This window comes from Chromatiaceae bacterium (assembly GCA_016714645.1).
GTDB lineage: Bacteria > Pseudomonadota > Gammaproteobacteria > Chromatiales > Chromatiaceae > M0108.
Map to the genome: position 1 here is coordinate 1 of JADKCI010000006.1, position 57,671 is coordinate 57,671.

Sequence of the window (57,671 nt, forward strand, 5' to 3'; positions counted from 1 at the left end):
GCCCGCCGCCAGGGCCGGGGCGAGCCGGCTGCCAAAGGCCAGGATGGCGATGTCCCGTCCGGTCCGGCGCACCTCGCCCTTGCCGATCGGCAGGGGCACCAGGCCCGGCTCGATCCTGACCGCGGGACCGGAGCCGCGCGGATAACGCACCAGGGCGGGGCCCGGATACTCAAAGGCGGTTTGTAGCAGGCGCCGGCAGTCGTTCTCATCCCCGGGGGCGGCGATGATGAGGTTCGGCAGGCAACGGGCGAAACTCAGGTCGAAGCTGCCGGCATGGGTCGCCCCGTCCGCCCCCACCAGTCCGGCCCGGTCCACCGCCAGGGTCACGTCCAGGTCCTGGAGGCAGATGTCGTGGATGAGCTGGTCGTAGGCCCGTTGCAGGAAGGTGGAATAGATGGCCACCACCGGCTTGAGGCCCTCGCAGGCCAGGCCCGCCGCCAGGGTCAGGGCGTGCTGCTCGGCGATGCCGACGTCATGGTAGCGATCCGGGAACTGGCGGGCGAAGCAGGTCAGGCCCGAGCCCTCGCTCATGGCCGGGGTAATGCCAATCAGGCGGGCATCCTGTTCGGCGGCGTCGCACAACCAGTCGCCAAAGATCTGGGTGTAGGTGCGATGACTGGACTTGCCGGACAGGGCCCCCGTGGCGCAATCGAAGGGTGAGACGCCGTGGAAGGCGACGGGCTTTTCCTCCGCCGGCTCGTAGCCCTGGCCCTTGCGCGTCACGATGTGGAGCAGGCGCGGTCCCCGCATGGTCCTCATATTGCGCAGGGTGGCGACCAGGGCATCGATGTCGTGACCGTCGATGGGCCCTATGTAATTAAAGCCGAGTTCCTCGAACAGGGTGCTGGGCATGACCATGCCCTTCATGTGTTCCTCCCAGCGCCCCACCAGTTGGCGGATGCTCGGCAGGTTCTTGAGGGCGCTCTTACCGCCCTCGCGTACGCTGGTGTACAACTTGCTGGACAGGATTTGCGCCAGGTGATTGCTGATGGCGCCTACCGGCGGCGAGATGGACATCTCGTTATCATTCAGGATGACCATCATGTCGGTGTCGGTGGAGCCGGCGTGATTGAGGGCCTCGAAGGCCATGCCGGCGCCCAGGGCGCCGTCGCCGATCACCGCGATCACATGGCGCTGCTCCCCCTTGAGTCGGGCCGCCGTCGCCATGCCCATGGCGGCGCCGATGGAAGTGCTGGAATGGCCCACGCCAAAGGTGTCATATTCGCTCTCGCTCCGCTTGGGAAAGCCGGAGAGGCCCCCACCCTGGCGCAGGGTCGCCATGCGCTCCCGACGGCCCGTGAGAATCTTGTGGGGATAGGCCTGGTGGCCCACGTCCCAGATCAGCCGGTCTTCCGGGGTCTCGAAGACGTAGTGCAGGGCGATGGTCAGCTCCACCACCCCCAGCCCGGCCGCCAGGTGGCCACCGGTCCGCGAGACGCTATCCACCAGGAAGGCGCGCAGTTCCGACGCCAGGGCAGGGAGCTCTTCCGGGGACAGTCGGCGCAGATCGGCGGGAAAATCAACGGTGGAGAGCAGCGGAAAGCGCCCGCCGCCGCGTGGATGGCTCTGGGTGGCGTGAGGCATGTTAGGACAGGTCCTTCCTGAAAATAACAAGGGCTAAGGGATAACCGACGAAACAGTCTAGCGCAGACCCGCGAAGGGCGCGCCGCGAGGTTCATGCCGGGGATCTCATGAATTGCCGCAGCCGCAGGCTGTTGCCAACGACAAAAAGGCTCGACAGGCTCATGGCCCCCGCCGCGATCATGGGATTGAGCAACCAGCCGTTCCAGGGGAAGAGGGCCCCCGCCGCCAGGGGAATGAGCAGCAGATTGTAGGCAAAGGCCCAGAAGAAGTTGCCGCGAATGATCATTAGGGTGCGGCGCGCCAGGGTGATGGCCCGCGGGATGGCGCGCGGGTCCTGGGACATGAGTACCAGGTCCCCGGCCTCCACGGCGATATCGGTCCCGGTGCCGAGGGCGACCCCCACCTCCGCCTGGGCCAGGGCCGGGGCGTCGTTGATGCCATCGCCCACGAAGGCCACCCGCCGGCCCTGGGCCTGCATGGCCTTGATGATCGCCGCCTTGCCACCCGGGAGCACCTCGGCCCAGGTCTCCTCGATGCCGGTTTGCCGCGCCACCACCGCCACCGCCGCCGCGTGATCGCCGCTGACCAGGGCCGTGGCGAAACCCAGGGCCTTGAGGCTGGCGATGGCCTCGCTGCTGCCCTCCCGCAGGGGGTCGGCGACGCCGATCAGCCCGAGGGGCTGGCCCGCCCGGGCCAGGTAGAGGAGGGAGCGGCCCTGGGCCTCCAGTTCGACGACGGCGGACGCCAGGGGGGCCAGGTCGATGCCCAGGGCCTCCAGGTAGCGCGCCGAGCCGATGGCGACGGCTTCCCCCCTGATCCGGCCGCTCAGGCCCAGTCCCGGCTCCGTGACGATAGCCTCGGCCTGCCAGTGTGCGATCCGATCGCTGATGGCCTGATCGGCCTCGGTGACAGCGCCCGCGCCGGAGAGGGCGGCCTGCGGCACCTCTTCCAGGCTCACGCCCGCGGCAGGGGTCTTGATGCTAGCCTTGATGCCACCGTCGACACCCTCTCTGCCATCCCCCTCGGCGGCGACCCTAACCGCGAGCCCGGCCTCCGTCGCCGCGGCCACCACCGCCCGGGCCAGGGGGTGCTGGCTATAGCGCTCCAGCGCCGCCGCCAGCCCCAGCAGGCCCTCCCGGTCACCATCAAGGGCGATGATCTCCGTCACCTCGGGCCGGCCCCGGGTCAGGGTACCCGTCTTGTCAAAGACTAGGGTATCGATGCCGGCGAGGCGCTCCAGGGCCGGGCCGCTGCGAAAGAGCAGGCCCAGCTCGGCGGCACGGCCGGTGCCGACCAGGATGGCCGTGGGCGTCGCCAGGCCCATGGCGCAGGGACAGGCCACCACCAGCACGCTCACCGCCGTGACAAAGGCGTAATGCAGCGCCGGCGCGGGCCCGAAGGCCAGCCAGGCGGCAAAGGTCAGCAGGGCCGCCGCCATCACCAGGGGCACGAAGATGGCGGCGATCTGGTCCGCCAGGGCCTGGATAGGGGGTTTCGACCCCTGGGCCTCCTCGACCATGCGGATGATTTGCGCCAGCACCGTATCGGCGCCCAGGCTGGTGGCGCGGAACTGGAGGACGCCGGTCTGGTTGAGGGTGCCGCCGACCAGGCGGTCGCCCGGCCCGCGGGCCACTGGCAGGGGCTCGCCGGTGAGCATGGATTCATCGACCCAGCTCTCGCCGCTCTCCACCTCGCCGTCCGTCGCCACCCGCTCGCCGGGGCGGACGATGACGCGATCGCCCAGGTTGACCGCTTGCAGGGGGAGATCCTGCTCCAACCCCGCGCGGATGACCCGCGCCGTGAGGGGGCGCAATTCGACCAGGCGGCGGATGGCCGCCGAGGTCCGCCCCTTGGCGCGGCCCTCCAGCCATTTGCCGAGCAGGATGAGGGTGACGATGACCGCCGTCGCCTCGAAATAGAAATGGGCGGTGCCGGGGGGGAAAACTCCCGGGGGCCAGCAGGACCAGGGTGGAATAGCCAAAGGCCGCGCCGCCCCCCAGCATCACCAGGCTGCTCATGCCGGGGCTCAGGGAGCGCAGCTCCGCCCAGCCGTGGCGCAGGAAACGCCGGCCGGCCCAGAAGAGGACGGGCGCGGCCAGCAGCATCTGCAGCAGCCCCTGGCCTCGCCAGCCCAGCCGGGCGTCCAGCCAGTGGCCCAGGGGCATCCAGAGCATGGGCCCCATGGCCAGGATCAGGAGGGGCAGGGTGAAGGCCAACCCCAGCCGCAGGTCGCGTGCGAGGCCGTCATCGAAGGTGCCGGGGGCCGCTTCCGCCTCCATTCGGGGCTCATAGCCCGCCCCCCGCACCGCCGCCGCGATGGCGTCCGGTGCCAGCATGGCCGGCAGATAACGTACCTGGGCCTGCTCCGTGGCCAGGTTGACCGTCGCCTCGATGACCCCCGGCAAGCGCCCCAGGACCCGCTCCACCCGGGCACTGCAATTGGCGCAGGTCATGCCGCCGATCCCCAGGGCCAGGTGCGCCTCCTGGGGGACATAGCCCGCATCCCGGACGAGACGGAGCAACTCCGGGATGCTCGCCTGGTCGTAGTGGACGATAGCGGTCTCGGTGGCCAGATTCACCACCGCCGCGGTGACGCCCGGCTGGCGCTTCAGCACCCGCTCCACCCGAGTGCTGCAGTTGGCGCAGGTCATGCCGCCCACGCCGAAGCGGATTTCAGCGGCCATGGTGGGGCTCCCAGGCGCGGGCACGCCCCGTCAGTCCCGCCAGGAGCCAGGTCCGCGGGACGGCGGTCAGGGGCCGGTCATCACGTCGGGACCGGGGGGGCAGGCCGAGGGGATCAGGCGACATGGGCCTGAAAGCCCTCGGCCTTGATCGCCGCGATCAGGGCCGTCGGGTCCGGGTTCCCCTCGACCGCCGCGCGCTGCTGGCCGCGGTCCACCTCCAGAACGGCGGTTACCCCGGGGACCGCCGCCAGGGCCTGGCGCACCGCCTGCTCGCAGTGGCCGCAGGTCATGCCTTCTACCTTCAATTCGATCATGGGACGGGGACCTCGTTGGTGAGTGTCAGGATGCGGGTGGCGGTAATCTCTGGGACCCAGCCACCCTGGTAGGGTTCAATCGGACCCGCCGCGTTCAGGCCGCCACCACCAGCCTCAGGGCATCCAGATGTAGCCGGACGCGGGTCAGGTAACGGGACAAACGGTCACGGCGTTCCTCCAGGGCCGTGATTTCCTCGGCGCGGATGTTGGGGTTGACACGGGCCAGGGCGCGCAAGCGCCCGATCTCGGCATCCAGTTCCCCTGTCATGCGGGCGCGGGCCGCGACTTCCAATCCCGCCGCCGCCTGGGCGGCCCGGCGTTCGCCCTCCGCCATCATGGTCTCCAGGGTCGCGGTCTTGGCCTGGATGATGGCATGAGCCAGGCGGCGGTTGCGGGTCAGGCATTGACCGCGCAGCTGCTGATGGGGGAAGTCCGCCGAGCGATCCCGGCCCTCGGCATCCAGGAGCAGGCGCAGGGCGGTGGGCGGCAGGAAGCGGCCGATCTCCAGTTCCGGGGGCGCCGGGCATTGGGCGACATGGATCATCTCCAGCAGCAGGCCGCCCGTGGGCAGGGCCGGGTCGCGCAGGATGGTCAGGGCGCAGGTCCCCAGGTCCGAGTCCAGGATCATGGCCATGGCGCCGCGGGTCATGGGGTGTTCCCAGGTCAGGAATTCACGGTCCTCCCGGGCCAGGGCCAGGGCGCGGTCAAAGGTGACCATCAAGCCCTCCTCGGGCAGTTCCGGAAACCGCTCCTGCAACCGATGGGCGCCCGGGCGCAGGACCAGGGTCGCACCCGCCCCCGGCTCCAGGTCGATGCCGAAGCTGTCCCAGACGCGGGTCAGGTAGTCCCGCAAGGCCGGGTCCGCATCCTGCTCCCTGATGGCGTCCACCAGGGCGGCGGAGACCTCGGGGTGATGGGAGTGGAGTTCCAGCAGCCGATCACGCCCGGCCGCCAACTCGGCACCGATCCGCTCCCGCTCCCGGCGCGCGGCGGCGATGAGGGCGTCCACCTTGGCGGGATCGGCCTGGGGCCTCGTCAGCAGGGCGCGCAGGCGCTCCCCGAGCCGCTCATAAACCGCCCCCGCCGCCGGGCAGATGGCGGCGAAGGCATTCAGCCCCTCCTGGTACCAGCGATAGAGGGTCTCCTCGGGGCCGCCCACCCGATAGGGGATGTGGATGCGGATGGTCTGGGTCTGGCCGATGCGGTCCAGGCGCCCGATGCGCTGCTCCACCAGGTCCGGGTTCAGGGGCAGGTCGAACAGCACCAGGTGGTGGGCGAACTGGAAGTTGCGGCCCTCGCCGCCGATCTCCGAGCAGATCAGGGCCTGGGCGCCCTCTTCGGAATCGGCGAAGAAGGCGGCGGCCCGGTCGCGCTCCACCATCTCCAGCTCCTCATGGAAGAGGGCGGCATGGATGCCCTCCCGTTCCAGCAGGGCGCGGCGCAGGGCGATGGCGGTCGCGGCTTGGGCGCAGATGACAATCAGCTTTTCCGGCCGCAACTGGCGCAGGGTCGCTGCCAGCCAGGTGACGCGCGCGCTGGCCAGGGGTTCGGCCTCGACCAGGGGGCGAAGGGGTGGCTCGGAGTCGTGCTCCGGGGGCGCGCCGGGCATCGGGCTGGCGATCCCGGCCTCGGGCGCGTTGGGCAAGGGGTGCGGAATGGGCTCGCGCGCGGGGAAGCCCAGGATGGCGGCGCGGCTGTTGCGGAACAAGACCCGGCTGGTGCCGTGCCGGTCCAGCAGGGCAGCGATGATTCGCTCCGGCGGCAGGGTGTCCAGCCCCAGGGCCCGCAGGCCTTCCTGGTCCGCCGGCGCCAGGGGCTGGCCATCCAGCAGCCGTCCCGCCAGTTGGGCAATGTCGACATAGCCGGCCTCCTCGGCCAGAAAGGCGTCATAGTCCCGCCAGCGGTGGGGGTCAAGCAGGCGCAGGCGGCCGAAGTGCCCGGCGCGCCCCAGTTGCTCCGGGGTGGCCGTGAGCAGCAGGACGCCGGGCGACTGGGCGGCGATGGCGGCTATCAGGTCGTATTCCAGGCTGGTCTCGGTGGGGCTCCACCGCAGGTGATGGGCCTCGTCCAGGATCAGCAGGTCCCAGTCGGCCTCCAGCACCGCCCGGGCGGCGGCGGGGGTGGCCAGCAGTCCCTCCAGGGGGCAGAGGGCCTGGGGCTCGGTGAGGAAGGGGTTGTCGCCGCCGGTCGCGATCTCCCCCAGTCGCTGACGGTCGAAGAGGGCGAAGCGCAGATTGAAGCGCCGCCGCATCTCCACCAGCCACTGGTGGAGCAGGGGCTCGGGCACCAGGATCAGGGCCCGCGCCACCCGCCCGGCGAGGAGCAGTTGGTGGAGGATGAGGCCCGCCTCGATGGTCTTGCCCAGGCCCACCTCGTCCGCCAGCAGCACCCGGGGGGCCGGGTGGCGGGCGACCTCGGTGGCGATATAGAGCTGATGGGGGATGGGGCTGACCCGGGGCCCCACCAGGCCCCGTACCTCGGATCCCGCCGCCGCCATCCCCCGCAGCCAGGTCTCGTAGCGCAGGCTGAACCAGGCATCACGGTCGAGGCGCGCGGCTAGCAGGCGCTGGCGCGGCCGGTTAATCGGCAAACCGGGATCGATCCGGGTCTCGGTGAGCCGGCTGGGGTGGCCTTCCGTGTCCTCGCACTGGTAGGTGAGGATGCCGGCCGCTTCCTCGACCGCCACGACCCGCAAGTCCTCGCCGCCGGGGACCCGCACCCGTTCCCCGGGTTGGAAGAGGACCCGGCTCAGGGGCGCGTTGTTCTGGGCATAGCGGCGGGTCTCGCCGGTGGCGGGAAAGAAGATACTCACCTGGCGGCCCTCGCTGGCCGTGACCAGGCCCAGTCCGAGTTCGGATTGGGTCTCGCTGAGCCAGCGCTGGCCGGGTACAAAGGGGGTCATGGGCGGGTCGGGTGGCGTACGGCTTGGGAAGGGAGGGCTATTGTAATATCCTCGCCGCATTCGCCGAGGAGGCAATCCGGACTTTTCATCGCCGCCATGTGGTCCAGTCGCTTTAACGCCGCCAGCATTGCCGCTTGCCTGGCCCAGGCCGCCGGCCGGGAGGAATCGCTAGAAGAAGAGGTCGCCAGCGAGGGGGCCGCGCCCCAGGCCGCCTCCGTCCTCCTGCCGCTGATCCGCCCCGGTTACGACCCTAAGGGGGACCCGGACGCCTCCTGGCGCCTGCTGTTTATCCGTCGCGCCGAGCATGAAGCGGATCGCCATAGCGGCGAGGTGGCCTTTCCCGGCGGGCGCGCCGACCCGGGCGACCGGGACCCCGTGGCCACCGCCCTGCGCGAGGCCGAGGAGGAGATCGGCCTGGACCCCCGCCACATCCAGGTCCTGGGCCAGATGCGCCCCTTCCGGACCGTCAGCGGCTATCGGGTGACCCCCGTGGTGGGCCTGGTCACCACCTGGCCGGTCGCCCTGAGGCCAGACCCCGCCGAGGTGGCGGAGATCTTCAGCCTGCCCCTCGACTGGCTGCGCGAGCCGAGCCACCGTCACACCCGACCCTGGCCAGCCCCTGGCCACCCCCAGGCCCGGCAAGTCATCTTTTACCAGGAACGGGAAGGCCGCCGCCTGTGGGGCGTGAGCGCCTGGATCACCGTCGATTTTCTGGGCTGCCTGGAGCCCTGGGGCTAATCCCGCCGGGTCAGGAACATGGCATCGCCGTAGCTGAAGAAGCGGTAGCCCTCGCTAACCGCATGGCGGTAGGCGGCCATAATGGCCGGATAGCCGCTGAAGGAGGAGACCAGCATCAGGAGGGTGGACTCGGGCAGGTGAAAGTTGGTAATCATGGCGTCCACCACCTGGAAGCGGTAGCCGGGCCGGATGAAGAGCCGGGTCTCGCCGCGATAGGGGGCGAGGGTGCCCGGGGCGGCGGCGGTCTCCAGGCTGCGCACGCTGGTCGTGCCCACCGCCACCACCCGGCCGCCCCGGGCGCGGGCCTGCTCGACCTGGGCGCACACGCCCTCGTCCACCTCCAGCCACTCCGCGTGCATGGGGTGTTCGTCCAGGTCCTCCACCCGCACCGGCTGAAAGGTGCCGGCGCCGACGTGCAGGGTGACGTGGGCGGAGGCGATGCCCTGGGCCGCCAGCCGCGCCAGCATCTCCGCGTCGAAGTGCAGGCCGGCGGTGGGGGCGGCCACCGCCCCCAGGCGGCGGGCGTAAAGGGTCTGGTAGCGCTCCAGGTCCGCCACCTCGTCCGGGCGCTGGATGTAGGGGGGCAGGGGCATGTGGCCGTGCCGTTCCATGAGGGCGGGAAAGTCCGCGTCCAGGGCCCGCAGATGGAAGAGTTCGCCCTCCCGGCCCAGGCATTCCAGGGCAGCGCCCGACTCCAGCCGCAGCCGGCTCCCGGGCTTGGGCGACTTGCTGGCACGGACATGGGCCAGGACCTGGTCCGGCCCCAGCAGGCGCTCCACCAGGATCTCCAGGCGCCCACCGCTCTCCTTGCGGCCGAACAGGCGGGCGCGCATGACGCGCGTGTCATTGAAGACCAGCAGGTCGCCCGGCCGTAGCAGGTCCGGTAGCGCGGCGAAAAGCCGGTCCTCTACCCGGCCGCTCGGGCCGTCCAGACAGAGGAGCCGGCTGGCCCCGCGCCGCGCCAGGGGCCTCTGGGCGATGAGTTCCGGCGGTAGATCAAAGTGGAAGTCCGAGCGTTTCATGGCGCGGATGATACCGGAAACCGGGGCCGGATCGGCGCGCCGCGCCCAGCTCTCGCGGGGCAAGGGCCTCCTGGCGGTCGCACGCACCCGCGTTCGCCTCCGCATTCGGCCCTTGCCCCGCCAGCGGGAAGGGCTATACTTACGACCTGCCTGCAGAGGCGATGCCGGGGTGGCGAAACTGGTAGACGCATCAGACTCAAAATCTGACGGTAGTAATACCGTGCCGGTTCAAATCCGGCCCTCGGTACCAACGCAAGGGCTTGTGCCGCAAGGCGAGGCCCTTTTTTTATCGCCCCGAGAGGGGGGCAGGGGACAGGCTTCCAGGCCCGGCGATGCGGCGGATTGCCCGCTTGCGGAGTCGGTAAGCTTGCTGAAAACCCATGTCAGTGATAAATTTGCGCGTTTTCCAAGATCAAGCCCCTCAGGGGATAGTCAGGGTCACCATGAAAGAAGGCATTCATCCCGCGTATCGCGACACCAAGGTCGTTTGCAGTTGCGGTAATCAGTTCAGCACCCGCTCCACCTTGGGCAAGGACCTACACGTGGAAGTCTGCTCCGCCTGCCACCCCTTCTATACCGGCAAGCAGAAGATCGTGGACACCGGCGGACGCGTGGACAAGTTCCGTCGCAAATACGGCCGCTGAGGTACCCCCTGCTCCGCGCGGGCCGGTGATGCCAAGGCGCATCCCGGTGTTTTTGCTATTGGTGATGGGGTTCCACCCCTTCGCCGCCTGGTCCGCTTGTCTCCTTCCCGCCCAATCCGAGTCCGCCCGCGCCACCCAGGTCATCGATGGCGATACCCTGGAACTCAAGGATGAAACCCGGGTGCGCCTCATTGGGATCGATACCCCCGAGATTGGCCGCGATGGCAAGGCTGACGATCCCGGCTCCCGCCAGGCCACCGCCGCCCTGCGTGACATGCTCGCCGCAAGCGGCTGGCGCGTGCGCCTCGTCGCCGATGGCGAAGGCCGCGACCGCTATGGCCGCCGTCTCGCCCACCTCTTCGACGACCAGGGGCGCAATATCAGCGAGCAATTGATAGCGCTTGGCTTGGCCTACCAAAGCCCTTTCCCGTCCAACCCGAAATTCCTGGACTGCTACAAGGAGGCGGAGGACAAGGCCCGCCTAGCCAAGCGCGGCCTCTGGAGCCGTCCGCCCCTGGAGGCCAGCCGGATCAAATCCTCCACGGCCGGCTTTGAGCGCATCGCCGGGCGGGTCAAGTCCGTCGGCCCTTACCGTGACGGCCTGCGCCTCAGGCTGGAGGGCGGGCTGGAATTGCTGATCCATGCGGAGGATCTGTCCTATTTCGATACCGCGCAACTCAACCGGCTGACGGGCCAGCGCCTGGAAGTCCACGGCTGGATTAGTCGTCACCAGGGCCAGCCGCGCATGCGACTTCGCCACCCCGCCGCCATCATCTCGCCAACGCTATAAGGGCGCGCGCCTCCGCCACCAGCCGCTCGACCCCCGCCTCATCCAGGCCCCGCTCCGGTTTTTCATCCCGGGTAGCGAGAGGTGGATTGCCGCGGGCCAGGGTCGGTAGCACCAGCAGCTCAATGGCGGTGTCCCCGGCGATGAAGGTCAGGATGGGCGGAAAGCGCCGCGACCCATCCGCGAAGTGCCGCTGCTCCTGGCGTTCCCGCCAGGGGATCCCCTGGTTCAGGAGGGCGAGGACGATCTCGTCCACGGCCTCGGCGAAGAGGTGCAGGCGCACCGGCTGATCGGGGTCGGGATAGTCATCGGCCAGGCCCCCCACCAGCCTGGGGCCAAAGCGGGCAAAGTGGCGCATGGCCGCCAGGGCCTGCTCGCGGCGATGGAGCAGGGCCGCGGCCTGGTCCGGCCGCCAGAACAGCCGCCGGTAGGCCAGCAGGGCCTCCTGAACCTCCTCATTGCTCGGCAAGAGGCGCCTGTTGTCGATCCCCGCCCGCTCCGCTACCTTGCGCCGCGCCCGCTCGGGCTCGGCGATCCCCTGTTCCGCCATCAGCCGCGCCGTCTCCTCCGCCAGCCAGCGGCGCTGGCCGGCCGCGCGATCGCGTTGTCGCATGCTCTTTCAACCTCCGGCGGGATTAGGGTACGTTAGCATAAAGTAACCCCAGGGCCTGAGCCATCCCCGGGCCTAGCCGCCGTACCATGAAATCTCGGAGTCTTGCTCCGAAATTTCAGGTAAAATCCCCACATGATTGCAAGACCAGCCCATCTCCAGCGGCTTTTGCGCCTGCTGCATAGCTTCCCCGTGGTCGCCATTCTGGGCCCCCGGCAGGTAGGCAAGACCACGCTGGCCCGTCAACTGGCAGGGCAATGGCCCGAGTCAGTGCGCCATTTCGATCTGGAGGACCCCGAGGATCAGGCACGTCTCATGGATCCATCCTTCGTTCTCAAGCCCCTGACGGGGTTGGTCGTGCTGGATGAAGTCCAACTCAGGCCCGACCTCTTTCCCCTGTTACGCGTCCTGGCGGACCGGCCAGGGCTACCCGCGCGCTTCCTGCTATTGGGGAGCGCATCGCCCGACCTGACAAAAGGTGCCGCCGAGAGCCTGGCGGGGCGCGTCGCCTTTCATGAACTGGATGGCCTGGCCCTGGATGAATTGGCGCCGCTGGCCCAAGACCGGGACTGGATTGATGCGCGCTGGTTGCGGGGTGGTTTCCCCCGCGCCTGGCTGGCGGAGGATCTGGCCGCCAGTCGCGATTGGCGCGAGTCTTTCATCCGCACCTATCTGGAACGGGATCTGCCGCAACTGGGCATCAAGCTGCCGGCGCTGACGCTGCGCCGTTTCTGGACCATGTTGGCCCATTATCACGGCCAGACCTGGAACGGGAGCGAGCTGGCCCGTGCCCTGAGTGTCAGCGATAAGACCCTGTCCCGCTATCTGGATATCCTGGAGGGAACTTACATGGCCACCCGCTTACCGCCCTGGCACACCAACCTGGGCAAGCGCGAGGTGAAAGCACCCAAGGTCTATGTGGCCGATACGGGTTTGCTGCACAGCCTGTTACGCATTGGCGCCGGCGATGATTTGCTGGCGCACCCCAAATGTGGGGCATCCTGGGAAGGTTTTATGCTGCACCAGGTGCTGCGGCGCACCGGCGCCCAGCGTGGCGAATACTTCTTCTGGGGGGTCCATTCCGGTGCCGAGTTGGATCTGCTGGTGATCAAGGACGGGCGCCGCCTCGGCTTCGAGATCAAACTGACGAGGTCCCCGGCCGTTACGCCGTCGATGCGGTCGGCGCGCGAGCAGTTGCGGCTGGACCATCTCTATGTGATCTGCCATGGGGATGGCGCCTCCTGGCCGCTGGCCGAGGGCATCGACGCCGTACCCGCCGCCTGCCTGGCTGGGCCGCAATGGCCCTGGGCGGCTATTCCCTAACCCAGATCCCGCGCATTCTTGCCCCGTCCCCGTCAATCTTCGCCCGCCGGCAGTGAAAAGTTATATACCTAAATCCTGCAAGCGCAGGCCCCGGGAAACAAGAAATGATATACTTCTCAGTGATTTAAACGCTGAAGGCATCAGCCTGAGGAGTCACCCTTTCAATGAGCAAACATAGCACAAAAGCCGGCCGGTCGGCGCAGTTCGAAGCCCCCAAGGTCCACTTTGATGCGGCGGGCCCGGCCCTCACCAGTCAGGGGGGGCTGGCCCCAGTGATCCAGTTCCTCAGCCACCTCGGCTTCAGGGCGCTGTTTCGTCAGCAGGTGGACCATGAGCGAAGCGCGAATGCCGTTTATAGCCTGGGCGATGCCGCCGTGCTGGTGATGATCGGCCTGATCGGCGGTGCCCGCAGCCTCCGCCAGTGCGTCGCCCTGTGGAGCAATCAGGTGTTGCGACGCCTGGCGGGCTGGCCACGGGTGCCGGATGAAACCACCCTCGGGCGGCTGTTCAAGGCGGGCCGCGACCGCCACGTCAGTGAACTGGAGACCCTGAATCATGTCCTGCGCCAGCGGGTGTGGGCGCGGGCCGCACGGGCCGGGCGCTCGCGCATTTGGCATCGTGACGCAGAAGTGGATCGACGTCGATTCCACCGTCAAGACCGTTCATGGTCGCCAGGAAGGGGTGGCCAAGGGCTACAACCCGCATCAACGCGGCGCCCTGTCCTATCACCCGCTGCTGCCTTCTGCACCGCGACCAAGGAAATTGTCCAGGCCTGGCTGCGCACCGGCAGCGCCTACACCAGCAACGGCATCGTCGCCTTCATGGAACAGTTGTGCGCCCAGTTTCCGGCGCACCAACGCCTGGTGCTGCGCGCCGACAGCGGCTTCTTCGATGGCGCGCTGCTCGAGTTCCTGGAGCAGCGCGGCCATGGTTACCTCATCAAGGTCAAGTTACGTAACCTGGAATTTCTGCTAGCCCAACACGCCTAGGGGAGCGCACCTGGCGCCGAAAACCTTACTTGCAGGATTTAGGTATAATTTAATCATTTATCCCTCTTGCCATTGATTTAGTGACAGATGCCCCTTGCGAACCGGCCACTTTCCCCCATCGCCCGCCAAGCCCTGCGGCTCCTGGGTAGCCTGATCGAGGAAGGCCGCCTCCGCAAAGGCTGGTCGCGCGAGATGCTGGCCGAGCGCATCGGCGTGGGGGCTCTCACCCTCCGGCGGGTCATCCGCAGTGAGCCGGGCGTCGCCATCGGCACCTATTTCGAGGCGGCCGCGCTGCTGGACATCCCGCTGTTCGGCCAGGATTCGACGCGGGCGCTGGACCAGGAGTTGGCCCGCCAGCGGGAGTTGCTGGCGCTATTGCCCACGCGCATCCAGCGACGGTTACTCTGGCGGCGGCCGTTTCTCAACCCCTATTGTCTGGAGGGCTATCTGGACGGGGTCGCGATCCCCGATCTATAACGGCGGGAACGGCGGGGCTCCCCTCCCTAGCCGGCCCCCGGGGTCTAATCGTCGCTCTTCAGGATGACCGTCCCGCTGGCGGACGTCCCCACGGCATAACCCGTGCCGGCGACCAAGGTCAGGATAATACTTTCGTCGATCTCCACCCGGCTGTCCTGGAGCGGGGTAACCGTCTTAGTGACCTTGGCCACGTTGGCCGGGAAGCTGACGCTGGTGCCCAGCGCCGTATAGTCGCGGCCGCGGTGGCGGTGCCGCTGACGCCATAGTTAACCGTCAGGGCGGCGGCAATGCTCCCCGCGCGGGTGAAGGTGTAGCGCCCGGTGGTCAGGTCGGCCTCGGTGGCGCTGGCATCGCTGGCGCTGACGCTGACGGTTTGGGTCACCGGCTCATCGCTGGTGATCGTCACCGTGGCACTGGTCGGGTTACCCACAGTGTAGTTCGGGCTGGGGTTCAGCGTCAGGACGACGGTCTCGGGTAACTCCTGCAGCGTATCCTGCTTGGGCGTCAGGACCTTGGTAATCCGCGTCTTGCCGGCGGGGATGACGACGCTGGTGCCGGGGGCGAGGTAATCTTTACCGCTGGTGGCGGTGCCGGTCACGGTATAGCCGAGGGTGAGGGCGGCGGCGGTGTCGCCGGTGCGGGTAATGGTGTAGCGCCCGGTGGTGAGCCCGGCCTCGGTGGCGGTTTTGTCGCTGGCGGCCACGGTGATGACCACCGGGACAAAGCTGGCGCTGACCGCGCAGGGGGCGGTGATGGGACCGGTGGTGTAGGTGGCGCCGGCCAGACTGCCCTCGCAGCCACTTACCGTGCCAATGCTGTAGCCGGTGTCGGGCGTGACGGTGAAGCTGGTGGTGGCGCCATGGGCCACCGTCCGGCTGGCCGGGCTGATGGTGCCGTTGGCCCCGGCGCTGGCGGTGACGGTGTAGCTGATCGGGGTAAAGGTGGCGTTGACCGCGCAGGTGGCGGTGATGGGATCGGTGGTGTAGGTGGTGCCGGACAGACTGCCGCCGCAACCCGTGACGCTGGCGATGTAACCCGTATTGGGGGTAACGGTGAAGGTGGTGGTAGCGCCGTGGGCCACCGTCCGGCTGGCCGGGCTGATGGTGCCGTTGGCCCCGGCGCTGGCGGTGACGGTGTAGCTGATCGGGGTAAAGGTGGCGTTGACCGCGCAGGTGGCGGTGATGGGATCGGTGGTGTAGGTGGTGCCGGACAGACTGCCGCCGCAACCCGTGACGCTGGCGATGTAACCCGTATTGGGGGTAACGGTGAAGGTGGTGGTAGCGCCGTGGGCCACCGTCCGGCTGGCCGGGCTGATGGTGCCGTTGGCCCCGGCGCTGGCGGTGACGGTGTAGCTGATCGGGGTAAAGGTGGCGTTGACCGCGCAGGTGGCGGTGATGGGATCGGTGGTGTAGGTGGTGCCGGACAGACTGCCGCCGCAACCCGTGACGCTGGCGATGTAACCCGTATTGGGGGTAACGGTGAAGGTGGTGGTAGCGCCGTGGGCCACCGTCCGGCTGGCCGGGCTGATGGTGCCGTTGGCCCCGGCGCTGGCGGTGACGGTGTAGCTGATCGGGGTAAAGGTGGCGTTGACCGCGCAGGTGGCGGTGATGGGATCGGTGGTGTAGGTGGTGCCGGACAGACTGCCGCCGCAACCCGTGACGCTGGCGATGTAACCCGTATTGGGGGTAACGGTGAAGGTGGTGGTAGCGCCGTGGGCCACCGTCCGGCTGGCCGGGCTGATGGTGCCGTTGGCCCCGGCGCTGGCGGTGACGGTGTAGCTGATCGGGGTAAAGGTGGCGTTGACCGCGCAGGTGGCGGTGATGGGATCGGTGGTGTAGGTGGTGCCGGACAGACTGCCGCCGCAACCCGTGACGCTGGCGATGTAACCCGTATTGGGGTAACGGTGAAGGTGGTGGTAGCGCCGTGGGCCACCGTCCGGCTGGCCGGGCTGATGGTGCCGTTGGCCCCGGCGCTGGCGGTGACGGTGTAGCTGATCCGGGTAAAGGTGGCGTTGACCGCGCAGGTGGCGGTGATGGGATCGGTGGTGTAGGTGGTGCCGGACAGACTGCCGCCGCAACCCGTGACGCTGGCGATGTAACCCGTATTGGGGGTAACGGTGAAGGTGGTGGTAGCGCCGTGGGCCACCGTCTGGCTGGCCGGGCTGATGGTGCCGTTGGCCCCGGCGCTGGCGGTGACGGGGTAGCTGATCGGGGTAAAGGTGGCGTTGACCGCGCAGGTGGCGGTGATGGGATCGGTGGTGTAGGTGGTGCCGGACAGACTGCCGCCGCAACCCGTGACGCTGGCGATGTAACCCGTATTGGGGGTAACGGTGAAGGTGGTGGTAGCGCCGTGGGCCACCGTCCGGCTGGCCGGGCTGATGGTGCCGTTGGCCCCGGCGCTGGCGGTGACGGTGTAGCTGATCGGGGTAAAGGTGGCGTTGACCGCGCAGTCGCCGGTGATGGCACCGGTGGTGTAGGTGGCGCCGGACAGGCTGCCCTCGCAGCCACTTACTGTGCCAATGCTGTAGCCGGTGTCGGGCGTGACGGTGAAGGTGGTGGTAGCGCCGTGGGCCACCGTCTGGCTGGCCGGGCTGATGGTGCCGTTGGCCCCGGCGCTGGCGGTGACGGTGTAGCTGATCGGGGTAAAGGTGGCGTTGACCGCGCAGGTGGCGGTGATGGGACCGGTGGTGTAGGTGGTGTCGACCAGGCTGCCGCCGCAACCCGTGACGCTGGCGATGTAGCCCGTATTGGGGGTGACGGTGAAGGTGGTGGTGGCGCCGTGGGCCACCGTCTGGCTGGCCGGGCTGATGCTGCCATTGGCCTCCGCCGTGGCGGTGACGAGAATTAGGGTGGTGGCCGTCGCCTCGTTGGAATAGTCGGAATAGCCCACCGTGTTGGCGGCGCGGACCCGATAGACATAGGTGACCGGGGACGCGAGACCGGTGTCGGCGTAGGTGGTGACGTTTGGGCCCAGGGTGGCGATCTCGGCCCAGGTGCCATTGGTGCCGGTCTTGCGCTCGAGGCGATAGGCGGTTTCGCCGGCGCTGTTATCGGTCCAGGTCAGGTCGATGCGGGTGTCGGAGACGGCGTTCGCACCCAGGCCGCTGGGCGCGTTGAGCGGCAGGGTCGCAGTCACTTCCGGGGTGTAAGCGGAGGCGCCCGCCGTGTTGTAGGCCCGCACCCGGTAACCATAAGTCACGTCATCGCTCAGACCGGCATCGGCGTATTCGGTCGTATTGGCTCCCGTGGTCGTCATCGGGGTCCAGGCCCCCGTGCCGCTGCGCCGTTCGACCTCGAAGCCCAGTTCGTTGTCGCTGGCATCCGTCCAAGTTAAGTTAATGCCGGTCGGTGGAACGGCTTGGGCCCCGAGGTCGGTGGGTGCGGCCGGCGGGTCTATGGCAATGGCAGTCACCAGGGTGGGCGTGGCACGATCCGTGGTCGTCCCATCGCCCAGTTGCCCGTATTCGTTATAGCCCCAGGCCCAGAGGCTGCCGTCGGTCTTGAGGGCCAGGGTGTGAAGACCCCCGGCGGCCAGGTTGACGACCCCGGCCAGGACCTGGGTGGGCGCAGTGCGATCTGTAGTCGTCCCGTCGCCCAGTTGCCCGAAATAGTTATAGCCCCAGGCCCAGAGGCTGCCGTCGATCTTGAGGAGGGCCAGGGTGTGATATTGCCCGGCGGCCAGGTTGGTAACCCCGGTGAGGACCAGGGTGGGCGTGGCATGATTCGTGGTCGTCCCGTCGCCCAGTTGTCCGGAGCCGTTATAGCCCCAGGTCAAGAGGCTGCCTTCGGTCTTGAGGGCGAGGCTGTGATATTGCCCGGCGGCCAGGTTGGTGACCCCGGTGAGGACCTGGGTGGGCGTGGCACGATCCGTGGTCGTCCCGTCCCCCAGTTGCCCATAATAGTTCGCGCCCCAGGCCCAGAGGCTGCCGTTGATCTTGAGGGCCAGGGTGTGCTCATACCCGGCGGCCATGGCGGCAACTCCGGTGAGGACCTGGGTAGGCGTGGTTCGATTCGTGGTCGTCCCGTCGCCCAGTTGTCCGGATGAGTTATCGCCCCAGGCCCAAAGGCTGGCGTTGGTCTTGAAGGCGAGAGTGTGAGAACCCCCAGCGGCCAGGTTGGCGACCTCAGTGAGGACCTGGATGGGCGTGGCACGATCCGTGGTCGTCCCGTCGCCCAGTTGTCCGGAGCCGTTATAGCCCCAGGCCCAGAGGCTGCCGTCGGTCTTGAGGGCCAGGGTGTGATAATACCCGGCGGTGATGGCGGCAACGTCGGTGAGGACCTGGGTGGGCGTGGCACGATCCGTGGTCGTCCCGTCACCCAGTTGCCCGAAAGCGTTAGAGCCCCAGGCCCAGAGGCTGCCGTCGGACCCGAGATACAAGCTGTGGGAATACCCAGCAGCGATCCGAGCATCCCCAGAACTGGCCTGCACCTCAGCTACCAGGGCGGAGGCCATGAGTCCTGCCAGTGCGGCCTCGCCCACCTCCAGGGTGAGGCTAGGCGCGCCGTCCGCCACCCCTGCAGCCGTGCCGAACCGGACGTGGCGGTTGACCCCCGGTTGCTCCTCCAGGCGCTGGTAGCTGCCATCGGGGAGGCTATCGAGCAAATCCGCCCCGGCCGCCGCCTGGTCTTGCTTCCACTGGGTGCCTTGGGCCGCGTCCAGGCGGTCGGGTTCGACAGCGGGCAGGCGCAGGTCCACCCAGACCCGGGCCTGGCCGGCGGTAGCAACCTGCTCCCGCAAGGCCTCCGCGGTGGTAGCGAAGTCTGCGGTATCCCGCCAGGCCGGTGGCAGTGGCAAGTCGTAGAAGGGATCGAAATCGGCGGGATAGGGTTCCGCGGCACTGACCGGCCGGGGGTTCTGGCCGGTACCGGCCAGCACCAGCAGGAAGGCCGCCAGAAAACCAAGGGTTTTTGAACCCCGCAACGGCCAACCGTAATGACTGGACATGGGCAATGGCTCCTGGCGGTCGCGAATCATGGTCGGGGGTTGGCGCCGGCAGGGCTGCCTGGCAACGGCTTGAGATTAGACCCCTGGCCGGCGGATGGCAAGGACGTCAATACGACATTTTGTGCGCTAGGAGTCTGTCCGACTTATCGGGCCTCAACCCGGGTACAATTAGGGTCTGGGTTCGCGCGGACAGTACCTGCCCGAAGACCATCTGGCGCGGTTCGTGGTCGAGATCGTTGATCAGCTCGACCTAAGTCACCTGGTTGGCGCCTACGCCGGCACCGGCTCGCGGCCCTACCATCCGGCGATGCGGGTGGCGTTGTTGTTTTACGGCTACGCCACCGGCGTGTTCTCCCGCCGCAAGCTGGCACAGGCGACGTACGACTCGATCGCGTTTCGCTACCTCTGCGCCAACACCCACCCCGACCACCGCTCATCGCTCAGGCGATGGGGTTGGTCAAACTCGGCACGGTCAGTCTGGACGGCACCAAGATGAAAGGCCAACGCCAGTAAGCACCAGGCGTTGAGCTGGGAGCATGCCAACCGCCTGGAGGAACAGCCAGGGCGAGGTCACTGAGCTGATGCGCCTCGCCGAGCAGGCCGACAACCCACCGCTGCCGGAGCAGCTCGATATCCCGCTGGAGCTGAAGCGGCGCGCGCAACGCCTGGCCGTCATCGTCACGGCTAAGGAAGAAATCGAGGCCCGTGCGCAAGCGCGCTTCGCGGCCGAGCAAGCCGAGTACGAGCGCAAGCTCGCCGCGCGCCAAGCGCGGGCCGAGCGCACCGGCAAGCCGCCGGGCGGCAAGCCGCCCAAGGCGCCCGAGCCGGGCCCCGGGCCCAAGGTTCAGGTCAGCCTCACCGATGTCGAGTCGCGCATCATGCCTACCGCCGGCGGCGGCTTCGAGCAGGCCTACCACGCCCAGGCCGGCGTCGATACCGAGACGCATCTGATCGTCGCGCCGCACGTCACCGATCACCCCAACGACCAGCAGGAGGTCGCCCCGGCCCTGGAGCGTCTCACGGCCCTGCCCGAGGTCCTCGGCACGGTCGAAGCCCTGCTCGCCGACACCGGCTATCACAGCGAAGCGAACCTCAATCACTGCGCGACCGCCGGCATCGACCCCTATATCCCCCAAGGGCGCCAGCGGCACAACCCGCCCCTGGCCGAGCGGCTCGCCGACGACCCGCCCGCCCCCGAGAGTCAGATGACACCGGCCGAGGCCAATGCCCATCGGCTGCGCACCCGCGCCGGCAAGGCCCGCCACGCTCAGCGCAAGGCCACGGTCGAGACCGTCTTCGGCATCATCAAGCAGGTGCAGGGCTTCCGCCAATTCCTGCTGCGCGGCCTCGCGGCGGTGCAGGGCGAGTGGGCGTTGGTGTGTCTGGGATGGAACCTGAAGCGCCTTTTTGCGCTTAAAGGATAGGAAAAGCGGCAAGATAACTCATTGTTATGGAAAAAAGGCCCATTTTCGTGCTTGTGAGCCCCATCAAGCCTGTCATTTTTACCACAACCGGCCGCAGGCGCTGGATGCGAACCTTAAGTCGGACAGGCTCCTAGCGCGCCGGAGCCAAAATGAGAATTGCTGGGCGCCGAGAACCCTACTTGCAGGATTTAGGATATATTGTTCACCATTGGCTACTTAATCCCTACTCAACCTCCCCAACGCCTGAAATATACGTCTTCCATCCATGTTCAGCCTTGGCTTTGGCCGCAAGAAGGCGCCGCTCCTGGGATTGGATATCGGCTCGACCGCCGTCAAGCTGATCGAACTCTCCCAAGCCGGGGCCGGTTCCGCCCACACCTACCAGGTGGAAAGCTGCGCGCTCGAACCCTTACCGCCCGGCGCCATCGCCGAGAGAAAGATCGCCGACCCCCAGTTGGTGGGCGAGGCCATCCGCAAGGCGGTCGCCCGCTCCGGGAGCCGCGCCAAGGCCGCCGCCGTCGCCATGCCCGGTGCCGCCGCCATCACCAAGGTCATCACCTTGCCCGCCGGTCTCGTCGACGAGGAGATGGAAAATCAAATCACGATGGACGCGGACCAATATATCCCTTACCCCCTGGAAGAAGTCGATATCGATTTTACCGTGCTGGGCCCCGCGGTTACCCCGGGTGAAGTGGATGTGCTGCTCGCCGCGGCCCGGCACGAAATCGCCATCAACCTGATCATTGCCCTGGAAATCGCGGGTCTCAAGGCGAGCATTATCGATGTGGAGCCCTACGCCCTCGAGAACGCCTGTATTCTGGCCCTCGGTGCCCAAGGCCAGGGCCAGACCATCGCTATCGCCGACATCGGCGCGGACGCCATGCGCATTCAGGTGATGCGCCAGGGCCGCACCCTCTTTACCCGCGAGCAAGGCTTTGCCGCCGCCCAGTTGTTCGAGGAAGTTCAGCACCGCTATGACCTGACCCCCGAGGAGGCCCGGCGCCGCGTCATCGAGAAGGATCTGCCCGCGTCCTTTGCCAGCGAGGTGCGTGACCCCTTTTCGGCCGCCCTGGCCCAACAAATCGGCCGGGCCCTGCAGTTCTTTTATTCCTCCACCGCCTCCAGGTCGGCGGATCAGATTCTCCTCGCCGGGGGCGTGGCCGGACTCCCTGGTCTCGATCGGGTGATCGGGGAGAGCCTGGGGATCACGGCCTACATCGCCAACCCCTTTATCCATATGACGCTGGGGCCCAAGGTTGGGATCCAGTTGATCCACCGCCAGGGTCCCGCTCTGGCCGTCGCCGTTGGCCTGGCCTTGCGCGGGTTCGACTAGATGGTGCGCCTCAACCTCCTGCCTTGGCGCGAGGCCAGGCGGCAACACCAAAAACGTCTCTTTGTCATCCATGGCATGATCGCCATGCTGGTCACCCTGGGTGCCACCATGGCCAGTTATTTTGTCATCGACGGCCTGATCCTGGCCCAGGAGTCCCGCAATGCCTTCCTGACTGCCGAGATCACCAAGCTTGACAGTAAGATAAAAGAGATCAAGGAGATCGAAAAGAAAAAGGCGGACCTGCTCGCGCGAAGGGATATCATCCAGGAGTTGCAGTACATCCGGCCGGAGGTGGTGCATCTCTTCGACGAGATCGTCACCGCCATCCCTGACGGCGTCTTCCTTACCGGGATCAAGCAGAGTGGTCGCAATGTGGTACTGGAGGGTCGCGCCCAATCCTACGGTCGTATCTCGGATCTGATGCGCAACATCAAGGCATCGGCCTGGATCACCAACCCCACCCTCACCATCATCAAGGATCAGGATAAATCGGATAGGGGTCTGAGCCAATTCGAGTTGCAGTTCCAGCAGCAACGGCCGCCGGCGCCGAAACCGGAGGAGGACAAGGCCCCGGCCTGAAGGCTGGCACGGACCTTGGCCCATCATGGATCTCAACCAACTCAAGGAGCTGGATCTCGGCAACATCGGCGATTGGCCGGTGGTAGCCAAGGCTGTCCTCGTCGTCTTTCTGTGTGGTGTCGTGGCGGGAGGTTGGTACTGGTTCATCACTTTGGATCAATTAGATAACCTGACCCGGGTCGAGGCACGGGAAACCGAACTCAGGGCGAGTTTCGAGACCAAGCAACGCTTAGCGGCCAATCTGGAGATCCATCAGGAACAGTTGGTCCAAATCGAAGAGTTTTTGACTGACCTGCTCAGGCAACTACCCGGCAGCGCCGAGATCGCGGCCCTCTTGGTGGATGTCTCCCAGACCGGGCTGGCGGCGGGGCTGGAATTCGACCTGTTCCGACCAGCCGGGGAGGTTTCCAAGAGTTTCTACGCCGAACTGCCCATTCAGGTGGAGGTGACCGGCACCTATCACGACCTGGGCCGATTCGTCAGTGGCCTCGCGGCCTTGCCGCGGATCGTCACCGTCCAGGATGTCGTCATCTCCTCCCTGGAAAAGGATGTCCGCGGTGCCACGACGGCCAGCAAGCTGCGCATGCACGCCACGGTCAAGACCTACCGCTACATCGAGGACGAGGAGACCAAAAAGGGTCAGGGGACCAAGAAGGGCGGCAAGGCGGGGCCGCCGGGAAAAGCTAAGCCATGAGCCCCGGGGCACGGATGGCCTTGCACTCCGTCCTGAGCGTCGCGGCGCTGGGGCTGGCCAGTTGCGGTAATCCCGATCTGACCGATCTGGAAGACTACGCCAACCAGATCCTGCTGCGACGGCCACCGCCGATCGCCCCCCTGCCGGATTACGTCTTGGTCGAAGGCTTTCCTTACGATCCGGGTCAGCGCCGCGACCCCTTCCTCATGGATAAGGAGACGGCCGCCATTAGCACCCCGGAGCCCCCGGACTCCGGTGGCATGGCCCCGGACCCCAATCGGCCTCGGGAGAATTTGGAGCGATTTGCCCTCGATAGCTTGCTCATGCAGGGCATCTTGCAGCAGGATGGCGGCATCTGGGGCCTGGTCTTGGCCCGGGAGGACAAGACGCTCCATCGCGTAGCGGTCGGCAGTTATCTGGGCCAGAATCATGGCCGGGTCATCCGGATCACGGAGCAGAGGATCGACCTCATTGAACTGATCCAGGATGGCGCGGGGCGCTGGATGGAGCGCGAGGCATCCCTGGCCCTGACTCAGGACGGGAAGCGGGTAAAATAGGCGGCCCCAGGGCACGGAACATAGATGCAGTTGCTGTCACTCATGAGGAGCCGGCGATCAGGGCCCACCCCGGCCAGGGGTGTGGTTGCGCGCCTGACTGGGCACTGGCTCCTGATCATGAGCCTGGCCTGGCCGGCCAGCGGCCTGGCGGCCGCCCTCAAGGACGTGGAATTCGCCTCCCTGCCCGGCAACCAGGTCCGCATCGAGTTGGTGCTCACCGAGGCCGTCGCCGCCCCCCGGGACTTCTCCACCGAGTCGCCGGCGCGCATCGTCCTCGATCTCCCCGGGGTCACCAGTGAATTGCCACGCAAAAACGTGGCGATCGACGTGGGGCCGGTCCAGAGCCTGATGGCCCTGGATGCCGAGGGCCGCACCCGGGTCGTCGTCAATCTCGCCACTTCCGTGCCCTATCGGGTCGAAAGCCGGGGTGATCGGATCAGCATCGCCATCAACGAATCCGTCACCGCGTCCCTGGCCGTCCCCTCAGCCTCCGTCCAGCCCAGCTCGCGGCCCAGCGCGGTCGCGGGCCGCGAACTGCGGGGTATCGACTTCCAGCGGGGCCCGGCCGGGGAGGGCCGGGTCCTGGTGAAACTGCCCAGGCCGGATAGCCGCGCCACCGTCGCGGAGCAGGGGGGCAAGGTGGTCGTCGAGGTCCTGGATACCTCCTTGCCGGCGCGTCTGCGCCGCCGGCTGGACGTGGTGGATTTCGGCACCCCCGTCGTCGCCGTTGAGTCCCGCCCCCAGGGGCGCGACGTCGCCATCACCATCCAGCCCACCAAGGATTACGAATATCTGGCCTATCAGGTTAACGAACTCTTTACGATTGAATTCCGCACCCTCACCCAGGAGCAGCAGGATCGGAAAAAGCGGGACCAGATCACCTTCAGTGGCGATCGGTTAACCCTCAATTTCCAGGACATCGAGGTCCGCGCCGTGCTGCAGCTCTTGGCGGACTTTACCGGGCTCAACCTGGTCGCCAGCGATTCCGTCAAGGGCAATGTCACTCTGCGCCTCAAGAACGTGCCCTGGGATCAGGCCTTGGATATCATCCTCCAGTCCAAGGGCTTGACCATGCGCCAGAAGGGTAATGTCATCATGATTGGCCCCACCGAGGAGGTCATGGCCCGCGAGGAGCAGGAGTTGGCGGCGACGCAAAAGATCGAAGATTTGGTCCCCCTGCGGACCGAGCATATCCAGATCAATTACGCCAAGGCCACCGAGATCGCCAAGTTATTGGAGACCCAGCAGGTAACCAAGGGCACGGTTGGCTTCCAGCAGGGCGAGGTCCAGGGGGAAAGGGACGAGTCCCAGGTGCGGGGACTCCTCTCCAGCCGAGGCAGCGTCACCGCCGATGAGCGCACCAACACCCTCCTGGTCCAGGACACGGCGGATAAACTTGAACAGATTCGCCTGCTCGTCGCCCGCCTGGATGTGCCCATGCGCCAGGTCATGATCGAATCACGCGTCGTCATCGCCTCCGATAATTTCGCCCGGGAACTGGGTGTGCGTTTCGGCGCCAATCGTCTCCAGGTCAACGAGAACAAGGGGGATTTCAATGAAATTTATGGTGGCCGCCCGGGTACCCTGGTGGGTGACGATTATTGGGGGACCACCGTCGATGACACGGTGCCCCTGATGGTCGATTTACCCGCCGCCAATCCTACCAGCGCGATCAACTTCCTCATCGGCAAGATTGGCAGCTATCTGCTACAGCTCGAACTTTCCGCCATGCAACAGGAAGGGCGGGGGGAGATCATCTCGAATCCCCGGGTCATTACCTCCGATAAGCAGAAGGCCGAGATCGAGGTGGGCCAGCAGGTCCCCGTCGTCACCCCGGGCACCCAAAACGACCCGCCCACCGTCAAGTATCAGGATGCCACCCTCAAGCTGACCGTGACCCCCCACATCACCCCCGACAATCGCATCCTCATGGCCTTGAGGGTGACCAAGAACGAGGCCGACGAGGCCTTGAAAGTCGAAGGTAATCCCTACATCAATAAAAGGGCCGTCGAAACCAATGTCCTCGTCGATAATGGCGAGACAGTCGTTCTGGGCGGCGTCTTCGAGCGTTCCCGGTTCACGAGCAAAGAGCAGGTACCCTGGCTTGGCAACCTGCCGATCGTTGGTAATCTGTTTAAGAATGATTCTCGCAAGGAAACCAACAATGAATTGCTCATCTTCGTTACCCCCAGAATTCTCCAGCCGGAGTTAAAATCGCGTTGAAACCGGGCTGTCATTCATCCCTAACTCCCCACGCGCCGTCCTAATCCGATAAAGCATGCGTCCATGAAGCGGTTAAACAACATCTTTCTCATCGGCCCCATGGGGGCCGGCAAATCCACCATCGGCCGCCAGCTCGCCGAGGCCCTCTCATTCCGATTCGAGGACAGCGATCACGAGATCCAGCGCCGAACCGGGGTGGACATCTCTACTATCTTTGAATACGAGGGCGAGGAGGGCTTTCGCAACCGCGAGCAGCAGGCCATCGCCGACCTGACCAACCAGGAAGGCATCGTCCTGGCCACCGGCGGCGGCGCTATCCTACGGGAGGTCAGCCGCCAGAATCTGGCGGCCCGGGGCGTGGTGATCTATCTTCACTGTAGCCCCGAGCAGCAATTTTCCCGCACCAATCGCGACCGCAATCGGCCCCTGCTCCAGACGGAAGACCCGCTCGAACGGCTGCGTCAACTCATGGACGAGCGCGAACCCCTCTACCGTCAGGTCGCCGACCTGGTCGTCTCCACCGAAAAGCGCGGCACCGCCTCCGTCGTCAAGGAGATCCGCCGCCGCCTCGAGACGGAATTGTCATGACCCGCAGCCTCCAGGTCGCCCTCGGCGACCGCTCCTATCCCATCCACATTGGCCAGCGATTGTTGGCCGATCCGCGCTGGTATCAGCGCCATATCCGTGGCCGCCAGGTGATGATCGTCACCAACGAGACGGTCGCCCCCCTCTATCTGGCCCAGGTCACCCTGGCCCTGGCGGGCTATCAGGTGGCGCAAGTCATCCTCCCGGATGGCGAGCAATACAAAACCCTGGAGGTCTGGAACCGCATCTTCGACGGCCTGCTGGCTAACCGCTTCGGCCGGGATTGCACCCTCGTCGCCCTGGGCGGGGGCGTGGTGGGCGACATGGCCGGCTTTGCCGCCGCCTGCTACCAGCGCGGCGTCGCCTTCATCCAGGTCCCCACCACCCTGCTGGCCCAGGTCGATTCCTCCGTTGGCGGCAAGACCGGTGTCAATCACCCCCTCGGCAAGAACATGATCGGGGCCTTCCACCAACCCCGCGCCGTCATCATCGACACCGACACCCTCAACACCCTGCCGGAACGGGAAATCGCCGCCGGGCTGGCCGAGGTCATCAAATACGGCCTCATCCGCGATCCCGAATTCTTTGTCTGGCTGGAGACCCGGATGCCCGCCCTCCTGGCCCGTGACGGCGAGGCCCTGGCCGAGGCCATCAAGCGTTCCTGCCAGAACAAGGCCGAGGTGGTGGCGGACGACGAACGGGAGGCCGGCCAGCGCGCCCTCCTCAACCTCGGCCACACCTTCGGCCACGCCATCGAGACCGGCATGGGCTACGGCACCTGGCTCCATGGCGAGGCCGTCGGCGCCGGCATGTGCCTGGCCGCCGATCTCTCCCATCGCCTCGGCTGGCTTGCCGCCGCCGATCTGGCCCGCGCCCGCGCCCTCATCGCCGCCGCCGGCCTGCCCGTCGCCCCGCCCCCGGAATTGACGCCCCAGGTCTTCCGCGACCTCATGGCCGTCGATAAAAAGGTCCAGGACGGTCGCCTGCGCCTGGTCCTTCTCCAAGGCATCGGCACCAGCCTGGTCACCGGCGATTTTGACCTGGCCAAGCTGGACGAGACCTTGAATCAGGTTTGACAGCGAAAGGAGTGAACGACCATGACCGACGAGAAGACCTACACCCCGGCCGAGATCGGCCAGCATCTGGCGACGGCCTTGCCCCATTGGGACTATGTCGAGGGTTGTCTGCGCCGTCAGTACCGCACCAGCGGTTGGAAGGGTGCCCTCATGGTGGTCAACACCATTGGCCATCTGGCCGAGGCCGCCTGGCATCACCCGGACCTGCGGGTCTCTTATGACCGGGTCATCGTGGACCTGAACACCCACTCGGCTAACGGCATTACCGACAAGGACTTTGAACTGGCCCGCAAGATCGAGGACACGGTGCAGTGGCGACCAGCGGCGGGCAGTGCCCTCGAAGGTACCCCGGACGACCCGTGCTTCCGATATCTCTACTATGACTGAGCAAGGCGCTCGTCATAGTCCGGCCACGTCGGATCACCGCTGTTGCCGAAGAGGTTGCGCTCAGGTTTTGGCCCAGATGCGCACCCGCAATTCTTCGCCCACCAGGGCAAACTCCGGTTCCCGAACATGAGGACAGTACCCCTCATCATCTTGGCCAAGTGAGCAAGCAACTATACTCTCCGCCTTCGCGCATCGCCGCAAGCGGCTGAGTGCCGCCTGATCCAGGCGTCCCTGCGCGTCATACCACTCGTCCAACGAGCGACCTATCCGGGCCCCGTAACGCCCGGCACCCTGAATCCTGCTAGGATGGCCGCCATGCTTCTCCTCGACCCCAAAAACGACTACGTCTTCAAAAAGCTCTTCGCCACGGCGCCGGCCCTGCTGGCGGCCCTGATCAACGCCGTGCGCGGCACCGAACCGTCGGTCACGGTGGTCGCCGTCCTCAACCCCGCATCGAACCCGAGGAGCTCACCGGCAAATACATCGTCCTCGATCTCCTCGCCCAGGATGACCAGGGCCGCCGCTACAACATCGAGATGCAAGTCCGTCGCTACCGCGCCTGGAGCGCCCGCAGCGCCTACTACCTGGCCCGTACCCTCGCCCAGCAACTGGACAGCGGCCACGACTATCACCAGCTCAAGCCCGCCATCGGCATCCACCTGCTCGACTTCGACCTCTTCACCGCCCCCGCCCACCAGCAGCAGGCGACCTGGTGCTTCGAGCTGCGCGATCGCCACCAGCCCACCTTGAAACTGGGCGACGAACTACAATTAAACCTAATCGAACTGCCCAAGGCCGACCGCCTGGGCGCCGGCGAACCGGCCCTGGCGGCCTGGGTCACCTTTCTCGAACACTGGCAGGAGGAGCAGAGAATGCAACAAATTGACTATCCCCCGGTGCAACAAGCCCTAGAGCGTATCCGCGGCCTCAGCGCCGACGCCGAAACCCAGCGCCTGGCCTTCGTGCGCGAGCGCGCCCTGCGCGACCAGCGCAGCGAACTGCATGGCGCCCGGGAGGAAGGACGCGAGGAAGGGCGGGAGGAAGGGCGCGAGGAAGGGCGCGAGGAAGGCATCGCCCAAGGCGAAGCCGCTATCCTCGAACGCCTGCTGCGCCGCCGCTTTGGCCCCGTGAGCGAGGCCACCCGGACCCGCCTGCGCACCGCCACCCCCGCCCAACTCGAAACCTGGGCCGAACGCCTGCTCGATGCACCCGACAGTGACGCGGTCTTCCAGGTGCAATGAGGGGTCCTTAACCGGCTCGCCCCACCGGGAGCTGTCTCGGGACACTTGCAAGACCCCTGCCCCTGACGGTCAATGGCCTCACGCTTGCCCCTGCGACTGGCGCGTAGTCAGTTCCTGTACTATCCTGACGTACTAGCACGGGAGTAAGGACGTGGGCCACCCTGTTTCGGTTCGGTTGGACGAGGACCTGCAGTCAACGCTCGAAGACGCCGCCAAGGCGCGCGGCATCGGCTTGTGCACCTATCTGCGAGAACTTGCCGCCAACGAGGCCAAGCGCCTGCGGCGGGAGCGGATCCGCGATCAAAGCCGGGCGGTTGGCGCTTATGTCGCCGCCTCGCCCGAAGCCCAGCGCTTCTACGACCAGTGGGGCACGCCCACCGCCGAAGGCGATAGTCGATGAGCCTGGCCGCTGGCCCATCATGTCATGACCACATTGAAGCAGCGGGTCAGTCCAACAACGTCGCGCATCGACGGTACTGAGCTGGCCGAGATCCGGCGCCTGATCGGGATCGCCGTTGGCCTGGAGTATGTGATGGCAGATTGGAAATTGGCTATCGACGGTCAGCAATTATTCAGAATCGATCCGCTCAGGTGAAGCACGCATGAACAAGGTCATTGTGGTTGAGCCGCGAGATAACTATGTACTTTTCGTCAAGCTATCCAACGGGAAAGAAGGCGAATTCGATGTGTCCGGGTATTTGAATAAAGGGATATTTAAAGAATTACAGAATGTTAGCTACTTCAAACAGGTACGACCAGCTTTTGGCGGTGTCATCTGGCCTCATGAACAAGACTTCAGCGCCGACACTATCAAAATTGAAATGAGGGGCCTCGAAGAACACTATGCATAATCCGCTAAACTTGCCCAGGACGCGAGCCACCCGCCAACCCCACCGGGCGGAGCGCAGCAGCCCGACAAGCCCCCCTCGACTTCACCGCCACCGCTGACCTGGCCGCCTGGCTGGGCAGGCATTGAGGCCGAAGGCGAGCCCCTCGGCAGCATCTGCCGCAACGGCGCCGGCCAATCCACCCTGCCCGAGGTCCCGAGTTGCGTCTATCAGGACGCGCCCAGGTATTGGCCCAGAGGCGCACCCGCCCATCTTCGCCCACCCGGGCAAACTCCGGTTCCCGACCGGACAGTCGCCGTGTCAGGCGGATGATCAGACGAGGGATGCCGGTGCCGATAGCGCTCATGTGCCCCTTCAGCGCCCTCGCCCTGGTGCCTATGATCGATACCGCCTTCCGGCGATAGGCCTTTCCGCAAAAGGCCCATGAGATCATGGCCTGCGGTACTCTGCTGTTGACCGCCCGGGTTGGCGCCCTGGCGCGGACGCTGGCCGGGCTACCCCCTGCGTGCTTGATACGGCCCAATATGCCGGGTGATTCAAGCTTGGAAACCATGGTCATAGGTAGTAAGGTTTAGCGCTGCGGACCTCTTGATCGTATAACAGGGCGGACTCAAAATTTAAGCGAAATACTTAAACTTAACATGGATAGCATTTATGACTAAGAATGACCCTCTCTATGACTTGATTTTTTTCGGCAATGATCGGCAAGGCCCGGAACGTGAAATAGCCTTTCATCAGCTTGCCCGGGCAATGAAGGTGCCACCTGCTCAAATCGGGGAGGTGCTGAAGGAACGGAATTGCGTCATCATTCGCAACCTGACCGCCGAAAAAGGCCATGAGGCAGTAACCCAGTTACTGGGCATTGGCATTCGCTGTAATCTTCGCCCTGCCTCCAAACCCCTTGTCAGGCTTGAACTCATGCCGTTGGAAACCCCCAAGGCAAACGAGCCCGTGAGGACCTGTCCGGCGTGCGGACATCTTCATCCTGGGGAGGGTGACACCCCCGCACCAACCATCTGCGAGGTTTGCGGCACCGTGTTCGCCAAATATGAACGGGTGGAGAAAGATCGAAAGGAACGCGAACTGATTCGACAGACATTATTGGCGAAAAATCAGCGTCAGCTCGAGAATGCCGAGAAAGAACGGGAAGCGCGCGCGGCGTCAAAACGTCGTAAGACGCTTGAGGAAGAGATTCTTCGTGAGTTGGGTTTGCCGCGTTCGATCTCCACTCGATTCCGCCTGATTAATTCGGTGGTTGCCATCTATTTAGTCGGACTGGCCGTGGGTGTTGTTGCGGGTGTGACCGGCTACAAACTCCTCGGAGGAGGCGATCCCACGTTCAATCAACAAAATACCTTATCCATGGATGCATTGACCGCCAGCCAGGCTGCGGCTGGCCATTACGACCCGGGTGTCCAGGTCCAGATGCAGGTTTTAGCACTCTTCACCACCCAGACTGCCGCTGGCGGGAGGGGGATAACTAAAGTGACCGCTACCGATGCTGTGAAAATTACTCCTGGCCCACTCAGCCACTCAGGGTTGGCATTAAAGGAAGGCTCCGGCACCCTGGAAGATGGGGATGCGCCAACGGGTTCCGCTGATAAGTCGATGTTCATGGACAGGCGACTGAGTGAACTTAGAACCGATACCGAATGGAACCTCTTTCTCCTCGGTCGAATGGAGCTTTTGCGGCAGCAGGGTGAATCACAGTCCGCCCTGGCGCTGATCGACTCTCTGAATACCCCGGAAACCCGTTTCAGCCAGGGTGTCCTTATTGCTGAAAGCTTGTTGGGCGACGGACGATCCGTCGAGGCCGGGGAGATATACCAGCGCCTGACCGCTGATGCGAAGCGTCAACCAGACCAGGATGGCAAGCGGATCGCAGCGCTTAGTGACCTCGCCCGACATCTGCACGGCGCGGGCCGGACTATTGAGGCGGAGGTCCTATTACAGCAGGCTCAGTCCATCCTGGGCACCCTTCAAGACCCTGCGGACAAGGTCCTGGCGGAAAGTGAGATCGCCGCCCTGTTGAGTCACTTTGGCCGCCTTCAGCAGGGGCAGACTGCATTCAATAGGGCCACCTCGGGTTTGGCACAAATCCCGGACCTGAAGCGGCGCTTATCCACTATTGTCCTTTTGGCCCAGACCTATGCCAAGGCAGGCTATCGGGCATCGGCCTTAAGCCTATTGGAGACGGTATCGGACCGGATTGATACGGTTCAGGATCAACCAGGCCGGGTGGCGCTTCTGGAGAAGATCGCCCAAGCCTATCAGCAACTAGGGGATTTATGGGGAGCGGAGGGCGCGGCTGCCCGTATTGCAGACCCGGCCAGCCGCGATGAGGCGATCTATCGGCTATTTAAGGAGGAACTGGCCGCCGGCCGTCTGGCGAACGCCATGGAACTCACCGAGCGCTTGAAGCAGCCCGCTTTCCGAACGCTGGCGTTTGCTTTACTCGGTCTGCGCCAACAAAACCACCGCGACTACCAAGCCTTGGCCCAGCACTCGGGTGAAAGGGCGCTACTGGCTCTGGAGTCGATAGCGCATCCAGGGGAGAAAGCCGCGATCAGCGCCGAACTAGGACGTTACTCAGCCCGTCAAGAACAACAGGCCACCGCGGATCAGCTTTTTGCCCAGGCCCTACAGTTCGCGGAGGAGGAAGCCTCGGTGGCTGAGCGCGATCGCATCCTCGCCATAATCGCCACCAATGAGGCTTTGGCCCTGCGCGATACCCCTGCGCGGGAGCAGGTTGCAAAAATCGCGGACGCCCAATTACGCGCGGACTTGACGGAGGAACTTGACCGAATCGAGTCCACCGCCAGGACGGCGGGTCTCTAGTGGCCCCCCGGATGAACCATCGGTTTGTGTCGTCGCCCTGACCTCATCCGGGATCAAGGGCTGCAACTCGTAAGGGTTGTATCTTCGCCACCCTCGATTCTGACACGGCCAGGCTGGCTGATAACGATGATGCGGGCCTTCCCCTTATCCGTTGCGAAGACGTTAATACGATCATCGCAAAATATCACCCGTCCGGAAACACGCACAACCCCCGAACTATCATAGAAAATACGATTCTGTACTGGCGAATTGCCCCGAATGGTGATCTCCCCTGATATGGCGTCTTGCGTCCGGACAAGACCACCATCGGTGAAAATGATCCAGCCCTGCTCCCAACCGCCGGTCGTGGTGCAAGTAGCCTGATCGCTGCTTTTGCATAGGGTGACGCGCCCCCGGCGCTTTACCGCCTCGCTGCGGGCCAGATTCAGATCGGCGACAAAGTTGTTCACCTGGGTCGTTAGGCGATTGGACTGGATAAACTCCCGAAAGCTCGGTATCGCCAGGGTCGCCAGGATGGCGGCTACCCCCAGGGTAATCAGGAGTTCGAGCAGGGTGAAACCGGTTGCCCAACCGGGGCGCGCCTGCCGGCCTTCCGGGCGGGCCGATCCTTGCCCGCCCCCAGGGGAATCGACGCCTGGGGTAGGCACCGCAACCTTGTCTAGCGTCCGCGATAGCATGGTTGAGATCTCGGTCAGTCGGGACCGCGCCGGTGCAGGGTGGAGGCGGCGTGGGGTTTCTGGTTCACACCTTCACCGCCAGCATTGGCCGACGGTGCCCTCGGTAACGCCGCGGGTGCCCAGTTGGTTGAGGGTGAGCGTTTTTCCGCATTTACTGTCACTGCTGGCCTGGCTACCCCTTGGTTCCGCCTCGAGGGTGAAGGAAGTGGCGGTTGGGTCTGGCAATGAAAATTGGTAATGGCCCGCGCCTTGATTCAGATTGCTTTCGCATTCGCCCGTTGGCAAGGTGGCCCCGACGTAGGTCAGGTTCAGGGTGTAGTAGCGCTCCATGAAGAGGGCGTATTCACCGAGACAGCCTTGAGCTAGTTTCCGGCGGGTATCGATCACGTGCTGGACATAAGAGGGATAGGCAATACTGGCCAGTATGCCGACGATGGCCACCACCACCATCAATTCGATGAGCGTCAGGCCGCGCAGCCGGTTCATGTCAGTTACTCATCAATTCATGCCATTCGATCCGCTCGGTCTCCCCTGGGGGGAAGGGGTTGCGGACGGGTAAGGTATGGACATTTCCCTCATGGGTCTGCACGATCATCTTGTCACCCACAAAGACCGGAATGCTGGGGATGCCACCAAGGTTGATACCGCTACCCGCGATACCATTGAGCCAATCCTCGCCGTCCATGTCTCCGTCACCGTTGTAATCAAAAAAGTCCTCCCCAAGTCGGGCGCCGGTGAAGGGATCGATCGCCATGATGAAGCCATTGCCCTCGGGATTACAGATGTCGCCCACCGGGATCAGGGTAAGGCCAATCAGGATGTTTCCGTAGATCTGATTGGGCAAGATCATGCGTTCACCCTGAGCATCGTCGCCAACGATCAGGTCCAGGTACCAGCCGCGTTGGTTGACCAGGTCAGCGGCCTCTCCCGCGCTGATGGTGCGGGCCTTTGCCGTGCCGACGGCGCCCTCCGCCAGGATGCTGCGCTGGACCAGGTTGCCACGCCCGCTAATCACCGTCCCGTCATCGATGAGGCCATACCAGGTTTGTACTTGGCGGCTGGCCGGATCGCCCACGCTCAAAAACCGGCCGGTACCGAAGAAGACCCAGGTCTTGCCGGTATCGGGGTCCTTGCTGACCCTCACGCCGGTGGTAATGGGCTGTCTGGTCCCACTCCCATCTCTTGCCTGAAACAGTTTGGCGACAGAGTTATTCACCAAGTCGAAGCGCCAGATATTCCCTTGCAAATCACCGGCATAGGCTCGCTCGAAACTGCCGTCATTGTTGGCGTCCCAGAGATAGGCTGCCGCCAACCCATTGGGATCATCCGCAGAGCCCGTGGCGGTACCGATGGTCGTCACGCCGGCGGTGGCAAGATTGACGGTTAAGAGCGCCGCCTGGTGGTTGGCGCTGTTGTAGCCGTTACCGACCGCCGCTGCCCAAGTACCATTGGGCAGCCTGCCAATCTGGGGTTTACCCAGATTCTGACCCAGGGTGGCTGGGCTGATCTCCCATAACATCTGGCTGGCGCCAACGCTGGCAGGATTGGTCACATCAATGGCATAGAGGGTCTTGCCACCCCTCCCCAGGCTCCCGACCAGGATGGTTTTCCAGGCGTTATTCACGTAAGCATCCGCCACGCCTAACTCACCATCGGCGAAGTAACGATGACTGTAATCCGGGTCGGCGAGCGTTGCCAGATCGGTATTGATCAAGGCCGCTGGCAGGTACGCGAACGCTTCGCTGCCATCCCCGGCGTTGAAGCCATGCAGCATGCCGTCATTGGCGCCAACGTAAATCATGCTGGCACGCCCTTGCTGAGCGAGGGCGAAATCATCATGGACGGAGGCGCCGGGAAAGGTGCGTCTCTTGAACAAGTTGGCAAAGGGCGCGCCGATATAGACAGGATTCGAATTGACGATGTCCCCGAGAGGGCTGTTGCGGGTCCGCAGGGTGCCATTGTTGGCGACCTCCAGGCTCTGGTCCCCACGCAGATAGTTGAGGACGGTTTCCGTGCCGAGGGCGGTCCTTTGGGCAGCGTTGAGATTGGCCCAGGTAAAATCCGTGGCCGTGCCATCGACCCGGGTAAAAATATGCCGATCTCCGAAGGTGGGTAGGTTTGCCGAGGCGAGCCAGGCGGCGGTATCACTGGCGTTGCCATCGCTGTCGAGTGTGTAGGCGGCTAATTCCCCCGCCCACACCACCGAGCGGAAGGTCGCCTTGAAAATGGATGCCCCCTCCACCAGGGTGGTGCTATCGATGGCGAGACCGGTGCCGGAGGAGAGGCGGGAGGCGATCGTGGCCAGGGACTGCTTGAGACCCTCGGTGAACTCCCGCGAGCTTTTCGCCGAGAAGAAGAGGCCATGACTGTTCACGGCGGCATGGAGCAGATCGTCGATTTTGGATGGGTTCGAGGAGGTATCAGCCGCGCTCGGACTCAAGGGGTTCGGCCAGTTGATGGCTGTGCCGGCAGTAATCGCCTCGAAAGCGTCCTCCTTGGCGATAGTACCGTCGACGCCGAGCCCGATGCCGATAGTGACCATGTGCTGCCAGAAGGCGGGGTCGGTTTCGGACACCGTGATATTGTTGGTCAGGCTGGGGCGCAGGTCCCGCTTCCAGTAATACATGGCCACGTCCGCTAGGGTATCCAAATAGTTATCCGAGAAGGTGCTGGTGGCGGTGTAGGTATAACTTTGGCTTTTCGGTCCCGTGATCTGACTGCCACTGGTGCCGTCATTGTTGGCTCGGGCCCCGCTGGTGGTGGCCCGATAAGCAGTCCCTCCCGTCCAATAACCATCCGTCATGAGGATGGTGAAGCAGGGCCGGCAGGAATATTCCAGGCTGGCTGCGTCCGCCGGGTCGAGCCGCCACGGTTCAGCGGATTCATAATAGAGCCCAACATTATTCAGTGCCCGCCTTAGCGGGGTATAAAAGTAGGTTGAGGTTGCTGGCGTGGTACTGAATAGCCAGGAATAGAAATTGGATCGCAGGCTCGAATAAGGACGCACCCCGGATATCAGGGTGGAATAGCTGCTACTGTATGGGTAATTGATGCTGCCATAACCTACGCGGTAGTGGTCGGGAATGCCGTCAAACGCCAGGCTGGTGCCAGCCCGGGCGGTATAGAGCCGGGTACGATAATACGAATACCAATTGGCGACGTTTGCATATTCATCGGTTGCGGCAATTACCTTTTCATAATCACTATTATTAGTGCTGCCTGGCGTCCGACCAGATATGAGTCGGTAATAACTGAATGCCTCTGCAAGTGTCAGGCGCTTATAACCATTTATCGGCGCATGGGAGGTTGCTGTATTGCATCCCGAGTAGGTGTAGTTGGGGTTTGAGCCACTCCGGGTGGTGCAAACCCATCCTGATGTCTGAGTTGATTTGGAGGACCAGGTTGCAGGAATCCAATTGGAAAGATCGGTAACAGCGTTGTCCCTAGTAGAGACATAGCCATTCCGCCAGGCGGCGGTAAAGCTACTGGTCCCAAGGGTGTTGCCGCTCGCATTGACGGGGACCGTGTAGGTGAAGCTGGGGTTGTAGTAAATTTTATTGAAGTCTGGCGACTGGCAGCGTGCCGTTACGCTACTCCTCAATTTCCCAGTGCTTAATAGGATGACGTTGTTGGCATCGCCACCCGTGCCATCACTGCAATCCGAGGTATCTGGCAAATCATCCCGATCCATCGATCCCGAATCGTCGAGAAGAAAAAAAATATTCGGTGCCAGCGGCTCGGCAACAATGAGCGGGCTGGTTGCGATCTCCACCGCGGCCAGGGCGGCACCGGCCATAAGCAGCAGGCTCGTAGCAAAGCCTGCCCCCAGGAGGTGTGATCTTTGAGCGTATAGCTTAGGCATGATGACGATCCTCAATCTGGCCGGCGTCTGACCATGACTTGTAGCGTCACGGCCGCCCGACCATCGACTGGCGCGCTGCGCGCCGTGATTCGAAAGAACAGGGGTGCCAGGTAACCCCAGCAGCGACTGCCATACTGATTGGCATCCGCGCCGCCAACACATTCGGCCTCTGCGCCCCAGAGGGGTCCTTCGCCCATCCGTTCGATGTAATACTGGGGGGGTGAATCATCGACAAGGGGACCCAGGGCAGTGGTGGCGGCATGCCAATCCGTGGCACAGTCCTCATTTGGCGGGGGAGGTAACGAACAGGCTTTGTCCGAGCAGTCGCAATCGAAGGCAGCCGCATTGGCTTGGATGGCATTCTCTGCTTCTCGTAACGCCGTTTCAGCGGCCTGGAAGGCCAGTTCCCGGTCGTAAAGATTGCCGCTCATGCGCTCCTGGAGTAGGGTGCCGCGCAAAGAGGCGACTGCCAGCAGGGTGACGATCACCAGCACGATCAGGGTGATTATCAGCGCCGCCCCGCCTTCATGACCAGGCTTATGGGAAGATGATTGGGCCATTAGAGAGGTATCCGATTGCGCAAGGCGATCACCTGGAGCAACCTCGGTGTTGGGGGGGTATCTTCACCCGCGCCGGGTTGGGGCGGTTCCATGTCCAAGGTGAGGCGGACGGCGACGACATCTCCCCACACGTTAGCCAATTGCTCATAGGCGGTGCCATCTCTGGACAGATATTCGATCTGAAGGTCCGCAACCCCATCAATAACGGGTCTGCCAGGATTGCGATAAAGCGATCGGCCAGCAGGCGTATTACAAGGTTTATCGGGTAAACCGTTACAACCCAGATACCACAGAACCTGGGAGGCTTCGCTAATCAGGCTATTTTGCGGATAGTCATCACAGTTCAGGGTTGCGGGGTCATAATTAACCGTGCTAGCGCTGCTATCCGTTTTTACAAAGAGGGTCGCGTCGTCAAAATCGCAAATAATCAAGTTTGAACCAGAGTCAAATCCATGGGCGGTCACGCCTGGAGGATAATTCAGGGTGAATGCCGGGCTGGTGCAACTTAACACGGAGAATACGGCACCAAGGGTACCGGTGACCCGCAAGGCATCGGTGCCCGCCACCCGGTCCGCATCCCCGGTGCCAAAAGCGACTTCATCGGGTATCTCGCTGTTTGGATCGCCCGAGTAGCCCTTGATACCGTCATCGTCCCCCCAAACCAAGTCGTCCCCCCAAACTAAGTCGCTGTCTCCAGTGTTGATCGTATAGGTGGAATCCCGCTTCCGACAGGGCGTACCATCCGCTTGGCGGATGTCTTGGGTGATGAGATCGGAGACGAAGCGGGCCTTCTCCTGATAGAGACTGAGATCTTCGGATCTGCCGTAGGTCTGCTTGTTTGCCAGGAAGACGCTCAGGACACCCACGATGATGAGTAGGCCCAGCACCATCGCAACCATCAACTCGATCAGCGTGAACCCGGGGTGCCCTCGGAGCGGAACCTGATCGAAATGAAGGGCCCGCCTGTTCATAATTGCACCTGGGTCGTCAGGGTTCGGGTCTCGCAATTGTCTTGATCGATCCCTCGGCAATCATCCCAGCGGATGTCGATCTTGAATAACCCGTCTTCGCAAGTGACTGCGTCACCGCAAGTGTCTTCATCGTCACAGCAAACGACGCCACCACAGACGCCAGCGCCCATGACGCCACGTACGCCATTATCTTCATCGCGAAGCGCCATGGCATCCAACCAGGCGCGCAGGTCATTGGTAGCCAGGGTGCCAGCCGCAGGATGTTCGCAGCCGGTTTCAGGTAGTGCCAAGGCGTAGTCGCCAGCCAGGGCCGCCTCTCGATTTGCGCGCAGGCTATCGATGATGGAATAGCTCAATATGACGGCCATGCTGCGGTCGGCGGCACTGGTATTGTTGCGCAAGGCGAGAACCTGCATGGCCGCCACACCCAAGAGCCCAACCGATAATACCGTGAGTGCCACCAGAACCTCGATCAAGCCGACGCCCTCCAGCCGGTTTCTTCGGGCGATCTGGTCCGGGGGGGCTGCGACAACTGGCGGTTTTCTATCCATTTAGCGATTGGGTCAGTGTCTTTGATGGCCAAAATGCCGGGTCAGCATAGGAAAGGACTGTGAGGTCTAAACCAGTAACCCCATATCCAAGTATAGACCTAGTCTTAGGACACGGATTCCTCATCAGATGTATTCGTGACGGATGTCGCAGCCGTCCTCGCCGACCAGGTAGTCATCGACGCCGAGGCGTGGTTAGTTAGCAGGATGGGCCATGGTAATCGGTACCCCCAGACCTTGATAAAGAGAAAACCCGAATCCGCTACCTCCACAGACGGTAATCCCGAGGGGCGATAGCGTTCACCAGGGCCTCGCCCCAGGCCATGCGGTCATAAAGGGCCATATCCTCCTGGCGAAAACCCAGCTCTCGCGCGGGATGGCGAAGATTGCGCTCGCATTCTGTTTGTCGCGGCCCGCCACGGGAAGGTGGGGAGATCCGTGGCAGGGTACCTTGTCTTACCCACGGCAGGCGATGCGCCGTGATGGACCTGGCCAGCGCCAGGGATGGGGCAGCGCTAGCAAGCTGCTCACCGCTTGAGGGTAGCGGGAGTCAAGCGCCTTGCCCCCCCGAATGGCCGCCCTCCCGCGCCGCCAACTCCGCTAAACTTGCCCCCATGAATCCCCACACCCTCATCATCGAGCCCGGCCTGGCCGAGCGCCACTACTGGCGCGACCTCTGGCGCTACCGCGAACTCTTCTACGTCCTCGCCTGGCGCGACCTGACCGTCCGCTACAAACAGACTCTCATCGGCCTGGCCTGGGCTCTGCTGCGGCCTTTCCTGACCCTGGTCGTCTTCACCCTCGTCTTCGGCACCCTCGCCCAGATGCCCAGCGCCGGCACCGCGCCCTACGCCCTCATGGTCTTCGCCGGCCTGCTGCCCTGGCAATTCTTCGCCACCGCCCTGACCGAGTCCTCCAACAGCCTGATCGGCAACGCCAACCTCATCAGCAAGGTTTATTTCCCCCGGCTCATCATCCCCGCCGCCACCCTCGTGGTCGCCTTGGTCGATTTTTTCATCAGCCTCGCCATCCTCGTCCTGGTGATGGTCTGGTACCAGTACCTGCCCGGCTGGCACATCCTCACCCTACCGGTCTTCATCCTCATGGCCATCCTCGCCAGCCTGGGACCGGGGCTCTGGATCACCGCCCTCAACGTCAAATACCGCGACTTCCGCTACGTCATCCCCTTCATCGTCACCCTGGGACTCTACATCTCCCCGGTCGGCTTCAGCTCCGCCGTCATCCCCGACCAGTGGCGGCTGCTCTACGCCCTCAACCCCATGGTCGGCGTCATTGATGGCTTCCGCTGGGCCATCCTCGGCGGCGAGGCCCGCCTCTACTGGCCCGGCTTCCTCCTGAGTTGGGGCCTCATCGCCGGCTTCCTCTGGCTCGGTATTCGTCAGTTCCGCCGCCTGGAAAAGAGCTTTGCCGATCTCATTTGACCACCCACCGCTTTAACCCTGGCCAGGACCCACGGCGAGGACGACGACAGCCCCGGGCAGGCGGTATTCCCCCACCCCGCCGTGCCCGCCGGCATGGCCCGCCATTCCCCGTAACTCTCCGCCTCCTCCACAGAGCACCCGGCCGGGAAGTTCACGATAAGCGCCGCCTTGACCTCGTCGCCCCGGCTGCCGCGCGAGATGGCCCACACCGGTAACGGCTGACAAACGATACAAGAGCCAGCGGCCTGCGTTATGCTTTGTCCATGTCCGACACCGCCATCATCGTCGAAAACCTCGGCAAGTCTTACCTCGTCGGCCATCAAGCCGCCCAGGCGGAGCGCTACACCGCCCTGCGCGACGTAGTCGCCCGCAACGTCCGCACTCTGGCGCGCAAGACCCGCGACATGCTCCACGGCCGCCCCATCGTCCAAGGCGACGAGGTGGAGGAGTTTTGGGCGCTCAAGGATGTCTCCTTCGAGGTTAAGCAAGGTGAGACCCTCGGCATCATTGGCCGCAACGGCGCCGGCAAATCCACCCTGCTCAAGGTCCTGAGCCGCATCACCGAGCCCACCCAGGGCCGCATCACCCTGAACGGCCGCGTGGCCAGCCTCCTGGAGGTTGGGACTGGCTTTCATCCGGAACTGACCGGACGGGAGAACATCTTTCTCAATGGGGCCATCCTCGGCATGACGCGCCGCGAGATCCAGCGCAAATTCGACGAGATCGTCGCCTTTGCCGAAGTGGAGCAATTTCTCGATACCCCGGTTAAACGCTATTCATCGGGCATGTACGTCCGCCTGGCCTTTGCCGTAGCCGCACATTTGGAGCCGGAGATTCTGGTAGTGGATGAGGTGCTGGCGGTGGGGGATGCAGTATTTCAGAAGAAATGTCTGGGGAAGATGGGCCAAGTGGCGCAGGAAGGACGCACAGTACTCTTCGTTAGTCACAATATGGCGGCTGTATCAAATCTTTGCTCTAAGGGCCTCATTCTAAGTTCAGGAAGCCTCGGACGTAATGGTGATATTCACACTGTGATCCGAACTTATATGGCACAGGTATCGAATCAAGGAAAGTACACCTTATCCGAAAGGAGGGACCGGCAGGGAACGGGAACCGCACGATTCGCGGACGTAATTTTCCTTGATGCGGATCGCAACGAAACACAAACCATAATGTGTGGTGAACCGGTCGGCATCTTAATTACGCTCGCATCTGATAATGACGCTGAGGTCATAAGAGACCCGATCATTTCGATTGGCATAGATAACTCGGCGGGTTATCGCGTGTTGCATCTGAGTAATGAGGCTGTCGGATCCAATTTTTTAACCATCGACATCAATCGCAGTGCTTTCTATTTCCATTTTCGAAAAATGCCTCTAATCCCAGATTCCTACAGTATCACGCTTTTTTTATCTTCTAACAATACTATCATCGACTGGGTCCAACAAGCCGCAGAATTTCGGGTAGAGAGCGGGGACTATCACGGTAGCGGAAAACTCCCGCCACCGAGCCAAGGGGTTTTTCTTGCGGAATATTCAGTTACCGTGTCTGCCAATCATGTTTAAACAGGAAAGAGATTTTCTGAGATCGTTTTCTTCTACATGCGGAAAAAACGACTTGTTTTCCGCTGCCAGGTTTTATGTCCAATGGAAAATATCCCTGCAATCGGGACGATCACCTATCTCTTCAAGAACGCCGTGGATGACCTTCAAGTCCATAGCTTTCCTTCGCAATAAATTGAATCCCCAAACTATAGTTTTTGAGTATGGCGGTGGCGGGTCTACTCTATTCTGCATTGACAGAGGCGCAACCGTTGTAACAGTGGAGCACGATCCCCGATGGCTATCACTTTTGCAAGAAGAGCTTGCTGGCGCCTTTACTCTGGGGAAGTGGCGCGGGATATTGGAGCAACCAACCACGGCCACTGATAACCCAGTCACGGACCCATCGGATCCGGATAGTTACCAATCCTCCGATGGAGAGTTTAAAGGATTATGTTTCAATGGCTACGCCTCCGCTATCGACATGTACCCGGACTCTTTTTTTGACCTTGTCATTATTGATGGACGGAGCCGCCCCTCCTGCTTGAAGCACTCAGTATCTAAGGTGAAGCCCCTCGGCTTCCTGTTACTCGATAATACCGAGCGCACTTGGTACTTGTCCCGTCACACCTTGCCGTACCTGCAAGACTACCGCTTGGCATTAGATGGATTTGGGCCAACTCCAGGTGCCTCATGGTTCACCAGAACTACTATTTGGGAGCGGGTACGATAAGGCGCTACCCTTCACTCCTGTTGTCTGAAGAGGTTTTTTCGTAACGCGCATCGGACGATCGCGTTGATATTGGTGACGAACAGTCTAATTACGCTAACATTTGTAATGGCTTTTGCGTACTCCATATTCTGTCTGGACAGGCGGACCGAGAACATTCGTTAAGAAATTGCCAGCCGCGCCTCAATCGGAATCACTATAGAAGGGGCCAGCCACTTTCACCTCATTCGCGTGAATCGACTCTCTTACGTATAGGCTTATATACCATAACATACCGCAGGTTAGGTCCATTGGTGAATATTCCTGTCATAGTCTTTGCTCATTCCCGCCCAGATCACTTGCGGCGTACCCTTGCTTGTCTTCATGATAATCATATTCCTATTCTTTATGCTTTTTGTGATGGCCCACGAAATGCCGGAGAAGCGGTGAGAGTGGGGGAAGTACGAAACTTACTGCGCAAGGTGGACTGGTGCGAGATGACGATCTATGAGCGAGCGGAGAACCACGGGCTTGGACGGTCAATCCTTGCTGGTGTTACCGAGGTGCTCAGCCATCACGATGCTTGTCTAGTTTTCGAGGACGATTTGATCTGCGTTCCCGGCACCTACCAATATTTGTCGTCCGCTCTCACCCATTACCGGGATACCCCGCAAGTGATGAGTGTGACTGGGTGGACACATCCGCAGGTGACTCCAACGGACGTGGAGGATCAATGCTATTTTGATGGCCGCGCCGAATGCCTGGTCTGGGGCACTTGGGCGCGGGCTTGGTCAGGCATGAACGATCAGACAGCCTTTGAGATGATGATGACGGCGGAGCGCCAGGGATGTGAGCGCGATGCCTATGGCGGCGACCTTCCTGCCATGGCCGAGGCCGAGAGCCGTCTCAACATTTGGGCAGTGCGCTGGCTGTACCACCATATCCGCCAGCGGGGGCTGTGCCTGCGGCCGCCCTGGAGCATGGTGGAACACATCGGCTTTGACGCGCGGGCGACCAACGCGAGCAGTGCTGAGAGATGGGCGAATCCGCCGCTGCGCGCCTGCCCGCCGATTCCCATCGATTGGCCGACACCGGTTGAGCATCCGTCCTGCGCGCACCTCCATCAGCGCGCTTTTCCCGCACCGGCGGTGGGACCACCACCCACGCTTGTCCGAAGGTTGGTGCGTTTTGGTCAACGCAAGGTGCGCAGTGTCACCGCCGGTGCTGCGTTGGCAGATGTGAGTCCGCGGCGCGCGGTCCAGGCGCTGGCCCCGCCAATCCTATGGCAGGCATTGCGGGCTTGGCGGCGCTCGGGCCTTGGCGCGATGTTGTCTGGACACGCCTGGGGAGAGCGACTGCAACTCACCGGGGATTGTCCCTCCTGGGAGGCGGCCGTCGCCGACAGCACAGGTTACGATGCCGCGGTGATTCTGGAGCGGACCCGCGCGGCTCTGTCGCGGGTCAAACAGGGCGAGGCGGTCTATGAGCGCGACTCCGTGCTCTTCGACGAGATTCACTACGCCTGGCCATTGCTCGCGGGCCTGACGTGGGCTGCGGCCCGGCATGGGGGCAAGCTCGTAGTGCTGGACTTCGGGGGCTCACTGGGAAGCACCTGGTTTCAGAATCGGGACTTGTTGCGCCGGCTGCCCTCGGTACGGTGGAACGTGGTGGAACAACCAGCCTATGTGGCCGTCGGCCAGCGCGAGTTTGCCGATGAGACCCTCCGGTTCTACCCTTCGGTGCGGGCGTGCGTTGCCGAACAGGCCCCGAACGTCATCGTCTTGAGTGGCGTGTTGCAATACCTGGAGCAGCCATACGACCTGCTCGATGAACTGCAGCAGTTGACGACTGCGGACCTGATCATCGACCGCACACCGTTTTGGGCCGGCAGTTTTGATCGCCTGTGTGTCCAGCATGTCCCACCCGAAATCTACCCCGCCAGTTACCCGAGTTGGCTCTTCGCTGAAATGCGGTTTCGCTCTATCCTGAGCCTGCATTGGGACGAGTTGGCCGGGTTCGATTGTCCTGATCGTCTGCCGGGACCCGTGCCATTCGCCTACCGTGGCCTCATCGCAACCCGGCGCGCCAGTGCACCGGTCAGCGGGGGTGCCCCTATGGATTCGCCGTCATGACGCCCGGCCCCTTGCTCAACCTAGGCTGCGGCAGCCGTTTCCATCCGGATTGGATCAACATGGACGTGGCACCCGCAGACCCTCGGGTGATCCGCGTCAATCTCAGCCAGGGAATTCCGTTGCCGGATCGCCATTGCGCGGTGGTCTATCATGCCGCGGTGCTCGAGCATTTCCGTCCCGTCGATGCCCTGGGCCTGCTCGCGGAGTGCCGGCGGGTGCTAGGGCCTGGCGGCATCCTCCGCGTCGGGGTCCCGGACCTGGAACTCCTCTGCCGGCTGTATCTCAATAAGCTCGGGGCCGCCGTTGGGGGGACGCCAATGCCACCTGTGATTATGATTGGATGATGCTCGAACTGTTCGACCAAATGGTTCGGGAGCGCTCGGGCGGTGCGATGGCCGACTGGCTGCGGCGGGACCCTCTGCCTAACCCGGCCTTTGTTTTTGAGCGGATTGGCGAGGAAGGGCATGCGCTGGTCGCGCGGCGGGTGCTTGCGGGGGATGCGCCGCGCGGGCTGCTCGCCGATGTGGCGAGACTCGTCACCCGCACACCGCACGCCATCAAGCGCCGACTGCTTGCGCTGTTGCTCGGTGAAGGGGGTCTACAGGCCTTGGACATCGGCCAGTTCCGGCTCGGCGGTGAAGTTCATCAATGGATGTACGATCGTTTCTCCCTCGCGCGCCTGCTCCGCGAGGCGGGTTTTGTGGACCCGATGCCGCTGGAGGCAGCAACCAGCGCCATCCCGAACTGGCAGGCGTATCATCTGGATACTTGCCAGGATGGCACGGTGGTCAAGCCTGACCTCATTTTTTTGTGGAGGCCAGAACCGAAGGCGCCTGAGCGGCCCGACACCGGTCACACAAGAAATTTGCGCCGTCGCGGTCTTTTGCCCAGGAACGCGCCGAAATGCAGTGCGACCCCTCGCGCTCGTCGGTGGAGATCAATCGATCATCCCCGGCAAACCCTTGAGTATCGTTGACCTTTTCGAGCACCTTGAACAGGAATTTGGATGATGACCCAATCAGCGACTTGGACCGACCGTAATGTCCTGATCACCGGCGGCCTCGGCTTCATCGGCTCGACCCTGGCCCACCGGCTGGTCGGGCTTGGCGCACGGGTGACGCTCGTAGACAGCCTGAACCCGGAATATGGCGGCAACCTGTTCAATATCGCCGGCATCGCGGATCAGGTGCGGGTGAATATCTCGGATGTGCGCGACCCCTACAGCATGAAATATCTGGTGCAGGGGCAGGACGTGCTGTTCAATCTTGCCGGACAGACCAGCCATATCGACTCCATGCACGACCCTTTTACGGACCTGGAGATCAACGCACGGGCGCAACTATCCATTCTGGAGGCGTGCCGCCACCACAACCCGGCCATCAAGCTGGTGTTCGCGAGTACCCGGCAACTCTACGGCAAGCCGGACTATCTGCCGGTGGATGAGAAGCATCTGCTGCGCCCGGTGGACGTGAATGGCATCAACAAGATGGCCGGGGAGTGGTATCACATTCTCTATAACAACGTCTACGGCATCCATGGCTGCTCGCTGCGCCTGACCAATACCTACGGCCCCCGCATGCGGGTCAAGGATGCCCGTCAGACCTTTCTCGGTATATGGGTGCGCCTGTTGATAGAAGGCAAGCCCTTTGAGGTTTGGGGCGGGGAGCAGTTGCGCGATTTCACCTATGTCGATGACGTGGTGGATGCGCTGTTACTTTCGGCGACTGACGATGCGGCTAATGGCAAGGTCTACAATCTGGGTGGTGATCGGGTGGTGAGCCTGACCGAACTGGCAGAACTCTCCTTGGCGGCCCACGGCGGCGGGGAATTTGTCGCCCGTGAGTTCCCGGCGGAGCGCAAGCGCATCGACATTGGGGACTACTATGCCGATGATGCACTGATTCGCGCCGAGCTTGGCTGGGCACCGCAGGTTGGTCTGGCGGACGGCCTGGCCCGCACCCTCGCTTTCTATCGCGACCATCTGCCACAGTACCTTTAGACCCCCCGTAATGATCCCTCAGTCCAACCCAAAAGCCAGTTATCTCAGCCAACGGGAGGCCATCGACGCCGCCGTTGCGCGCACGTTAGACAGTGGTTGGTATGTTTTGGGACCCGAGGTGGAGGCCTTCGAAGCGGAATTCGCCGCCTGGCTGGGTCTGCCCCATGCCGTCGGCGTCGCCAGCGGGACGGATGCCCTGGAATTGGCACTGCGGGCCTGCGGTATCGGTGCCGGGGGGGTCGTCTTTACCGTCTCCCACACCGCAGTGGCCACCGTTGCGGCCATCGCCCGCACTGGGGCAACGCCGGTATTGGTGGATATCGACCCCGTTACCTTCACCATCGCCCCCGCGGCCCTAGAGGCGGCGGTACAGGCACACCGGGGCACCGGTCCCGCAGCGGTGGTGCCGGTCCACCTCTACGGACATCCGGCAAATATGCCCGCCATTGTCAGCATTGCCGCATGTCATGACCTGCAGGTCGTCGAAGACTGCGCCCAGGCCCATGGCGCCCGGCTCGGCGGTCGGACGGTGGGCACCTGGGGACACGCGGCGGCTTTCAGCTTCTATCCAACCAAGAACTTAGGCGCCCTCGGCGATGGCGGTGCCATTGCTACCGCAGACGCCGGTCTGGCCCAGCGGGTGCGGGAATTGCGGCAATACGGCTGGCGCGAGCGATACATCAGCGCCGAGACGGGGGTTAACTCCCGGCTCGACGAGATCCAGGCGGCAGTATTGCGGGTCAAGCTGGTCGCCCTTGATGCGAATAATCGCCGACGCCGGAAGATCGCCGCGACCTATCAATCAGCTTTGGCGCGGACACCATTGACCCTGCCCACCGCCGCCGATGCCGTGGAACACGTCTACCACCAGTTCGTGATCCGTTCGGCCGCCCGCGACGCACTCCAGGCCGCTCTCCGTGCGGCGGGCATCGGCACATTGGTCCATTATCCGGCGCCGGTCCATCGCCAACCGGCGTACGCGGGCATCACAACCCACGGTGCCCTACCCGAGAGCGAGCGCGCGGCTCGGGAGGTGCTGAGTCTGCCCATTTACCCCGAGTTGGGCGATTCCGAGGTGGCGAGCATCAATGACGCATTGTTACGATTTTCGGTGGCTATCGACGGGGCAGCAAAGTGACCCAACAGCTTCCAGTGACTGGCCCTCCATACCACTTCTGTACCTATTTTGACCGTAACTACCTCACGCGGGGCTTGGCGCTATATGAGTCGCTGCGTGCAAATTGTCGGCGGCCGTTTACCCTGTGGACCCTTTGCTTCGACGATGAATCCTACGCCATCCTGAATCGCCTGGCCCTGGAAGGTATGTGTTTGATCCCGCGGGCCGATTTCGAGGCTGGCGATACGGAATTGGCTGCTGCCCGCGCCAATCGCAGCGCCGTAGAGTATTACTGGACCTGCACACCCTCCCTGCTCCTCTATGTATTGCGCCAGGACCCGGGCATCGATGTCATCACCTACCTTGATGCCGATCTCCTTTTTTTCAGCGATCCGCAACCAATCGTTGAGGAACTCGGTGATAGCTCAATTTTGATCGTGCCGCATGGCTATGCCTCAGAATACGTCCACCTCGCCGATGCCGCGGGTATCTACAATGTCAGTCTGCTGAGTTTCCGTTCCGACCATGAGGGTCTGACATGCCTGCGCTGGTGGCGGGACCGCTGCAATGAATGGTGTTATGCGCGCATGGAGCAAGGCCGATTCGGCGACCAAAAGTATCTCGATGATTGGCCGGCACGATTTTCGAACGTCCGTGTTACCCAGCATCCCGGTGCTGGGCTTGCACCCTGGAATTTGACTGCCCGGACCCTGGCGAGTGGGCCGGATTCGCTGCTGGTGAACGATGGCGCGCTGATCTTTTTCCACTTCCATGGGCTGCGGATAATGTCTAGGCGGGTAATCCGCCCCTCACCCGTCATTTATGATATTCCGTCCGCTGCGATACCAACCATCTTTCTCCCCTACCTGGACAGATTGTGCAACATCGCCACGGCCGTGGGCGTGCCGTTTGTTGATGCGCCAGTGAATTCGACCGTATGGACCCTGCTGCGTGGCCTCCTGTCCCAAGAGTTCCTGCTCAGTTCCCCGGCCATTTTGCGCAAATTGTTATGGCGGGTCGGCAGTAGAACCCGTCGCGCGATCAAGGTGCTCGAACCACTGATTGGGATAGCCTCCCCGCCCCCCGAATGCGCCCGCTGGGGGACGCTTCTCAAAGCTATCTATTTAAGCCCGCTGATCCTATTCAGTCGCCCCCTCCGTCGGGCACTCGCTGCGGTCCTTTCACCCGCAACATCACGCGACCATTAGCGCGTTTGAGGGTGTTGTGCTCCAAATTATTTTTTGGATCAGATATCGTGGGTTACTCCATTACACTCTGGTGGCGTAAACTGGGGTCCGCAAAGATCACCCCCCAACCCGCTATTGCCCGCAGGTCGAGCCCGAGCGTCCACGGCATCAACCGACCACGGATCGCACTGATTCACAGCCTTTATCGGCGCGGCTATCAGCGAGCGGAGATTCTGGAACTGCTCCGCTTCATTGACTGGGTATTGACCCTTCCCGAAGGACTGGAAGACCAATTGTGGGCCGCAGTTCAACAGTTTGATGAGGAGAAACAGATGCGCTACGTCAGCAGCTTTGAACGAATCTTCAGCCGCCGCGGGATGGAAAAGGGGATGATGCGGGGGATGGAGCAAGGCATCGGCAAAGGCCAGTCCCAACTGTTGCGGTTGCAGATCCAGCAAGCTTCGGGGCCTTGCCAGAAGACCTCGAAGCGCGCTTGCAGGGCGCGCGGCCGGAACAGTTACAGGCATGGGGCTTGCGCCTCTTGGACGCGGCCAGTCTTGAGGACCTGTTTGGGCCAGGCAACGGGCACTGACGCGCGCCCGTGGTCGCCCTCGACATCGGCGGACTGCCCGATATGATCATCCACCGGGAGAACGGCTGGCTGGGTGATGATGTGCGTCGCGCGGTCCTGAGCAAGGTGGCCCGGAAACGGCGGTAGTGCGATTTTCAGTCACTCTGGTTGCAAAACAATGCTTGAGGAACTCCCACCTCCGCCGAGCGGAAGGAAAGGCTGGCCTTGGACCAAAGAGTCCAAGCCATTAGCACAGCAGATGCCGAACGATTCTAAGTGGCCGCGTATAAGTATCGTTACACCGTCTTACAATCAAGGATCCTACATAGAAGAAACCATCCGTTCGGTCCTGCTCCAGAATTACCCTAATCTTGAATATGTTGTAATTGACGGAGGTAGCACGGATAAGTCCTGCGACATCATCGGGCGCTATGGGCCCTGGTTGCATGATGCGGTCTGCGAGCCGGATCGGGGGCAGAGTCACGCGCTGAACAAGGGCTTTGCCCGCTGCTCGGGGGATATCTATGCGTGGTTGTGTTCCGACGACATCCTGCTTCCTGGGGCGCTTCAAATCGTGGTGCGCAGTCTGTTGCTGGAACAGCCCGCATGGTTGGTTGGTGCGGCGGAGTTTCTGAATGAACGGGGGCCATTTCTTCGGCGCGTGCCGGCCCCGGACACGTTCGGCATGTTCAACTTCCTGGCCTGGCATTCTCTAGCGATCATGCAGCCATCGATCTTTTGGAACCAGCGCATGCAGCGGCGCGTGGGGCCAGTGAATGAACACTTACACTACTGCATGGATACAGACCTGTGGTTTCGTTTTTACCGGTTGGCAAAGCCCCTGATCATTTCTGACTTCCTGTCGCGGTTTCGGCATCACGCCGAGTCCAAGACCGCGCCGTATGGCCCTCACCGCGACCGGGCGATGGCCGAGCTTTCCGAATGGATCTATTCCACGGCCTGCGCTGCGCAGGCGGACCCCGCGCTCCGCGAGGAGCTGATCGCGGCAGTAGGCTTGCTCCAAGACCAGATGATGGTACTGAAGCGCCTGCGCAGTCACGTTGTCTTCGGCAGGCTTTTTCGTCTGTGGCGCGCTGTCGTCAATCGGGGTTTTCCGGCATGAGTTGGACCGGTGGCGCGATTGTCTGGCGCATTGGGTTGGACTGGATTGATCGTGCGCGGGGCAACTTGGATGTTTTCTTCAAGATGTATCAGATGCCCGCACTCCAGGTCCGCAACCGGCAAGCTGCTGCGGGATAGCCAGCAGCCATGAAAATCGCTGTTCTTTCAAAGGCTGATGAACGCGGCGGCGGTGCGTCGCGGATCGCGAGTGAGCTTGTCGATCATCTGCTCGCCGCGGGCCGCACGGCGGAACATTGGGTGGGTCGGTGTTACGATGAGGTAGGCCACCCTGTTCGCAAGCTCTATGGCGAGTGCCGCGCGATCGATATCCTGATTCGTCTGGGGCATTTGGTGTTGCGCAACGCGGGCGCACCGGAATTGCTGGCCGTTGAGCGGCTGAATCCGGCCTTGGCAGGGCTGCTGTCGGCGGATGTCATCCACGCACACGACATCACCAATACCGTCGCAGTGCAAACCCTCGGGTGGCTGGCTCGCCATCGGCCCCTGGTGTGGACGCTGCATGACTGCTCCCCGTTCACTGGCGGTTGCCTGAATCCAATCGGGTGTGAACGGTATCGGGCTTGCTGCGGGCGGTGTCCTGAGTGGGGTCAGTGGCCACTTGTGGGGGCGTTCGATTTCACCGCAAGCCTGCTCAGGCAGAAGCGGCGATTCGCCCTCGGCGCGAGCTTCGTCCCCATCGCACCGTCCCAGTGGATGGCAGACATGGCTGCCAGGAGCGGGTTCTTTCCGCGACCCAGGGTCATCTCGAACGGTATCGATCTGCAGACCTTCCGTCCGGAGCCCAAGGCCGCCGCCCGGCGACGCCTTGGCTGGCGCACGGATCGACCGGTCTTGGCGGTCTGTTCCGGTGATTTGGATGATCCAAGAAAAGGCATCCGGCAGGCCCTGGAGGTAGCGCGTGCCGCTAGCGTACACGACCCGCTAGTCATCGTGATCGGCCGGCGCGCCGATGCCATCGTTGCCGAATTCCCGGATCTGGATCTGTTCTTTACCGGCTTTGTCACGGATCGCGCCGCGCTGGGGCGCTACTATGCTGCCGCAGACCTGCTGTTGTTCTGCTCTTACGCCGACAATCAGCCCCTGACGGTGATGGAGGCGATGGCCTGCGGGACACCCGTCGTTGGATTCGCGACCGGGGGCATACCTGAACTGGTGGACCATCTAGAGAATGGCCTGCTGGTGCCGACCGGTGATACGGCGGCACTGGTGCGGGAGATGCCGACGCTCTTGGGGGCGAAGACCAAGCTTCGAGAGTGGTCCGCGGGCGTGGCAGCCAAGGCGGCGGCTGAATTCGGCTGGCCGCGGGCGGTTGCGGCCCATCTGGCACTCTATCGGGCGGTGCTCGCGCGCGATGCGGACAACAATTGATACCCGCTCGTTGGCGCTGACCAACCGGTTCCCACCTTGTGCTCTGCCCGGTCCAAGGCCGTGTGCACCGGTGTTGTGGGGCGCGGATCTTGCCTGTGTCTCAGGCTGCTTGCCGCATGGAGCGAGTCACCGATGAGCGCGGTCTGGTCCTTCGATGTTTACGACACCTGCGTGTCCCGGAACGTCGCCCGACCGCGCGACCTATTTTTTCTGGCGGCGTGGTCCCTTCTGCCTACGCACCTCGCGCCCTGGCGGCGGCATACCATTGCCGCGACGGTTATGTGGGCGCGGGTGTTTGCGGAACGGCGGGCGCATCGTCTTGGCGGTGTGCGTGAGGCGGTGAGCCTCGACGACATCTATCGGGAACTTAGCCTCCCAGGTTGGACCGGTCTCTCCGTCACCGTTCTGCGCGAGCGAGAATTGGAGTTGGAGCAGGACTGTCTGTACGCGGTTTGCCCTAACCGTGCGCGCCTTGATGACCTGCGTGCCGCTGGCCAGCGGATCGTTTTTTCCTCCGATATGTATCTGCCGCCGGACTTCATTCGGGCACAGTTGCTTAGGCTCGGCCTTGCGACCGGGGCGGAACCACTGTACGTCTCCGGTGCGCTGGGCCTCACCAAGCGCAGCGGGCGGTTGTTTAAGCATCTGGCGGACCGGGAGGGTGTCCCGCTGGATCGCATCACCCATGTCGGGGACGATGCCGTTGGGGACGCCCTCGTGCCTGCTCGTCTCGGGGTGCGGATCATGCCGTTCGAGGCCGGTCGCGCCAATCGCCACGAGCGGGCGGGCCCGCTGCGACGGGCAATCGGGGACCCAGCCCTTACGCTCTGGCACGGCCTCAGCCGCCAGGCACGGCTGATCGGGTCGACCGGCGATTGTCCGCCGGGGCTCGACCCAATTGGGTTTCTGGTTAGCGTGGCCGGACCTTTGCTGACTGCCTTTGTTGCCTGGGTGCTGCAAGAGGCAAAGGCTCAGGGCGTGCGCCGCCTGTATTTTGTCGCCCGCGATGGTGAGGTGTTGATGGCAGTCGCCCAGATCCTCGCCGCGCGCCTTGGCGGCCCGGAGCTCCGGTACCTGTATGGCTCCCGGCGTGCCTGGCTGGCCCCATCGGCAGACCCGCGGGACCCGCTCTGGCGGCGGTTGGTCGTGACGCCGGGTCAACGCAACAGCCCTTTCGACCTGCTGGCACGTTTGGGGCTCGAGGCGGGCCAGATCGGCGAACTGCTCGCACATGCCGGGATTCCGCCGGACACGGCCAGCAAACCTAGCGCGCCAGGGCAAGCCATGATCATATTTGATACGCTGCTTGCGGACCCGTTGGTCCGGGGAGCGCTCACTGGTCATGCGGAGGTGGCACGGAGTGCCGCCTTCGGTTACCTGGCACAGGAGGGCCTGCTCGCGGACCAGGACTGGGCGCTGGTCGACGTGGGTTGGAGCCTCAACTGCCAAGCGGCGTTGCGCCGTTTACTCGTCGCCCAAGACCTCCGTCAGGCGGGGGGGGTGCGGGGCTTCTACATCGGTTTGGCCAAGGACCATCTGCCCGCTAGTACTGCCGGTGCGGCTTTCCCGATGCTCCCAACGCCGGGATCTGTGTTCTCGCGTCGGCGGGTCGTGGTGGAGCATCTGTTCACCCCGAGTACGGATCGGAGCACGATCGGCTATTCCGAGGCTGGCCGACGCTATGTGCCCGTACTCGGTCCTGAGGCGCGCAGCCCAGCCGAACTCACATTCGCGGCGCGGCTTCGGGAGGACCTGCTCGCCTATGCCAGACTCGCGGTGAACTGCGAGGCGGTCTGGGATGATCCGGTGCGCTATCGAGCCTGGGCCATCGGGATCGCGACGCGGTTTCTCATGATGCCGACCAGGTCCGAGGCCACGGCACTCGCCGTCCTCAGCATCAATGCCGATCTGAGGCATGAGCAGTCCTTTCAGGAGCCGCTGTGTCGTCCTCTGGATTGGTCCGACGCGCTGTCGATCGCTCGCACGGCGCTGCTCGGCCCGCAGGCAAACGGCGGCTTGCCTGGCTGGTTGGAGGCTTCGGCAGCCATGTCCCAGGCATCGGTGCGAGCAGCAGTGGGGCTAATGTTGGCTGCTGACGGCGCGCGCAACCGGATCAGGCAGGTGATCCAGTTCGCTCCCCGGCGACGCGGGGCTTGACCCGGCGACGCGGGTCCGCCAAACGCTCGGCATCGGCGCCATTGCTCAGCCTTGCGGTTCGTCCGCTGACCATTCCGGATAGGGGTCAGGGTTATGACGCCCATTCACTAGGTCGGGCCGCGTGAGCGTCAATTCCGCATGTCCGTTCACCAGTCGCTCGATAACCTCGACCCCCTGCATGAACGAATGGTCCTGGTTGCTGACCTCGTAGCGCCAGGCCCCAAAGCGGCCGCGTGAGTAGATATGGCGCGCCTCCAGGGCGGGGAGCAGGTCGGCGAGGATGGTATCTCGTTCACGGGAGGGTGTCGGATAGCCATGTTCCAGGCGCCGGTGCCAGCGGGACAGGATATCGGCATCCGGGCCCAGCAGATGGGTCGCGCGCAGGCCGCGGATCACCTCTGCCACCAGGTGCGCCGCGTTGACCGGCTTGTGGGGGCTTTCCGAGACCTCCGCCATCAGCGACCAGGTCGTGCCGGGTGCCGGGGTATTGTGGGGGCTGTAGTTGCTGAAGACGGTGACCCGGTAGAAGGGGCAGTCGTCCTCGGGGAAATACATCCAGCATGTGGTGCGCAGGTGCGCGGGCGGCTGGCCGCGCAGGCCGATGCCGACGACATGGACGCTGGAGTACTGGAGTCGCTGGGCCTGGGCGATCAGGCCGCCATCGCCCACGAGGACCGCCAAGCGGTCGAGGGGGAGGCTGCTGATCAGGTGATCGTAGCCATAGCGCGCGCCGCTGGCGGTGGTCAGGGTGCGGTGGGCGGCGTCCAGCGCGACCACGGCGTCGCCAAAGTGTTGGTTGGCGGTGGGGATTCGCTGGGCCAGTCGCGTCCAGATGGCGCCGGTGCCGCCACGATTGGGGAAGCGGAAGCGGTTGTTCGGCCCCCAGCTCGGGTTATCCTGGTCGAGACACAGGCTCTTCAAGACCGTCGGCAAGTCGGGGACGGCGACGCGCTCGCCAACCCAGGTGGCGTTCAGCAGGGCCGGCGGGTAGGCCCAGACCTTGAAGTTGTAGGGGCGCAGAAAGAGATCGGCGATGCCCTCGCCGAAGGTGCGCAGGATCCAGTCGTCAAAGTCGCGGGGGGGCGCGGGCCGAGTCTCGGGGTTGGGGTCCTGGCCGGCGAGGGCCAGCAGCCCCGCCACGCAGCGCCAGCGGTCCTCGGGCGGCAGGCGGTGCAGGTTGTACTGCAAGGGATAGGGGATGAAGCGGTCCCGCATCCAAACCCAGCTTTCGCGTTGGTGCTCAATCCAGCCGTCCGCGCCCAGCGCCAGATCCATGTAGTGGTCAAAGGCCTGGTAATGCGAAAACTGGACATGGCCGCCCAAATCCCAGGTAAAGCCCTGGTCGTCCAGAAAGGAGGCCGCCAGGCCCCCCGGCCCGGCTTCGGCTTCGATGACCAGGAAGTCGGCTTCGCCCAACTCGCCCAGGCGCAGCGCGGCGCCAAGCCCGGTCGGGCCGGCGCCCAGGATGAGGAAGCGGTAGTGAGGCATTGGCATGGGCCGGTTGGCGAGCGGTAAGATTCCAGTAAGGGGCGGTCAACCGTTGCTGAATTAGGTCGCGCTCAGGTATCGGCCCAGATGCGCACCCGCAATTCTTCGCCCACCAGGGCGAGCATAACCTTGCCGCCCCTCCAGGCTCATCCGCATACCCGAGGTAAGGGGGACACCGGGCCCCGCAGCTTCACCACGCTTGGAAATCATGAGGACAATTTCCCTTATTATCTTGGCCAAGTGAGCAAGCAACTATACTCTCCGCCTTCGCGCATCGCCGCAAGCGGCTGAGTGTCGGATGAACCAAGCGCCCCTGCGCGTCATACCATTCGCCCAACGAGTGACCTATCCTGGCCCCATAACGCCCGGCACCCTGAATCCTGCTAGGATGGCCGCCATGCTCCTCCTCGACCCCAAAAACGACTACGTCTTCAAAAAGCTCTTCGCCACGGCGCCGGCCCTGCTGGCGGCCCTGATCAACGCCGTGCGCGGCACCGAACCGTCGGTCACGGTGGTCGCCGTCCTCAACCCCCGCATCGAACCCGAGGAGCTCACCGGCAAATACATCGTCCTCGATCTCCTCGCCCAGGATGACCAGGGCCGCCGCTACAACATCGAGATGCAAGTCCGTCGCTACCGCGCCTGGAGCGCCCGCAGCGCCTACTACCTGGCCCGTACCCTCGCCCAGCAACTGGACAGCGGCCACGACTATCACCAGCTCAAGCCCGCCATCGGCATCCATCTGCTCGACTTCGACCTCTTCACCGCCCCCGCCCACCAGCAGCAGGCGACCTGGTGCTTCGAGCTGCGCGATCGCCACCAGCCCGCCTTGAAACTGGGCGACGAACTACAATTAAACCTAATCGAACTGCGCAAGGCCGACCGCCTGGGCGCCGGCGAACCGGCCCTGGCGGCCTGGGTCACCTTTCTCGAACACTGGCAGGAGGAGCAGAGAATGCAACAAATTGACTATCCCCCGGTGCAACAAGCCCTAGAGCGTATCCGCGGCCTCAGCGCCGACGCCGAAACCCAGCGCCTGGCCTTCGTGCGCGAGCGCGCCCTGCGCGACCAGCGCAGCGAACTGCATGGCGCCCGGGAGGAAGGACGCGAGGAAGGGCGGGAGGAAGGGCGCGAGGAAGGCATCGCCCAAGGCGAAGCCGCCATCCTCGAACGCCTGCTGCGCCGCCGCTTTGGCCCTGTGAGCGAGGCCACCCGGATCCGCCTGCGGACCGCTACCCCCGCGCAACTCGAAACCTGGGCCGAACGCCTGCTCGATGCGCCCGACAGCGACGCGGTCTTCCTGGTGCAATGAGGGGTCTGGGGGCAGGCCGAACGGCAACGGGTGGCAGGGGGCCATGCCTCCCCGTCCAGATTCTCTAGCCTCGCGCCCCAGACG

At 63.7% G+C, this 57,671-nt stretch carries 45 protein-coding genes, 1 tRNA gene and 3 pseudogenes; 33 read left to right on the plus strand and 16 right to left on the minus strand.

Annotation, left to right across the window (positions count from 1 at the left end; genetic code table 11):
* The 4 genes and pseudogenes from dxs to rapA all read right to left on the minus strand — a co-directional run.
* On the minus strand, positions 1–1,584 hold a 1,584-nt coding region (dxs, locus tag IPN92_19645; GenBank protein ID MBK8640387.1), incomplete at its 3' end, for a 1-deoxy-D-xylulose-5-phosphate synthase.
* A 91-nt stretch (positions 1,585–1,675) separates the two neighbouring features.
* Positions 1,676–4,268: pseudogene (locus tag IPN92_19650) on the minus strand (copper-translocating P-type ATPase).
* A 113-nt stretch (positions 4,269–4,381) separates the two neighbouring features.
* A complete protein-coding gene (locus IPN92_19655) occupies positions 4,382–4,582 on the minus strand; it encodes a heavy-metal-associated domain-containing protein (GenBank protein MBK8640388.1) in 201 nt (66 codons plus the stop codon).
* Between the two features lie 94 nt (positions 4,583–4,676).
* Positions 4,677–7,484 (minus strand): RNA polymerase-associated protein RapA, encoded by a 2,808-nt coding sequence (gene rapA / locus IPN92_19660; GenBank protein ID MBK8640389.1) that lies wholly within the window; start codon positions 7,482–7,484, stop codon positions 4,677–4,679.
* A gap of 96 nt (positions 7,485–7,580) precedes the next feature.
* On the opposite strand from rapA, the gene IPN92_19665 reads away from it, so the two are divergent.
* Positions 7,581–8,222 (plus strand): CoA pyrophosphatase, encoded by a 642-nt coding sequence (locus IPN92_19665; GenBank protein ID MBK8640390.1) that lies wholly within the window; start codon positions 7,581–7,583, stop codon positions 8,220–8,222.
* On the opposite strand, the gene queA is transcribed toward IPN92_19665, so the two are convergent.
* Positions 8,219–9,244, minus strand: a complete 1,026-nt coding sequence (gene queA / locus IPN92_19670; protein ID MBK8640391.1) for a tRNA preQ1(34) S-adenosylmethionine ribosyltransferase-isomerase QueA — start codon at positions 9,242–9,244, stop codon at positions 8,219–8,221. The genes IPN92_19665 and queA overlap by 4 nt on opposite strands.
* A gap of 163 nt (positions 9,245–9,407) precedes the next feature.
* On the opposite strand from queA, the gene IPN92_19675 reads away from it, so the two are divergent.
* From IPN92_19675 to IPN92_19685, 3 genes are all read left to right on the plus strand, one after another.
* Positions 9,408–9,494: transfer RNA gene (locus IPN92_19675), tRNA-Leu, on the plus strand.
* Between the two features lie 193 nt (positions 9,495–9,687).
* Positions 9,688–9,888 (plus strand): 50S ribosomal protein L31, encoded by a 201-nt coding sequence (gene rpmE / locus IPN92_19680; protein ID MBK8640392.1) that lies wholly within the window; start codon positions 9,688–9,690, stop codon positions 9,886–9,888.
* Between the two features lie 28 nt (positions 9,889–9,916).
* On the plus strand, positions 9,917–10,678 hold the full coding sequence (locus IPN92_19685) for a thermonuclease family protein (GenBank protein MBK8640393.1): 762 nt from the start codon (positions 9,917–9,919) through the stop codon (positions 10,676–10,678).
* On the opposite strand, the gene IPN92_19690 is transcribed toward IPN92_19685, so the two are convergent.
* Positions 10,659–11,288 carry a hypothetical protein gene (locus tag IPN92_19690; GenBank protein ID MBK8640394.1) on the minus strand — a complete coding sequence of 210 codons (630 nt, stop codon included), beginning with the start codon at positions 11,286–11,288 and terminating at the stop codon, positions 10,659–10,661. The two genes, IPN92_19685 and IPN92_19690, sit on opposite strands and share 20 nt — an antisense overlap.
* A 132-nt stretch (positions 11,289–11,420) precedes the next feature.
* Here IPN92_19690 and IPN92_19695 point away from each other — a divergent pair, with 132 nt between their 5' ends.
* The 3 genes from IPN92_19695 to IPN92_19705 all read left to right on the plus strand — a co-directional run bounded on the left by IPN92_19695 (position 11,421) and on the right by IPN92_19705 (position 14,074).
* A complete protein-coding gene (locus IPN92_19695; GenBank protein MBK8640395.1) occupies positions 11,421–12,608 on the plus strand; it encodes an ATP-binding protein in 1,188 nt (395 codons plus the stop codon).
* A 164-nt stretch (positions 12,609–12,772) separates the two neighbouring features.
* The gene (locus tag IPN92_19700) at positions 12,773–13,597 is read left to right on the plus strand and encodes a transposase (protein MBK8640396.1); all 825 of its coding nucleotides are present in this window, start codon (positions 12,773–12,775) and stop codon (positions 13,595–13,597) included.
* A gap of 87 nt (positions 13,598–13,684) precedes the next feature.
* Positions 13,685–14,074, plus strand: coding sequence for a helix-turn-helix transcriptional regulator (locus tag IPN92_19705; protein ID MBK8640397.1), 390 nt, complete (start codon positions 13,685–13,687; stop codon positions 14,072–14,074).
* Between the two features lie 118 nt (positions 14,075–14,192).
* Here IPN92_19705 and IPN92_19710 read toward each other — a convergent pair whose 3' ends face one another.
* A complete protein-coding gene (locus tag IPN92_19710; protein MBK8640398.1) occupies positions 14,193–14,942 on the minus strand; it encodes a hypothetical protein in 750 nt (249 codons plus the stop codon).
* Positions 14,876–19,018 carry a fibronectin type III domain-containing protein gene (locus IPN92_19715; protein ID MBK8640399.1) on the minus strand — a complete coding sequence of 1,381 codons (4,143 nt, stop codon included), beginning with the start codon at positions 19,016–19,018 and terminating at the stop codon, positions 14,876–14,878. The genes IPN92_19710 and IPN92_19715 overlap by 67 nt, the downstream gene beginning before the upstream one ends.
* A gap of 175 nt (positions 19,019–19,193) precedes the next feature.
* Here IPN92_19715 and IPN92_19720 point away from each other — a divergent pair.
* The 14 genes and pseudogenes from IPN92_19720 to IPN92_19785 all read left to right on the plus strand — a co-directional run bounded on the left by IPN92_19720 (position 19,194) and on the right by IPN92_19785 (position 32,803).
* Positions 19,194–20,442, plus strand: a pseudogene (locus IPN92_19720) (transposase).
* A 265-nt stretch (positions 20,443–20,707) separates the two neighbouring features.
* Positions 20,708–21,775, plus strand: coding sequence for a pilus assembly protein PilM (locus IPN92_19725; GenBank protein MBK8640400.1), 1,068 nt, complete (start codon positions 20,708–20,710; stop codon positions 21,773–21,775).
* Positions 21,776–22,354 carry a PilN domain-containing protein gene (locus IPN92_19730; protein ID MBK8640401.1) on the plus strand — a complete coding sequence of 193 codons (579 nt, stop codon included), beginning with the start codon at positions 21,776–21,778 and terminating at the stop codon, positions 22,352–22,354.
* A gap of 25 nt (positions 22,355–22,379) precedes the next feature.
* Positions 22,380–23,048: a type 4a pilus biogenesis protein PilO gene (locus IPN92_19735; protein ID MBK8640402.1), complete on the plus strand. Its 669-nt coding sequence runs from the start codon at positions 22,380–22,382 to the stop codon at positions 23,046–23,048.
* 14 nt (positions 23,049–23,062) lie between these two features.
* Entirely contained in the window at positions 23,063–23,605 is a 543-nt protein-coding gene (locus IPN92_19740; GenBank protein MBK8640403.1) for a pilus assembly protein PilP, read from the plus strand.
* A gap of 117 nt (positions 23,606–23,722) precedes the next feature.
* Positions 23,723–25,828 carry a type IV pilus secretin PilQ gene (locus IPN92_19745; protein MBK8640404.1) on the plus strand — a complete coding sequence of 702 codons (2,106 nt, stop codon included), beginning with the start codon at positions 23,723–23,725 and terminating at the stop codon, positions 25,826–25,828.
* A 63-nt stretch (positions 25,829–25,891) separates the two neighbouring features.
* The gene (gene aroK / locus IPN92_19750; GenBank protein ID MBK8640405.1) at positions 25,892–26,416 is read left to right on the plus strand and encodes a shikimate kinase AroK; all 525 of its coding nucleotides are present in this window, start codon (positions 25,892–25,894) and stop codon (positions 26,414–26,416) included.
* The gene (gene aroB / locus IPN92_19755) at positions 26,413–27,489 is read left to right on the plus strand and encodes a 3-dehydroquinate synthase (GenBank protein ID MBK8640406.1); all 1,077 of its coding nucleotides are present in this window, start codon (positions 26,413–26,415) and stop codon (positions 27,487–27,489) included. Before aroK ends, aroB begins: the two co-directional genes overlap by 4 nt.
* 21 nt (positions 27,490–27,510) lie before the next feature.
* On the plus strand, positions 27,511–27,876 hold the full coding sequence (locus IPN92_19760; GenBank protein ID MBK8640407.1) for a 4a-hydroxytetrahydrobiopterin dehydratase: 366 nt from the start codon (positions 27,511–27,513) through the stop codon (positions 27,874–27,876).
* A gap of 306 nt (positions 27,877–28,182) precedes the next feature.
* Positions 28,183–29,117: pseudogene (locus IPN92_19765) on the plus strand (Rpn family recombination-promoting nuclease/putative transposase).
* 175 nt (positions 29,118–29,292) lie between these two features.
* The gene (locus tag IPN92_19770; GenBank protein ID MBK8640408.1) at positions 29,293–29,517 is read left to right on the plus strand and encodes a hypothetical protein; all 225 of its coding nucleotides are present in this window, start codon (positions 29,293–29,295) and stop codon (positions 29,515–29,517) included.
* A gap of 24 nt (positions 29,518–29,541) precedes the next feature.
* Positions 29,542–29,712 carry a hypothetical protein gene (locus IPN92_19775; protein MBK8640409.1) on the plus strand — a complete coding sequence of 57 codons (171 nt, stop codon included), beginning with the start codon at positions 29,542–29,544 and terminating at the stop codon, positions 29,710–29,712.
* A gap of 7 nt (positions 29,713–29,719) precedes the next feature.
* A complete protein-coding gene (locus tag IPN92_19780; GenBank protein MBK8640410.1) occupies positions 29,720–29,968 on the plus strand; it encodes a DUF2442 domain-containing protein in 249 nt (82 codons plus the stop codon).
* A 651-nt stretch (positions 29,969–30,619) separates the two neighbouring features.
* Positions 30,620–32,803 (plus strand): hypothetical protein, encoded by a 2,184-nt coding sequence (locus IPN92_19785; protein MBK8640411.1) that lies wholly within the window; start codon positions 30,620–30,622, stop codon positions 32,801–32,803.
* Between the two features lie 53 nt (positions 32,804–32,856).
* Here IPN92_19785 and IPN92_19790 read toward each other — a convergent pair whose 3' ends face one another.
* The 6 genes from IPN92_19790 to pilV all read right to left on the minus strand — a co-directional run bounded on the left by IPN92_19790 (position 32,857) and on the right by pilV (position 39,349).
* Positions 32,857–33,480 carry a GspH/FimT family pseudopilin gene (locus IPN92_19790; GenBank protein MBK8640412.1) on the minus strand — a complete coding sequence of 208 codons (624 nt, stop codon included), beginning with the start codon at positions 33,478–33,480 and terminating at the stop codon, positions 32,857–32,859.
* Between the two features lie 72 nt (positions 33,481–33,552).
* Entirely contained in the window at positions 33,553–33,966 is a 414-nt protein-coding gene (locus IPN92_19795; GenBank protein MBK8640413.1) for a type IV pilin protein, read from the minus strand.
* 1 nt (position 33,967) lies between these two features.
* Positions 33,968–37,342: a hypothetical protein gene (locus tag IPN92_19800; GenBank protein MBK8640414.1), complete on the minus strand. Its 3,375-nt coding sequence runs from the start codon at positions 37,340–37,342 to the stop codon at positions 33,968–33,970.
* A gap of 11 nt (positions 37,343–37,353) precedes the next feature.
* Entirely contained in the window at positions 37,354–37,902 is a 549-nt protein-coding gene (locus IPN92_19805; GenBank protein MBK8640415.1) for a PilX protein, read from the minus strand.
* Positions 37,902–38,873, minus strand: a complete 972-nt coding sequence (locus IPN92_19810) for a prepilin-type N-terminal cleavage/methylation domain-containing protein (protein ID MBK8640416.1) — start codon at positions 38,871–38,873, stop codon at positions 37,902–37,904. Before IPN92_19810 ends, IPN92_19805 begins: the two co-directional genes overlap by 1 nt.
* Complete coding sequence (gene pilV, locus IPN92_19815; GenBank protein ID MBK8640417.1) at positions 38,870–39,349, minus strand: type IV pilus modification protein PilV; 480 nt, start codon at positions 39,347–39,349, stop codon at positions 38,870–38,872. Before pilV ends, IPN92_19810 begins: the two co-directional genes overlap by 4 nt.
* Positions 39,350–40,035: 686 nt before the next feature.
* Here pilV and IPN92_19820 point away from each other — a divergent pair.
* The 8 genes from IPN92_19820 to IPN92_19855 all read left to right on the plus strand — a co-directional run bounded on the left by IPN92_19820 (position 40,036) and on the right by IPN92_19855 (position 49,569).
* Positions 40,036–40,863: an ABC transporter permease gene (locus tag IPN92_19820; protein MBK8640418.1), complete on the plus strand. Its 828-nt coding sequence runs from the start codon at positions 40,036–40,038 to the stop codon at positions 40,861–40,863.
* Between the two features lie 263 nt (positions 40,864–41,126).
* Positions 41,127–42,428, plus strand: a complete 1,302-nt coding sequence (locus tag IPN92_19825) for an ABC transporter ATP-binding protein (GenBank protein ID MBK8640419.1) — start codon at positions 41,127–41,129, stop codon at positions 42,426–42,428.
* Between the two features lie 1,182 nt (positions 42,429–43,610).
* The gene (locus IPN92_19830) at positions 43,611–45,245 is read left to right on the plus strand and encodes a methyltransferase, TIGR04325 family (GenBank protein ID MBK8640420.1); all 1,635 of its coding nucleotides are present in this window, start codon (positions 43,611–43,613) and stop codon (positions 45,243–45,245) included.
* Positions 45,242–45,589, plus strand: a complete 348-nt coding sequence (locus IPN92_19835) for a methyltransferase domain-containing protein (protein ID MBK8640421.1) — start codon at positions 45,242–45,244, stop codon at positions 45,587–45,589. The genes IPN92_19830 and IPN92_19835 overlap by 4 nt, the downstream gene beginning before the upstream one ends.
* Entirely contained in the window at positions 45,586–46,221 is a 636-nt protein-coding gene (locus IPN92_19840; GenBank protein MBK8640422.1) for a methyltransferase type 11, read from the plus strand. Before IPN92_19835 ends, IPN92_19840 begins: the two co-directional genes overlap by 4 nt.
* A gap of 33 nt (positions 46,222–46,254) precedes the next feature.
* A complete protein-coding gene (locus IPN92_19845) occupies positions 46,255–47,244 on the plus strand; it encodes an NAD-dependent epimerase/dehydratase family protein (GenBank protein MBK8640423.1) in 990 nt (329 codons plus the stop codon).
* Positions 47,245–47,254: 10 nt separating this feature from the next.
* Positions 47,255–48,382 carry a DegT/DnrJ/EryC1/StrS family aminotransferase gene (locus IPN92_19850; GenBank protein MBK8640424.1) on the plus strand — a complete coding sequence of 376 codons (1,128 nt, stop codon included), beginning with the start codon at positions 47,255–47,257 and terminating at the stop codon, positions 48,380–48,382.
* A complete protein-coding gene (locus IPN92_19855; protein MBK8640425.1) occupies positions 48,379–49,569 on the plus strand; it encodes a hypothetical protein in 1,191 nt (396 codons plus the stop codon). The genes IPN92_19850 and IPN92_19855 overlap by 4 nt, the downstream gene beginning before the upstream one ends.
* Before the next feature lie 38 nt (positions 49,570–49,607).
* On the opposite strand, the gene IPN92_19860 is transcribed toward IPN92_19855, so the two are convergent.
* Positions 49,608–50,006 (minus strand): hypothetical protein, encoded by a 399-nt coding sequence (locus IPN92_19860; GenBank protein ID MBK8640426.1) that lies wholly within the window; start codon positions 50,004–50,006, stop codon positions 49,608–49,610.
* 291 nt (positions 50,007–50,297) lie between these two features.
* Between IPN92_19860 and IPN92_19865 the strand changes: the two genes are divergently transcribed.
* The 3 genes from IPN92_19865 (at position 50,298) to IPN92_19875 (ending at position 54,787) form a co-directional block, all read left to right on the plus strand.
* The gene (locus tag IPN92_19865; protein MBK8640427.1) at positions 50,298–51,242 is read left to right on the plus strand and encodes a glycosyltransferase; all 945 of its coding nucleotides are present in this window, start codon (positions 50,298–50,300) and stop codon (positions 51,240–51,242) included.
* Between the two features lie 146 nt (positions 51,243–51,388).
* Complete coding sequence (locus IPN92_19870; GenBank protein ID MBK8640428.1) at positions 51,389–52,630, plus strand: glycosyltransferase; 1,242 nt, start codon at positions 51,389–51,391, stop codon at positions 52,628–52,630.
* Positions 52,631–52,762: 132 nt separating this feature from the next.
* Positions 52,763–54,787: a hypothetical protein gene (locus IPN92_19875; protein ID MBK8640429.1), complete on the plus strand. Its 2,025-nt coding sequence runs from the start codon at positions 52,763–52,765 to the stop codon at positions 54,785–54,787.
* A gap of 45 nt (positions 54,788–54,832) precedes the next feature.
* Here IPN92_19875 and IPN92_19880 read toward each other — a convergent pair whose 3' ends face one another.
* Positions 54,833–56,281 carry an FAD-dependent oxidoreductase gene (locus IPN92_19880; protein MBK8640430.1) on the minus strand — a complete coding sequence of 483 codons (1,449 nt, stop codon included), beginning with the start codon at positions 56,279–56,281 and terminating at the stop codon, positions 54,833–54,835.
* A gap of 391 nt (positions 56,282–56,672) precedes the next feature.
* Here IPN92_19880 and IPN92_19885 point away from each other — a divergent pair, with 391 nt between their 5' ends.
* Positions 56,673–57,587 (plus strand): Rpn family recombination-promoting nuclease/putative transposase, encoded by a 915-nt coding sequence (locus tag IPN92_19885; GenBank protein ID MBK8640431.1) that lies wholly within the window; start codon positions 56,673–56,675, stop codon positions 57,585–57,587.
* Positions 57,588–57,671: the final 84 nt, after the last annotated feature.

Bases quoted from the DNA above. Each gene is read 5' to 3' on its own strand.
- IPN92_19800 (MBK8640414.1), bottom strand. From the start codon at position 37,342: ATGCCTAAGCTATACGCTCAAAGATCACACCTCCTGGGGGCAGGCTTT.
- IPN92_19745 (MBK8640404.1), top strand. From the start codon at position 23,723: ATGAGCCTGGCCTGGCCGGCCAGCGGCCTGGCGGCCGCCCTCAAGGAC.
- IPN92_19840 (MBK8640422.1), top strand. From the start codon at position 45,586: ATGATGCTCGAACTGTTCGACCAAATGGTTCGGGAGCGCTCGGGCGGT.
- queA (MBK8640391.1), bottom strand. From the start codon at position 9,244: ATGAAACGCTCGGACTTCCACTTTGATCTACCGCCGGAACTCATCGCC.
- IPN92_19880 (MBK8640430.1), bottom strand. From the start codon at position 56,281: ATGCCAATGCCTCACTACCGCTTCCTCATCCTGGGCGCCGGCCCGACC.
- IPN92_19735 (MBK8640402.1), top strand. From the start codon at position 22,380: ATGGATCTCAACCAACTCAAGGAGCTGGATCTCGGCAACATCGGCGAT.
- IPN92_19740 (MBK8640403.1), top strand. From the start codon at position 23,063: ATGGCCTTGCACTCCGTCCTGAGCGTCGCGGCGCTGGGGCTGGCCAGT.
- IPN92_19850 (MBK8640424.1), top strand. From the start codon at position 47,255: ATGATCCCTCAGTCCAACCCAAAAGCCAGTTATCTCAGCCAACGGGAG.
- rapA (MBK8640389.1), bottom strand. From the start codon at position 7,484: ATGACCCCCTTTGTACCCGGCCAGCGCTGGCTCAGCGAGACCCAATCC.
- IPN92_19725 (MBK8640400.1), top strand. From the start codon at position 20,708: ATGTTCAGCCTTGGCTTTGGCCGCAAGAAGGCGCCGCTCCTGGGATTG.
- IPN92_19875 (MBK8640429.1), top strand. From the start codon at position 52,763: ATGAGCGCGGTCTGGTCCTTCGATGTTTACGACACCTGCGTGTCCCGG.
- aroB (MBK8640406.1), top strand. From the start codon at position 26,413: ATGACCCGCAGCCTCCAGGTCGCCCTCGGCGACCGCTCCTATCCCATC.
- IPN92_19870 (MBK8640428.1), top strand. From the start codon at position 51,389: ATGAAAATCGCTGTTCTTTCAAAGGCTGATGAACGCGGCGGCGGTGCG.
- IPN92_19820 (MBK8640418.1), top strand. From the start codon at position 40,036: ATGAATCCCCACACCCTCATCATCGAGCCCGGCCTGGCCGAGCGCCAC.
- IPN92_19780 (MBK8640410.1), top strand. From the start codon at position 29,720: ATGAACAAGGTCATTGTGGTTGAGCCGCGAGATAACTATGTACTTTTC.
- IPN92_19810 (MBK8640416.1), bottom strand. From the start codon at position 38,873: ATGAACAGGCGGGCCCTTCATTTCGATCAGGTTCCGCTCCGAGGGCAC.
- IPN92_19805 (MBK8640415.1), bottom strand. From the start codon at position 37,902: ATGGCCCAATCATCTTCCCATAAGCCTGGTCATGAAGGCGGGGCGGCG.
- IPN92_19885 (MBK8640431.1), top strand. From the start codon at position 56,673: ATGCTCCTCCTCGACCCCAAAAACGACTACGTCTTCAAAAAGCTCTTC.
- IPN92_19655 (MBK8640388.1), bottom strand. From the start codon at position 4,582: ATGATCGAATTGAAGGTAGAAGGCATGACCTGCGGCCACTGCGAGCAG.
- IPN92_19665 (MBK8640390.1), top strand. From the start codon at position 7,581: ATGTGGTCCAGTCGCTTTAACGCCGCCAGCATTGCCGCTTGCCTGGCC.
- IPN92_19825 (MBK8640419.1), top strand. From the start codon at position 41,127: ATGTCCGACACCGCCATCATCGTCGAAAACCTCGGCAAGTCTTACCTC.
- IPN92_19700 (MBK8640396.1), top strand. From the start codon at position 12,773: ATGAGCAAACATAGCACAAAAGCCGGCCGGTCGGCGCAGTTCGAAGCC.
- IPN92_19845 (MBK8640423.1), top strand. From the start codon at position 46,255: ATGACCCAATCAGCGACTTGGACCGACCGTAATGTCCTGATCACCGGC.
- IPN92_19865 (MBK8640427.1), top strand. From the start codon at position 50,298: ATGCTTGAGGAACTCCCACCTCCGCCGAGCGGAAGGAAAGGCTGGCCT.
- IPN92_19830 (MBK8640420.1), top strand. From the start codon at position 43,611: ATGACGATCTATGAGCGAGCGGAGAACCACGGGCTTGGACGGTCAATC.
- IPN92_19775 (MBK8640409.1), top strand. From the start codon at position 29,542: ATGACCACATTGAAGCAGCGGGTCAGTCCAACAACGTCGCGCATCGAC.
- IPN92_19695 (MBK8640395.1), top strand. From the start codon at position 11,421: ATGATTGCAAGACCAGCCCATCTCCAGCGGCTTTTGCGCCTGCTGCAT.
- IPN92_19705 (MBK8640397.1), top strand. From the start codon at position 13,685: ATGCCCCTTGCGAACCGGCCACTTTCCCCCATCGCCCGCCAAGCCCTG.
- IPN92_19795 (MBK8640413.1), bottom strand. From the start codon at position 33,966: ATGAACCGGCTGCGCGGCCTGACGCTCATCGAATTGATGGTGGTGGTG.
- aroK (MBK8640405.1), top strand. From the start codon at position 25,892: ATGAAGCGGTTAAACAACATCTTTCTCATCGGCCCCATGGGGGCCGGC.
- IPN92_19785 (MBK8640411.1), top strand. From the start codon at position 30,620: ATGACTAAGAATGACCCTCTCTATGACTTGATTTTTTTCGGCAATGAT.
- rpmE (MBK8640392.1), top strand. From the start codon at position 9,688: ATGAAAGAAGGCATTCATCCCGCGTATCGCGACACCAAGGTCGTTTGC.
- IPN92_19730 (MBK8640401.1), top strand. From the start codon at position 21,776: ATGGTGCGCCTCAACCTCCTGCCTTGGCGCGAGGCCAGGCGGCAACAC.
- IPN92_19760 (MBK8640407.1), top strand. From the start codon at position 27,511: ATGACCGACGAGAAGACCTACACCCCGGCCGAGATCGGCCAGCATCTG.
- IPN92_19835 (MBK8640421.1), top strand. From the start codon at position 45,242: ATGACGCCCGGCCCCTTGCTCAACCTAGGCTGCGGCAGCCGTTTCCAT.
- IPN92_19685 (MBK8640393.1), top strand. From the start codon at position 9,917: ATGCCAAGGCGCATCCCGGTGTTTTTGCTATTGGTGATGGGGTTCCAC.
- IPN92_19790 (MBK8640412.1), bottom strand. From the start codon at position 33,480: ATGCTATCGCGGACGCTAGACAAGGTTGCGGTGCCTACCCCAGGCGTC.
- IPN92_19715 (MBK8640399.1), bottom strand. From the start codon at position 19,018: ATGTCCAGTCATTACGGTTGGCCGTTGCGGGGTTCAAAAACCCTTGGT.
- IPN92_19690 (MBK8640394.1), bottom strand. From the start codon at position 11,288: ATGCGACAACGCGATCGCGCGGCCGGCCAGCGCCGCTGGCTGGCGGAG.